Origin of the sequence: Exiguobacterium sp. SH0S1 (assembly GCF_004337165.1) — a bacterium.
Taxonomy (GTDB): Bacteria; Bacillota; Bacilli; order Exiguobacteriales; family Exiguobacteriaceae; genus Exiguobacterium; species Exiguobacterium aurantiacum_A.
The window spans coordinates 56,564-113,874 of sequence record NZ_SJVC01000004.1 but is presented as its reverse complement, the minus strand read 5'-3'; the positions used below and the strand labels follow the sequence as shown (position 1 = coordinate 113,874).

The window sequence follows — 57,311 nt, the reverse complement described above, 5'->3', positions numbered from 1 at the left end:
CGCTCGATAATCGGGGCTTGTACGGACGTCGGATTGAAATTAGATCAGGAAGTACACCGATCAACGATGCACTCGATTTTGATAGTCGAGGCGAAGCCGCGACAGCTGGAAGAACGACACTTCGTCGACCACAGCGATGACCGAAAAAATGAAGGAGAAGGTGTCTTGATGGAACGAAAACTGTACAAAGATCCGTCTGACCAAATGATAGCAGGCGTTTGCTCGGGGCTCGGGAAGTACCTCGGAGTAGACGTGACGTTGATGCGGATCATCTTCGTCGTACTCGCCTTATTCGGCGGACCGGGCTTGTTAATTTATATCGTGCTCGCGATTGTCATGAAAAAACCGCCTTCAGAGTATGAGGCGGAACAAGAAAGCCGCTTCTAACGAAAACGTGCTGACCAATGCGGTCAGCACGTTTTTTCATTCCGTATAGAGCGTGTAAGTCGCTTCGAACGTTTCGTTCGGTGCGAGCAACTGCATATCTTCTTTTTGACGGATGTCTTTACGATGTCCTTTATAATCGGCATGACCGAACCAAGGTTCGAGGCAGGCGAACGGGGCGTCAGACTGAGGCGGTGACCAAATCCCGAAATGGGTGAATGTCGGGCACTCCATGACGATGGCGCGACCGCTCGGTTGGTGGCGCAGTGCAGCATACTCGATATTTTCGAAAATTAAAGCGTCTTGGTCGAACAAGTGATGCGAGAGCGGGATGTAGCGACGTTCGCCGAGCGGTTGATAGGCGCCGGTCAAATAAGGACCCTCTAACAATAAGCGATCAAGTGAGCGCGTCTCACCGAAATCGATTGTATACTCTTCGAACACCCCGCCCGCGAACGGGATATTGAAGGCAGGGTGTCCGCCGATGCTGAACGGTAACACCTCGTCGCCGCCGTTTCGGACGCGATATGTCACGTTCAATTCCTCGCCGATCAGTCGATAGTCCACGTGAAGTTCGAACGGGAACGGATAGTGTTTCTGTGTCTCGACCGAGTCACGGAGAACGAACCGGACGTGTGTATCAGACGATTCTGCGACTTCGAACGTCTCATCGCGAGCGAATCCGTGTTGGCTCATCGTATACGTCAAGCCATCATATAAGTAACGGTCATCCAACAACCGTCCGACGAACGGGAATAAAATCGGGGCTTGTCGTCCCCAATACGTAGGGTCGCCTTGCCAGAGTAGCTCGGTCCCGTCGACTTTCCAACTCGTCATTTCCGCGCCTTGCGCTTTCAAAGTGACACTGACTTTTTCATTGTGAAGTTGCACGATAGTTCCGCTCCTTTGAGTGAATGTGATAAGTTAAGTTTAGAAATGAATAGGACAGAGAACAAGAGGTAAATGATGCGATTTCATAAACTGGCTATTGGATTGATTATGGCGGGACTGATCGCCGGTCTGGGCTATAAAGGGTATGACGAATACAAGGCGAGTCAAGCGAGCGAACAGACTGACCGTGTCGCGACGGACGACACGGTTCTCGGTGGTCTCGAGATCGGTCAACGCGCGCCCGCCTTCGAACTGGAGACAATCGAAGGGGAAACGTTGGCACTTGATGCGTACGCAGGACAGCAAGTCGTCTTAAACTTCTGGGCATCGTGGTGCCCGCCTTGCCGAGAAGAACTGCCGGAATTGATCGAGTTCGGCGAAGAAACCGGGATTCCGGTGCTTGGGGTGAACGTCACGAAAAATGAGCGACGCGGCAGACAAGACGTCGAGGCGTTTTTGAAAGAAGTCCCGGTCAGCTTCCCGGTATTATTGGACGAAGCAGGCACGGTGGAGAAGACGTACCGCGTCGTCGCTTTGCCGACAACGTATGTCGTCGGTCCGGACGGTGTGATTACAGCCAAACAAGTCGGTCCGGTCGACTTTAACTGGTTACGCGAACAGACAAAATGAACGTACAAAGACAGACTGGAAGAGAACCGGTCTGTCTTTGTTTACTTTTTATAATGTTGTTTGATGAGCGCATCGAAATTCGGTGTCATGTCTTCTTCAAGATAATAATGGTGGTTATCTCGAATGATTGTATCGCCAACCCGTGCTTCTGATGGCAAGAATCGTCGTGGGATAAAACTTGAGCCGTTGTTCCAACGTAACACGGCGTATTTCCCTTCGACTCGCACCAACGTGCCGTATTTGATCATGCCTCTTCCTCCTCAGCGAACAGCTTTCTGTCTCTTTTATTCTTATAGAGTGTATTCCCACATTCCATAAAACCTACACATATTTGAATGTTGCTACACAAACGAAGGAGAAGTAAACAACGATCAGTAATTGTGAAGAAAGTTTGAAGAAAACGCTTTCTTTTTGAAATGTTTTCTTCTATAATGAAGGCACGGGGTGATTATGACGAATTTGTGAACAATGGGGGTATGGTCAATGTTTTCATCAGCTATGATCGGATTGCTCGCTCTTACCGGAGTGACGATTTATGGGATTGACCGTATGTTCACGGTCCGTTCAGAACGCATCACAAAGAAATAGGTTTACATAGGGGGATCGCAACGTCTTGGGGAGACGTTGCGATTTTTTTGCGTCAATAGTCGCGTTGGCGTGCCTCGCGCTCATGCTCTTTTTGTTCGACATGTTTTCGATTGCGTTCGTGAACCCGGTTAAAAAAGGCGTGCTCAGGCCAAAGCGGGGACCAGACGCGTTCTTCAGGCAAAGCGAGGATATATTCTTCGGCAGCGCTGAGTCGTTCGATCATCTTACTGCGGTCATCACATAGGTCGCCGTGGCCGGGTATGAGCCAACGGATCTCGTGTTCGTAGACGGCGGATTGAAGTTTTTGAAGCGATTCGAGATACGCTTCCGCGTCGTGCTCAATGAACGGTGGTTCGATGTTCGATCCGTAATCACCGCACACGAGCAGACGCAACGGTTCGACAATGAGTGACATATGGGTCGCTTCATGTCCTGGCGTCAAGTAGAACGTGATCGGGGTAGCACCGAGCTCGACCGTACTGTCTTCGGAGATGATGATGTCGACGACCGGCTTTTGAATCGGGCGGTCGATGTAATACTGTTCGTAGAACGTTTTAATCTCTTCAAGTTGGGCGCTGGCGTCTGTTTCGACGAACGCTTTTGAAGCAATCACGGTCGCATCAGGGAAAGCGTAAGCGCCGATGATATGGTCATAGTGCTGGTGCGTATAAATGACGTACAATTTCTTACCTTGTCGCTTCAACTCGATATCGCGACGGATGGTCGCAACTTCTTCTGGCAACCAGTTCGGGTCGATTAAGATGAGGCTGTCTTCAGTGTCGATCAAAGTCGATGTGGTTCGCATTAAAGCACTCTCATAAACGGTAAATGGCTGTAGGCGGACTTGAATCATGGTGATCCCTCCTTCATATCTCCAATTCTTTTCCCGAATCGGTCTCATTTAAGCGTGACGTCAAAAAACAAAAGAGCAGGAAGTCGAATGACCTCCTGCTCGTTACATGGTGTGCACCATGTGGTTATGTGTGCGAGTTAAGCCTCGCGAATATGTCGGAAATTGGAGCGGGTGAAGAGAATCGAACTCTCGTCATCAGCTTGGAAGGCTGAGGTTTTACCATTAAACTACACCCGCACATTCAAGTATACGATTTAAAAATTGGAGCGGGTGAAGAGAATCGAACTCTCGTCATCAGCTTGGAAGGCTGAGGTTTTACCATTAAACTACACCCGCGAAACGCTTAACGTTACGGTAATATAATAGCACACGATTTAACCTTTGCAAACCCTTTTTCGAAAAAACATTAGTTGTGGCGGATAGGTGGTCTTGCTAAGATAATAGAAGAGGGGAGTGGGACGGGCATGAGCGAACGAAAATCTTATTTGAAGATGATGAGTGAAGGGTTTCGCATGATGAACCAGGCGAAACAAGTCGAACAAACTGTAACGCTCCGTCAATGGACGTTCTCGGTGCGGCATGAGTCGATGTGGCATGTGATTTTACGGACTGACCGGCTAAAATGGGTCAGTTCACCGACCGAGACGTTGGTCATCGAGCCGATGTTCGTTCAAATCGGAGCGTTGCATCTCACGCGCCACGTTGAAACGAACGAGGTACGTTTGAAAATCGAGGAAGAATGGGGAATTGAAAGTAAGATCGTCTGCGACGATCAAGAGTGGGAACGATTCGTCGAAGCGCTCAAACAATTGAAGGGGGAGTAGTCGTGAGTCGAGAACGACTGTATCGGATTGAAGCGGAAGCCCGTGGCAGCGCTTGGCGGGCCCGTGTATTGACCGGCATCCAACGGTTCCGCTTTTTTAAAGGGGAACTGCTCGCACCGACTGAACGACCCTATGTCGTCTTGAGCATCTCCCAAGACGCGGGGGCGTTACCCGATTTGATTGAGACGGATATGGGCGTCTTGCTCATCCACGAACGAATCGGACCCATCTTTATGAATCTATGTCCGTACGACATCCAGCTCGTCCGGGTTGAACTGCATACGAGTACCGGCAAGACCGACCACTATTGCGCGCTCAACGTCTTACGCCGATTTGAGATCGAGCACCTCGAGGATTCCGGTGAATATCGTCCGTTAAGCGAGGATCGTCTCTACTTTCTGTCCCGACAAACGGTTCGGATGGATTTATGCGGACATATGATCGCCCAAGATCGAAACAGCCAACGCCTTTACGTGACGGAGCGGCTCAAATATGCGCTGCAAGCCAAAATGGTCACCGGCCTGACATTCAAGAAAACGAAGGAGCAATTAGCATGAAAGAATACGAAATCGACGGGTGGCTTCGTTTATCCTACCCAGAGCACTATGAATACAATGAAGAAGAGGATCACGTCAGCTTCTATTCGGTGGAGGAAGATGCGCAAGGCACGCTTCAAATGTCTATCTATGAAGCAGAGGAGGCCCAGGCCCCTGAAGATGCGGCGCTGCAAGAACTGAACACCTTTTTAGGGGAGTTCCCGATCGACATTAAAGTCGCACCGAGCGTGACAGATCAATCGGGTGGCATGACGACGGCTTACGCGAGCGGGATTGAAGACGACATGTATTTGGACGTCTGGTCGCTCACGGACGGGAAGCGCCTGTTGTTTTTGACGTACGTCGCCGATAAGAAGACGGATGAAAAGTTAGAGATCGAAGCGATCGTCGATTCCATCGAATGGACATGAAAAGAGACACGAAGCCAAGTTGGCTCGTGTCTCTTGTTCGTTATTGGAACTTTGGTACGTCGAAGTGGAGCGTGTATGAATCGAGCGATTGATACGTCTGATAAATCCGCGATGTTTGCTTAGTGGCCCAACCGATGTCTGTCGCATATTGATGTACACCTGGTGTAGCCGGATTAAAGCGCATCTTATAGAGTGTGTTTTGTTTGTAGGTCGGATGATTGATATAGCTTGCGCCAATCCATTTTGCTCCACCTACGATTGCTTTGTATGGAGTCGTCCATCCTTGATTAAAAGCAAACTTCGCTCCAGTGGCCAGGGGGCTACTGTCGACTGCTTGAATGCCGTACATATTGTATACTTTCGCAACTTCTTCACGGTCTGGATAAATGCGTGTCCCATTCGAGTTGATCAACGCGTTCCCGTCTTTATCGACCGGGACCCCTTGAGCTAAACGTGACTTCCCGTGGCCTGTTTCATGGACAGCATGCGCGAGTAAGTAGATTTCGTTGACGCCATACTGATTGGCTGCAGTGATAAACGCCTGGCCTTGAGCGGTGAGTGTTCCGCTGTTTGTTAACACCTTGTTGAGCGTTGTCGCTGTCGTTCCGGCGCTCTTCGATAAGTCGAGGAATTGATAGAACGCCTGCGAGTCTTGGGCTACGTTGCTCGGATTGACGTATGGTTCAATGTCCGCCGCTGAAGCGCGGCGCCAGACTTGATCATATACTTGAATGTTATAACCGGATGGCCGCGAATATTCGATTGTATAGAAATTTCCGATTTGACCAGTTACCTTTACTTTTTCTCCTGTATGAAGTTTTCCATAAGAAGGTGCATCATTGTTAGTGGTCGTTAGGACATCAGTGGTTCCTAATAAGTCTCTTGGCTGAACATAACCAGTTGTCGTGCCGAACCGCACTTTTAACCAAGTGATTTTCCCGACTTGGACACGTCCTACACCTTCTACAGTTGAACCGGTAGGAATTCGTAATAACGGAGAAGGTGTCGCTTTAGGATCTTTCTCCAAATTACTCAAACGAAGAGTTGTCATTTCTTTTTTTGTAATAATGCCTTCTGCTCCGTTAACGCTAAGATACGCTCTAGGAATATAGGCTGGCTTGTCTCGGTAGAGGTCGGTTTGGCCAAATGCAGCGACTTGAATAGTTGATAATTCATTCGCTGAATAAGGATATTCGGTGAATTTAACAACTTTAGATATACCATTACTTGGAATAGTATATCCCAAATGAATGTATCGGCCTTTATGGTCTCCGTCAGTGATGATACCCCATTCAGTGGTCAGAACAGGTTTAGTTTTCACTACAGTATTAGTGGCCAAAGTGCCTAATGAGTTACTTGAACTATCTGGTTTTTCCCTCACATTTAAGGTATATGGACTTTGATTCACTCGGATTTCTACAAATCGTTCAGTCCCATATTGCTCCTGTGAAATAGCGGGAGGATTTTGTGAAAAATCCCACGCCGGAGAATACCCTGTGGCACCGTTGTATGATATTTTGAACCATGTCCCGTTTGCACCGTGTTTCGAATGATATGTTACTTTTGCCCCTTGCGGAATCGTAGCAAGCACGGGAGAAGAGGAAATCGTTGATGCATGCATATTGGTGCTATTGACAGAATAAAGTGAAGTTTCCTTTTGAACATCATTGCTGTCCACTGATACATCCCATTTAGCGATATAACCAGTAGTATTCCCATACTTCACCTCGTACCAAGTACCGTTTCGACCATGAGATCTTACATAACTTACTTTAGTGCCTATAGGCAGCTCTTGGATAACTTTCGAAGTGGAAAGTGGGGAGGTAAAGAGTCGTGCATTTTTTATTACGTATACATCATTGTGAGTGACATCCCACTTAGCGACATATCCTGATTTACCTTTATATTCAATTTTATACCATGTTCCATTAGATCCATGAGCTGAGATCACTTTTACAGCTTCGTTTTTGGGTACAGAAAGAACGACTGGAGCACTGCTCACAAAGTTAGAGCGCATTTGTATATTTTTTAAAGTGAGTTGATATGGGGCAAACGAATTATTTGGTGCAGAAACTGAAGCTTTATTTAAGTTTGTATTCGATACATATGCGGCAGCTACATAACCAACCCGTGTACCAAATTTGATACGATACCAACTTCCGTTAGCTCCATGAGTAGAAAGGTATTCTACGTTACTATTTTTAGGGATAGTTGTCATAATAGGAGCCGTTCTTGAATAGGAAGATCTTAAATTGACATTTTCGGTTGTTGTATACGTGGGAATAGTGGATACACTAGTTTCATCAAGTTCCTTCAACGTTAAGTACGAGGAAGAAACGTATCGCTTTTGACCTTGAAACTCGATTTGGGCCCAGTTGTTGCTTGTCGAATAAACTTGTACAGCAGTCCCTTTCGTCAACTTGCCGACAATCGCTGCCGAAGTCGACGTAGACGACCGGACGTTCAAAATAGAGGTATTCACCGTGCCTTCGTATGTTGCTGCATATGACTCGCTCGGTCCAATCATACTCAATACTGTGCTAGAGATGAGGACGGCCGCGCTCAATCGTGTAATAGTTGGTTTCAATGTGTTACCCCTTTCATTCCATATACTTCAATATATAAGTGTTCTTCGTAGTACGCGGTCTAAGTATAGCGCACTTAAAAAATGGAAAGAAGATGAAAAATTTCAAAAAAGGTAAATGAATTAGAAAGTCGTTGGCTTAAAATGTAAAAATAAAAAAACCTCCATTTAATAGGAGGTTTTTCCAAGTATTAGCTTAGAGGTTGCGCGAGAGCCAACTGCTTATATCGGTCCACACTTCGTCGCGTTGCCGTTCGCGGAGCACTTCGTGACGCGCATTGTCGTAAGACAACACCGTCAGTTCGACTTCCGCTGCCTGATAGTTTTGAACAATTCCTTTCAACCCTTCCCCGTCGTGTACGACCGGGTCGTCCGTCCCGGCGACGAAGAGGATCGGGAGCGTCTTCGGATGTTCATGGATACGGGCGAGGGATGTGACCTCTAGCGAAGCGCTAGCTACTTCATATAAGTAACCGAGTGTCGGGATACCGCCGCAGTCCGGGTCGCTTCGGTAAGAGGCCACTTCTTCCGGGACGCTGGAAATCCAATCGTTCTCCGTCTTCGCGGGGAAGAATTTTAAGTTGTAGCGCCCGAACAAGAGACGTTCGAACAGGCGAGAGTGGTAATCGCTCCCTTTCGTTCGAATTGCCGACCCGATGGCATAAAGCCCGAGTCGTCCGACGAAACCAGAGCCAGGAGGCGGTGAAATGGCGACGATGCCGGCTAGGTTATGACCCATGATTTGACCGAGACGCCGGACGAGCAAAGAACCGAAACTATGTCCGATTACAAACGTCGGTAAATCATTTTGATAGTGACCAATCAATGCGACAGCGTCATCGACCATTTGGTCAAATCCTTCTTTTGGAAGTAAGTGAGCGTATGTGGATTGAGCACGCGCCGATTTCCCAGCTCCGCGAAGGTCGCAAACAAAAACGTTAAATCCAGTTGTTGCCATAAAATCGGCGAATTCGACATACCTACCGTGGTGTTCGAGCATGCCGTGAAACAAGAAACAATTTCCAATCGGGTTCGTTGCCGGGACGTGCAATACATGCGTGCGGTACCCGTCTGCGTACGTGTGCTCAATGACGTCCAAAGTCATCCCTCCGTTGTCGTGTGGATTAAAACAATCCGATGGCCTTACCTGTCTCGTCGATGCCCATGTTGAGAGCGGCTGGATGTTTTGGCAGTCCTGGCATCGTCAAGACGTTACCCGTCAAGGCGACGAGGAAGCCGGCACCGACCGACGGTTTCAACTCTCGTACGGTTACCGTGAATCCTTGAACGTATCCGAGTTTTGTCGGATCGTCGGATAGTGAGAACGGTGTTTTGGCCATACAGATCGGCAAATCGTCCCATCCGTTCGCTTTAATTTGAGCCATTTGCTTTTTCGCCGTAGCGGTGAACGTGACGCCGGCCGCTCCGTAAACTTCTCGGGCAATCGTCGTAATCTTCTGTTCGATCGAATCAGTCAGCTCGTAAAGTGGTGTGAGCATGGCTTCGTTCGACTCGACTGTCTCGATGACGGCCTCGGCAAGTGCTTGTCCGCCTTGTCCGCCGCTCGCCCAAACTTCGCTGAGGGCGACGCGGATTTGATGCGTTTCGCACCAGTCGAGCACAGTGTCGAGCTCTGCGATCGAATCTGAATTAAAGCGGTTCAAGGCAACGATGGTTGGCAAACCGAGCTTTGTCATCGTGTCGACATGTTTGGCGAGCAACTCCATGCCTTTTGTGACGGCCTCGACGTTTTCGATGTGGAGTTGGTCTTTGGCGACACCACCATGCATCTTCAACGCGCGGACAGTCGCCACGAGGACGACCGCATCAGGACTTAAGTTGCCGATACGCGATTTAATATGACAGAACTTCTCGGCGCCAAGATCAGCTCCGAAGCCGGCCTCGGTGACGACGTATTCGCCGAGCTTCAAGGCAGTCTTTGTCGCGATGAGCGAGTTACAGCCGTGCGCGATGTTCGCGAACGGGCCGCCGTGGACGAGAGCCGGGGTCTGTTCAAGTGTTTGGACCAAGTTTGGCTTGAACGCCTCTTTCAGTAAGAGTGTGGCCGCACCGGCCGCACCAATCTGTTCAGCCGTGACGGGTTCATTATCGAAGTCGTAGGCGACGACGATCCGCTTAATACGCGCCTCTAGATCGGCGAGCGAATCGGCGAGGCAAAGGATCGCCATAATTTCTGAGGCGACGGTGATGTCAAAACCGTCTTCGCGCGGGACACCGTGTGCGGCTCCGCCAAGTCCGACCGTCACGTGGCGAAGGGCACGGTCGTTCAAGTCGAGGACGCGCTTCCAGACAATTTTCCGAACGTCGATTTTTAGGTCGTTGCCTTGATGAAGATGGTTGTCGAGCATGGCGCTGATCGTGTTGTGGGCTGACGTGATGGCGTGCATGTCACCCGTGAAGTGGAGGTTGATGTCTTCCATCGGCAAGACTTGGCTGAATCCGCCGCCGGCCGCTCCGCCTTTTAGCCCCATCGTCGGACCGAGTGACGGCTCGCGGAGACAGACGATCGCTTGTTTATCGAGTCGGTTCAACGCTTGACCGAGTCCGACGGTGACCGTCGATTTTCCTTCTCCGGCGGGCGTCGGATTGATGGCTGTGACGAGGACGAGCTTGCCGTCTGCTCGGGTCTTCACTTGTTCGAGCAAATCGAACGACAGTTTTGCTTTGTATTTCCCGTATAGGTCGAGATCATCTTCTTGTAGGCCGAGCTTTTCAGCGATTTGCTTGATGGGGAGCATGTCCGCTTGTTGGGCGATCGCTAAGTCAGATAACGGTTTGATTGTCGTCATGTATAAATTCCCTCCACTTTCGAACGTTTTACTAGTATTATGTTTGATTCATTCGTGATTCGAGCCATAATTCGGATCGTTTCTCTAATATAAACTGGCTCGTTCGTATTGTCATTGACTTTATCATAACGCATCAGTTCTGCAAATTCACTAATTGAGTTCAATATATTCCACCCATTCCGTCAAATGTATCCGTTTTCATTTCATTTCATTGCAGGTAAATTGATAGTGGAGGCGATGAAGATGATTGAAATACCGAAGCGAAGCAAACAGAGACGGAATTGGAAAAAGCCGGCAAGCTTTATCGCATTTGTCGGTCCGGCCTTTTTGGCGTTCGTGGCCATTGTACTCATCCCGTTCTTTAACGGGATCTATTACAGTTTCACGGACTGGAACGGGGTGACCGGCCAGTTGAACTTTGTCGGATGGGATAACTATCATCGACTCTTGTTCGAGGACGCCCAGTTCCGTTCGTCGTTTTGGATCACGACGAAATACACGATCGTGGCCGTCATCATGACGAACATCGTCGGCTTTTCATTGGCGCTGTTGTTGACGATGAATATTAAGACGCGAAATATATTGCGAACGGTCTTCTTTATGCCGAACTTGATCGGCGGACTCATCCTTGGTTTCATCTGGCAATTCATTTACGTGAAAGGATTCGAGTCAATCGGATCATTGACCGGTTGGAGCCTGTTCGAGCTGCCGTGGCTCGGCGACGCCCAGACAGCGTTTTGGGGAATCGTCATCGTCGCGATCTGGCAAGGCGGTGGCTACGTGATGGTCATCTATATCGCGGCGCTGCAAAACGTACCGACGGATTTGCTCGAAGCGGCCCGGATCGACGGGGCGAACCGGTTGAAAATGTTGCGTCATATCACGCTCCCGATGATCATGCCATCGATTACGATCTGTCTGTTCTTGACGATCTCCTGGTCGTTCAAAGTATTCGATACGAACTTGTCGCTCACGAACGGAGGACCGTTCAAATCGACCGAGATGCTCGCCTTGAACATTTATACAGAGTCGTTCGTGAACAACAATTACGGTCTCGGCTCGGCGAAAGCGGTCATCTTCTTCCTCGTCGTCGCGGCGATCACCGTCACCCAAGTGTATTTGACGAAAAAACGGGAGGTGCAGGCATGACGACGGAAAAAATTGAACAGTTCGAACCAAAAATAGATCAGACGCCGAGACGGCAGTTGCCGCAAAAGCCGCTGCGGACGAGCGGATATACGACCGGCCTTGGCCTCATCGAATTGGTCGCTATTTTACTAGGACTTTTATATCTCGTCCCGTTTTATTACGTCATCGTCAACTCGTTCAAGTCGATTGCTGAGATTTATACGAACACGTCCGCACTCCCGAACGTCTGGCTCGGATCGAACTATACGGAAGCGTGGGAAGCGATGAACTATGGCCGCGTCTTTTTGAACTCGCTTTTGATCACGGCCGGCGCGAACATCGTCATCGTCATCTTCACGTCGATGGCGGCATGGAAGCTCGTCCGGACGAAACATTGGATCTCGACCGTCATCTTCTTCTTGTTCGTCGCGGCGATGGTCATCCCGTTCCAATCGATCATGATTCCGCTCGTAAAAGTATCGAGCGTGCTCGGTCTATTGAACAGTCATTGGGGACTGATGGTCATGTATCTCGGGTTCGGGTCAGGTATTTCGGTGTTCTTATATCATGGCTTCATGAAATCGATCCCGGAAGAGATCGAAGAGGCGGCCATCATCGACGGTTGCTCGACATGGGGGCTGTTCTGGCGGATCGTGTTCCCGCTCTTGAAACCGATCACGGTGACGATCGTCATCTTGAACAGCCTATGGATTTGGAACGATTTTCTGTTACCTTCGCTTGTCCTCCGAGACATTGAACTGCGGACGATCCCGCTCGCGACGTTCTATTTCTTCGGACAATATACGAAACAATGGGATTTGGCACTCGCTGGTTTAGTTCTTGGGATCGTTCCGCTTCTCATCTTCTTCTTCGGTATGCAACAGCATATCATCAAAGGGATTACGAGCGGCTCGATCAAATAACCCTTCCCAAGGGATCTCCCTCGTCCGCTACACGGGGGAGAATTTTTTTTTAGAAAAGCTGTTGACATTCGTCTGAATATTTATAATAATGAGTTCAATTCAATTGTGAACGACATTGAAAGGACGAGTACACAGAAGACGTAAGCAAAGCGAGCCGGGGAAGGTGAGAGCCCGGACTGAAATCTCTGTCGAAGAACCTCCTGGAGTCGCTACCCGAACGCTTTGCAAGTAGACGTAGCCGGACCGTTCCCCGTTATCGGAACTACGAGATGTTCGTCTCGAAAAAGTGAGTAGATTCGTCTACTAATTTGGGTGGCACCGCGGAGCTTGAAGCCTTCCGTCCCATAGTCCATGGGATTGGAGGGCTTTTTTCTATTGCTCCGTCCCAAATCCCACAATTGGAGGAAGACAAAATGACAACGACAGCAACAAGCATGATGAAGGAAAAACAACAGGCAATCACGGCGGTAAAGGCAATGTTCGAGGACAAGTTCAGCACGGCGCTAGGTCTCACGCAAGTACAGGCACCGCTATTCGTCACATCGGCGAGCGGAGTCAACGATCACTTGAACGGCGTCGAGCGTATCATTCAGTTCGACACACAATATCCAGGACATGAGCTTGAGATCGTCCAGTCGCTTGCGAAATGGAAACGCGAAGCGCTCGGCCGGTACGGGTTCAAAGTTGGCGAAGGGTTGTATACACAGATGCGTGCGATCCGCCGTGACGAAGAACTCGACGCGACACACTCGCTTCATGTCGATCAATGGGATTGGGAACGAGTCATCGCGCGGGAACACCGGACGACCGACTATTTGAAAGCGACCGTCGAATCGATTTATGCGGCCTTGCTTGAAACGGAACGGTCGGTCGAGTCGGCATACGCGATCGAAGCGATTCTCCCTGAGTCGATTCACTTCTTGACGAGCCAAGAGCTAGAAGACCTGTATCCGACGCTGACGCCAAAAGAACGGGAACATGCGATTTGTAAAGAGCATGGCGCTGTTTTCCTCTCACAAATCGGAGGCGCACTCGCCTCAGGAGAGAAACATGATGGCCGAGCGGCTGACTATGACGACTGGTCGCTCAACGGCGATATTCTCGTCTGGCATCCAGAACTCGAGACGGCGTTCGAACTGTCGTCGATGGGGATCCGTGTCGATGAGACAGCGCTCGCTGAACAGTTGGTGACAGCTGGCGCGGAAGAGAAGCGGAAGTATCCGTTCCATCAAGCCGTGCTCGAAGGACGTCTCCCACTTACGGTCGGAGGCGGAATTGGCCAGTCACGTGTCGCCATGTATCTGCTCCGGGCCCGTCATATCGGTGAAGTCCAATCGTCGGTCTGGCCGAGCGAGATGGTCGCGGCGTGCGAAGAAGCTGGAATTAGCCTGTTGTAATTATATAGAAGCAAATGAGCCAGGACTTTCTTACGAGAAAGTCCTGGTTTTCTGTACAACATTTTCCACCCTACACGTCAATTTTGACACCTACATAATGGAAGCGTTTTCATTTAAAGTAAGGGTGTACTGATTGGATCGATTATTTTAGTCGACTTACACACCGAGGGAGGAAGCAAGATGAAACGCAAATGGAGATTATCGACAGCTGTGATGACGGCTGGCATGGTATTGACGCTCGCTGCCTGCGGGGGCGGATCGCTCACAGAAGGGGAAGGGTCGGCTGACGGGAACGCGGATAGCGGTGACTCAAAAGATGTGACGTTGAACGTCTTCCAATTTAAAGCCGAAATCGCTAAAGACCTCGAGGCGATGGCGAAAGAATATGAAGAAGAGACGGGCGTCAAAGTGACCGTTCAAACGGTCGGCGGCGGAGCCGACTACGGTGCCGCGCTCAAATCGCAATTCGCATCTGGCAATGAACCGGATATCTTTAACAACGGTGGCTTCACGGAAGCACAGACGTGGAAAGATAAGTTGGAAGATTTGTCGGATGAAAAGTGGGTCGGTGATTTGACGGAAGTGGCCAAAGAACCGATGACGATGGACGGGAAACTGTACGGTATGCCGATGAACCTTGAAGGCTACGGTTTCATCTACAATAAGGAGCTGTTTGAGAAAGCGGGCATCAGTGAACTGCCGAAGACGCTGTCTGAATTGACGGATGCGGCTGAAAAGTTGGACAAGGCGGGCATCACCCCGTTCTCGGTCGGTTACGCGGAGTTTTGGATTCTCGGCATCCACTTGCTCAACATCCCGATGGCACAACAAGATGATCCCGATGCGTTCATCCAAGCGCTCAACGACAACAAAGAGAAGTTCGAAGACAATGAGCAGTTCCAACAGTTCTTGAAACTGTTCGACCTGACCATCAAATACGGTAACAAGAACCCGCTCACGACGGACTACAACACGCAAGTCACACAGTTCGCCCAAGGCGAGACAGCGATGCTCCAGCAGGGCAACTGGGCCCAACAGATGATTCTCGACGTGAATCCGGACATCGAGATGGGCTTCGTACCGATTCCGATCAATGATGATAAAGAGAAGATGGACCGCTTGCCGGTCGGCGTCCCGAATAACTGGGTCGTCAACAAAAACTCACAATATAAAGAAGAAGCGAAAGACTTCCTCGAGTGGATGGCGACGTCAGACACAGGGAAAGACTACATGGTCAACAAGTTCAAGTTCATCCCGGCCTTCAAGTCGATCGAAGCGAACGACCTCGGACCACTCGCTGACGATATCCTTGCCTATTCGAACGAAGGCAAGACGATCTCATGGAACTGGTTCAAGTATCCGGACGGCGCGGTCAACGAGTATGGTGCTTTGATGCAAGCGTACGTCGGCGGTCAGAAGACCGGTGACGAGATGCTCCAAGACTTCACAAAAGTATGGATGGATAAAGCTAAATAAAGAAAACACAAGCAGCGAACTGACCCCTTCGCCGCTTGTGTTTTTTTTATGAAGAAACTGTCACAGGAATCCCATAAAAAGCACACACATACCCCCCTAGGTTTGCGTACAATATGTTTTGTAAGCGATTGATCAAGAGGAGGGGTTATGAGACAACTAAAACTTGGATTGCTCATCGGCTTGTTGTTCGCAGCCCCGTCTGTCCACGCGGAGTCCGATTTAGTGACGCTTGACGAACCGATCGTGGTCCGTTCGAATGAGACGTTTGACGGTGCTGGGAAACGCTTCGTCAGCTGCAATGAACCGGCGTTTCGGTTAGAAGGGACCGGGGCGGTGCTCGAGAATGTTTTGGTCGAACAGTGCCGGCAGACGGACGTGGCTGCCATACGAGTCTCAGGGCTTGGCCATCAGTTGATCGATGTGACCGTCGAAGCGTCCGGGACCGGTATCGTAGTGGAAGACAGCTACGGGGTAAGGCTCGTCCGTCCCGTCATCTCGGGGTCTAATCAACACGAGGGCATCTCGCTATTAAACAGCGAAGCGGCTTTGATCAAAGGGGCGGTCATCGACCGAGTCCGTGACGGGATCTACATCGAGAACGGGTCGGGTCACCAGCTGATTCGACCGAGCGTTGCCGATGCTAGATACGGTGTCCATCTCATGTTTCCGACAGACGTGTCGATCAATTTGCCGAACCTCCGGCGCAACGGAGCAGGTGCGATGATCATGGGGACAGAGCGCGTCGTCATCGAGAACGGACAAATCCATGACCAAGTCGGCGCGACGGCGACCGGGATCATGTTGTTTGAAGCAGTCGAGACGACGTTGCGTGCCAACGCGATCTTCGGCAATCGGATCGGGATTTATGCGGAAAAATCGGAGTGGACGACGATTCATGACAATGGTGTGAACGGCAATGATGTAGGACTGCGCTTGAAGTCGGCGAACGGGATGACGATGGCAGGGAACGACTTGACCGGCAATCGGTATCCGGTCGTCTCGTTTGAGTCGGCAGACAATGTGATTCAAGGAAACGATTGGGGCGGACAGACGCTCGATTTGACACGCGACGGGTTCAGTGAGATCCCGTTTCGGGCCGACCCGTACTTGTTTTTATTGGCCGATTCATATGAAGCGTTCGAGTTGCTGTACGGTGCCCCGGGGCTAACCGTGCTTGAACGTGTGCTCCGTAGCCCGGACGAGGTCACACTCACGGACGCAGGGCCAATTGTGTCCGCGTTTCGCATCGAGTGGAACGGGTCGTTCGGAGCGGTCGCTTTAACCGGAATGATGGTTTTACTATGGATATTTGGGAGGAAACGATATGACTACGTATAAGAAAATGGCAGGACTATTCGCTGCATCAAGTTTGACGCTCGCACTTGGGGCGTGTTCGAGCGCTGCGGCGGAACCGTTCGATATCGAATGGGGCGAGACCGAGTGTGAAGTGTGCAAGATGAAAGTGATGGATAAACAATTCGCTGCCGAAGCGATTATGGACAACGGGAAAGGCTATGCGTTCGACGATATCGGTTGTTTGATGCGTGACTGGTACCCTGAGCAAACGGAAGAGGACATCGCGGCGATGTATGTGAAAGACTACAACACGATGGACTGGGTCGATTTAGATGAAGGTACGTTTGTCTATAATAAAGAAGCGAAAACGCCGATGGCTTATAACATCGTCTCGTTCGCAAAAGCAGCGGACGCGGAGACGTATGCCGAAGAGAATGGCGGCATGGTGATGGATTTAGACGACTTGAAAGAACACACGTGGGAACGCGGCGAGATGAACGGTCATAAAAAAATGAACTCGGACGACGATGGCGAAGCGAGCGACATGAGTGACGCGCACGATTCGGATGAGTCATCTGACGGTCACGGGCACTAAGCGATGTTATGGCGGATCGAATGGTCCCGTACGCTGCGTCAGAAAGAAAGTTACGTCTTCTTGCTTGCTTGGGTACTGACACTCGTCTTGCTGGGTGGTCTCGGCCAAGCGATCCCGGTGGCGACGGCGTATACGAACGTCAGCGCGACACTCGTCACGGTGATTGGGCTCGTATTACCGCTCCTCGTCATGTTGACGACGGCACTGCAGTGGGGCAATGAGCGTGAATCAAAGCGGATGCGACTCGTCTCGACGTTCACGGTGTCGATGCGCCGCGTGGTCTGGATGCGTTACAGCGCATTCCTGGCGACGCAAGGACTCATCATCACGCTTGCGTTCGCGCTCGCCTCGTTCCTTGTTTCGATGCCGCTCGAGACGTGGTTCGTCCTATGGATGTATGCGTTCGGCCTCACCGCGTACGGTGCCGCGATCGGCACGTTCATCGGCGTCGTCGGACGGACGAGGCTTCGAGCCGTGCTCCTCTCGTTCATCGTCTGGGTCGTCCTCGTCTTACTTTGGCCGACGCTCCTCGTGGCAACGATTGCTTGGCTGCCTTACGGGTCGCAAGCGAGTGCGATGGTCGGGCTTCTGTTTTTGAACGGATTTGAGCTACTGCGCGTCTGGGTGAGCTCGGTCTTGTCGGCACCTGACCTGTTCGGGGCCGTCTATGAAACGTTTATCGGCTGGCTCGGCGACCCACTCGGTAGTTTGACCGTCAGCATCGCGATCTTGAGTGTCGTGTTTGTGTTGTGGTTCGGGACAGCTTGGTTACTTCGACAGGAGGGACGACATGATTCAGCTTGAACAGGTCGGTAAACGCTATGGCGATGTATGGTCGCTCCATCCGCTTGACGGAGCGATTGCCGACGGTCGGGTCGTCGCCTTATGCGGAAGCAACGGGGCTGGGAAATCGACGCTACTGAACATGATGAACGGTACGCTCGAACCGAGTGTCGGTCATATCTCGTTGAACGGGGAGACGCGTGACCGTCGAAAATCGTATAATCAATCGTTTGGTTATATGCCTGATGATTTCGCATTCGATCCGTCGTGGACCGTCGGTGAGACGTTTGCGTATTACGCGTTGCTTCAAGGAGTCAAACCGGATGCGTCTCTATTGAACCGTGTCGGGCTTGACGCCAAGACCCGGCAACAGGTCGGGATGTTGTCGAAAGGGATGCGGCAACGTCTCCTGCTCGCTCAAGCGTTGGTCACGAAACCTGACATTTTACTGCTAGACGAGCCGACGAACGGTCTCGACCCGACGTGGATGCATGTATTGGGCCGACTGTTGCGGGAAGAGGCCGACCGCGGGACGACGATCGTGTTCTCGACACACCAGCTCGATGTGGCGGCGAGGCTTGCTGACGAAGTCTGGATGCTTGATGCCGGCCGGCTGGCCGGACGTGTCCTCGTTCAAGATGAACAGTCCGCTTACGCCGAAATTAAAAACTTCTTTTTCGAACCGGAAGTTGAGGCTTGTCAAACAGACGCCGCTCGCACAAAATAATAGACAGTTGAAGTGGTGGTCGGAGCCTTCCGGCGCCACTATTTTTGTGGGGAGATGGAACAGATGAGAAAGAATGTTACGGTCGCACTACTGCTTGCGACTTTTTTGGCGGCGATCGAAGGGACGGTCGTCTCGGTCGCGACGCCGGTCATTGCGAGCGAGTTGAACGGCGCGGCGCTCGTTAGTTGGGTATTTGCCGCCTTCTTACTATTTACCGCGGTGTCGACACCGATTTACGGGAAAGTCGCCGACTTGTTCGGGCGTAAGCGCGTCCTCTTGTTTGGGATCGGGCTGTTTACACTTGCCTCGCTCTTATGCGGTTTAGCGACATCGATGGAGCAGTTGATCGTGTTTCGGGCGCTGCAAGGTCTTGGTGCCGGTGCGGTCTTGCCGATTTCGATGACGATTATCGGGGACTTGTATAAGTATGAAGAGCGCGGCAAGATCCAAGGGATTTTAAGCGCGGTGTGGGGCGTGTCCGGTGTACTCGGACCGGTCATCGGAGGATTTTTGGTCGAGACGTTGTCTTGGCGCTACGTGTTCTTGTTGAACGTTCCGTTTGCGCTCTTATCGTTCATCATGATCGTCACATTTTATAAAGAGACGGTCGCTGAGACGACCGAACGGATCGATATAAAAGGGGCACTCCTGTTCGCTGGGGGGACGACCGCATTCTTGTACGCCTTGATCACGTTCAGTGAAACGAACATCTTGACGCTACCGGTCGTCGTCAGCGGTCTATTCAGTCTTGTGTTGCTCGTCAGCTTCTTCATGTCAGAGCGCCGGGCCAAGACACCACTCCTGCCGCTCGAGCTGTTGAAGCAGCCGATTATCGCGTCCATCAACGGGGCCGTCTTCTTTGCTGCTTGGGTGCTCGTCTCGATGTCAGCCTACATCCCGATTTGGGCGCAGGCTGTACTTGGTAAATCGGCGACGGAGGCGGGCTTCATGCTCATGCCGCTCTCGGTCGCATGGACGTTCACGTCGATTATCGGCGGACGGACGCTCGGAGCGGCATCACCGCGACGACGGGCTGTCTTCGGGATGGGCCTGCTCTTGATCGGGACGGTCATCTTGACGCTGATGACTCCATCGAGTTCGGACGTCTGGGTGTACCTCGCCGTCGCCATCATCGGCGTCGGATTCGGTTTGTCACAACCGATGTTCATCGTCGTGTTGCAGACGGTCGTGTCATACCGTCAGCGCGGTACAGCGACAGCGGCGAACTCGTTTTTAAGTACGGTCGGACAGACGCTCGGCGTCGCGGTGTTCGGGGCGATGTTCAACTTTATCGTCTTGAGCGGATTCCGGAACGACGAAACGTTGAGCGGTGTCTCGCTCGAATCGTTCTTCAACCGGGCGGCGAGTGCCACGCTTGACGAGAGCGTCCGTCTGCAAGGTGAGCAGTTGATTGCCTCGGGACTGAACAGTGTCTTCGTCGGAGCGGCTCTCGCGGCGTTCATCGCTTTGCTCATCGCGCTTCGGTTACCGGCCCGCCCACCCGAACCTTCACGCGACGCCTAAAAGCGCGGTATGATGGGGGAAAGGAGGCGGTCACGTTGAAACGATGGTTACTCATGTTGTCACTCGTCTTTGTTGCCGGTTGTGCGTCTGATTCGGTGGACGATGCGGTCCAAGAAGAGGAAACCCCGATCGAACAACCGGCTGAATCGACGGAAGGGGCGCCGAACGAAGATGACGCGTTATCGGTCGGGGCGAACGAATCGATTGCGCGACAGCTCGACGTCCCATGGTCGATTGCACGAACCGAGGACGGTTGGCTCGTTTCAGAGCGCGGGGGAACGATTGCAGTCATTGATGCTGACGGTAACGTCTCGCGTCAACCGGTCGAACTGACTGAAGACGTGCTTGAAATCGGGGAAGGCGGACTACTCGGTCTTGCTCTCGCGGATGACTTTGCGACGTCGCGGCAGCTGTACGCCTATCATACGTACGGGACACCTGGGGATGTGCGGAACCGGGTCGTCGAATTGACGTGGGACGGAGAACGATTTGAAGAGACGGACATCGTCTTGGAAGACATACCCGGAGCGCAGTTTCATAACGGCGGACGCTTATTACTCGACGGTGACGTGATTTGGGTCACGACCGGAGACGCACTCGTCCCAGACCTCGCTCAAGATGAGACATCGATTGCCGGGAAAATCCTGCGCGTGCCGTTGTCCGGCGAAGGGGACCCGGTCGATTGGATTTATTCGTCCGGCCACCGGAATCCGCAAGGGTTGACCGTCATCGAAGACGTGCTCTATGCGAGCGAACACGGGGCGTCCGGTCATGACGAAGTGAACATCATCGAGCCAGGAAACAATTACGGGTGGCCGATCATCGAGGCCGATGAGACGGAAGACGGTCTCGAGACGCCTTGGTTTGAGGTCGGAGGAACGTCATGGGCGCCATCTGGCATCGTTGCCGACGATCAGTACGTCTATATGGCGACGTTGCGTGGGAATCGTTTGGTCGCGATCGACCGCGAGACGCGCGAAGTCGTTCCGCTCGTCGAGGATCAAGGGCGCATCCGGGACGTCTGGTTAGAAGACGATCGTCTGTATTACATCACGAACAATACGGACGGCCGGGGAAATCCGGGAGCGGAAGACGATCAACTGTTCATGTTGGAATTACGTTAGAAACTGACATCTCGTCAGTTTCTATTTTTTTGTTGTATTACTTGTGAGATTACGTATAATAAAGACGTTAATTGGAAAATGAAGGAGTTAATGACATGGATCATTCAAAATTGGTACATAAACACGAAAAATTGTATTTCGGACTGCTCGTTGCGATGAGCATCCTGACGATCATTGTCGGCATCGTCTTGACGATTGCCTCACTCGGTATCTTCCTGTGGATCATCGGGCTAATCGTCTCGCTGTCGATGTTCGCGCACTGGATTCAAATCGGCTATATTCGGACGAACGGGGTCAAAGTGACGGAGCGACAATTCGCCGACCTGCATGAGATGTATCAGCGCGTCGGACAAGGGATGGGCATCCGTTTGTTGCCAGACGTCTATATTTTACAGGCGGGCGGGGTCTTGAACGCGTTCGCGACCCGATTCTTCCAAAAGAATATGATCATCTTGTATTCGGACGTCGTGGAACTGTCTCGGAACGGTCAGACGAAAGAAGTCGAGTTCGTCATCGCGCATGAACTCGCCCACATCCGCCGCAATCACGTCCAAAAACAGTGGCTCGTCTTGCTCGGGAATATCGTCCCATTTTTAGGGACAGCGTATTCACGCGCTTGCGAATATACGTGCGACCGGATGGCCGCCCATTACATTCAAGACGAAGCGGCTTCAAAACGGGCGCTCACTATCCTCGCCGTCGGTGGAAGGCTCGCCAAAGAAGTGAACGAGTTTGACTATTTATATGAAGCAAGTCGTGAGAACGGGTTCATCGCCAAATATAGCGAACTGATCTCGACGCATCCGACATTGCCGAAACGGATCGCCGCTATCGCCACGCATGCCGGTGAGGCGAACGTGCCGATGTTCAAGACGGCAGGTTATGTCAAAGCCTCGATCATCGGAACGATTGTCGTCACCGTGCTCGTCAACGGGGCCATCATCGCGTGGCTCGTCATGAGTGACGGGTTCACGGGCCTTGCCGCTTCACCGTTCAGCGAAGGGTTCGCCGGTGAAATGACGGAAGAACCGCTCCAACAGTTGGCGTACGACAATGCCAGTTATGATGCGGTGGAAGAAGAGGTGATGAACGGAGCGGATGTGAACATGCAAGATGATTACGGGGACACGCCGCTCCATAATTTCCTTTATAGTGAGAACGTCGATGTAGAAACAATCACGTTATTACTTGATAGCGGGGCAGACGTATCGCTTGAAAACGAAGACGGAATGATGCCGGGTGAATTAGCAGCAAATATGGACCATTCCGACGAAGTGATTCAATTGATTAATTCATACGAGTGACAAGCAAGACTTGAGGCATCCTTATTGGGGCTCAAGTCTTTTTTTTTAAGGCATGATTGCAAACGCTTGCATGACCCGTGATATAATCTTCAAGAGGAGGGGTGTCGGTGAGGAGCATCCGTACGAAATTGACCGGGATGATCGCATTGACGATCATCGTTCCGGTTATTTTAGCGACCGTCATATCATTTTGGTACGTCAAAGACCGGGAACGAGAGCGCGGTCTCGAGCTCACGGACTGGTCACTCGAGCGCGGGACGTTGCAGATCGAACGCTACATCTCTGACTTGAGCCGCCTGCCGACGAGCCTATACGCCAATCGGGACGTCCTCGACATTCTTGAATACGGTCCCGGGCTGTCACTCGAGCAGACGGAGCTTGAAGTTCGGCGGGCCCTCCTTGGTATGTACTTATCACGGGAGGATGTCGCACAGATTCAATTGCTCATGCTTGAAGACATGGACTCGTTCGCCGCCTATAAAATGAAAGTGTCACCACGTTCGAAAAAACAACCGAGTGCGATTCAACAACAATTGCTGAAGTATGAAGAGAGCCGTGTCTTGCTCGAGGCGTCGCATCCGCTCGTCCCGTACCACGACTTTGGACCGATCGTCTCGGCAGAAGAGGTCGTGACGCTCCATTTCCGACTCGACAAGATCGAGACGGATAAACCGCTCGCAATCCTCTCGATCGATATACCGGAAGACGTGTTTGTCGGACAACTCGCGTCGTTGCAAAACAATCCGGAGGAAAGCCTTTGGTTTATTGGCGGGAACAATCAAGTGTTTGCCAAGCTTGGGGACGAGGACATCCCGGACACGGTGGCGGCGAAGTCGATGTCGGTCGACGGGAAACATCATCGAATCATTAAATCGTTCGAGTTTGAGAATCAAACGTTTTATGTCGGGAAATCGATTCCGGATCGGTTGTTGATTGAACCGGCATCCCGGACGTCATTCATCATCTTCGTCGTCGGGATGGTTTCGCTCGTGTTAGCGTTGATCGGGGCGACGTACGCATCGATGCGTTTGACGACGCCGATTAAAACGCTCACGTCGAACATTTGGCGAATCGAGCAAGGGGACATGACCGTTTCGTTCGATTCCCTGGGAAATGATGAGTTCGGCGTCCTTGGTCGGCAGTTCAAACGGATGATCGAACGGATCGATGACTTGATTCAGCGCGAATATCGGTTGGCGCTCGAAAATCGGACGAACGAACTGCGCGCCCTGCAGGCGCAAACGAACCCGCATTTTTTATTCAATGCGCTGCAGTCGATCGGGACGCTCGCCCTAAAAGGGGACGGTAAAACGGTTTATCGCTTAATCACACAGTTATCCTCGATGATGCGGTACACGATGCACCCGGACGAGTCGATGGTGACGCTCAAGCGCGAAGTCGAGCATCTCAATTCGTACGTTCGGCTCCAACAGGTCCGCTTCCCCGATCAGTTCGACGTCGAGGTCGACGTCCCGGACGCGTTGCTCGACTTGATCGTTCCGAAGATGATCCTCCAACCACTCGCTGAGAACTTTTTCAAACATGGGTTTGAGCGGGACGGGGCGACTTCGGCCAATCGGTTCTGCTTAAACATCCGTCAAACAGGAGCCGACCTCATCATCCGTTGTGAGAACAGAGGGCGAGCGATCTCGGACTTTGAGCTGAACGCCCTGCAACAACGGATCGAACGGTCGATAGGACCGATTCATGGTGCGGAAGGCATCGGTTTAAAGAACATTCGCGATCGACTCATGTTAAACTATAATCGGGAGGCTGAGTTTATGTTGGCTACACCAGAGACCGGCGGATTCCGCATCATCATGCGTTTCCCGGCCGTGAAGGAGGCGGGTGCGTCATGACGAAAGTATTGATCGTCGACGATGAGTCGCCAGTACGGGAAGCGGTCAAATTGCTTGGGGAGTGGGAACGTCTCGGCGTCACGAAAGTGTTCGAAGCGAGCGACGGCGAAGAAGCGAAACGGATTATCACGAAAGAGCGCCCGGCCTTGGTTTTATCGGATATTCAAATGCCGCGCTGCAACGGGATTGAGTTGATGGAATGGGTGCATCAAGAGGTGGAGTCGGTAAAGCTGATCGTGTTGACCGGGTACGATGAGTATTCGTATATGCGGCGCGCGATTCAGCTCGGCAGCTTCGATTACTTGCTGAAACCGATTGATCCGGACGTGTTGAACGATACGCTCGAACGTGCCCTCGCGGACGTCTGTCCAGCCGAGGAAGACCCAATCTTCCAAATCGGTGCGTTTATCGAGCGTCATTATGCGGAAGAGCTCAGCTTGCAAGGGATGAGCGAGCGCTTTTACTTGAGCCGCGAATACATATCGCGTCGTTTTAAGCAGCAGTATGGCGTCAACTTATCCGAGTATTTGCTGTCGATCCGCATGCTCGAGGCCAAGCGTCTCCTTGAAACAAGTAGACAACGTATTTATGAAGTCGCCCAAGCGGTTGGTTTTTCGGACGACAAATACTTCCGAAAAGTCTTTAAAAAACAAGTTGGTGTTACCCCGAACGAATATCGGGAAGACTACCAACGACAACTTTAAAGGAGGAATTTTATCATGAGTGTACACATTGGGGCAAAAGAAGGACAAATCGCAGAAACGGTATTACTTCCAGGAGATCCGTTGCGTGCGAAATATATCGCCGAGACGTTCTTAGAGGATGTCGAACTATATAACGAAGTGCGTGGCATGTACGGTTTCACGGGTACGTATAAAGGCAAACGCATCTCTGTTCAAGGGACAGGTATGGGTGTGCCGTCGATGTCGATTTACGTCAACGAATTGATCATGTCGTACGGTGCTAAAAACTTAATTCGTGTCGGTACAGCCGGCGGGATTCAAGAAGACGTCAAAGTGCGTGACGTTGTCATCGCGATGAGCGCATCGAGTGAGATGGGACAAAACCGTGTCCGGTTCGACGGCATGGACTACGCACCGACAGCGACGTTCGACCTCCTACATCGTGCGTATATGAACGCGGAGAAAGCGGGCATCCCGGTCAAAGTCGGTCAAATCTTCACGGCCGACCAGTTCTACCAAGATGACTTCCACCACTTCAAAAAGTGGGCGGACTTCGGTTGCCTCGCAATCGAGATGGAAGCAGCCGGCCTTTACACGCTCGCGGCGAAACATAAAGTTAACGCCTTGACGATCCTCACGATCTCTGACCACTTGTTAACGGGTGAAGAGACGACATCAGAAGAACGTCAATCGACGTTCGACGAGATGATTCGTGTCGCCCTCGACACAGCAGTCGAAGTGACGAACTAAATCATAAGTCCCTACAGACGCAACGTTTGTAGGGACTTTTTGTGTCAGTGTGCCAACGTGTCTATACAAAGCGGAACCGGCAAGCTAGACTGAAGCTGAAAACTCAGTGTCCGTGGAGGTGCTGAGCTAAGGAGAGAATTCCGTGAATAAACCATCCGCTTTTGGGATTTATAGTATCGTCTTTTTTGCGTTTTTTGATCTGTTTGCCCAACTTCCCGTCATGAGCACGTTCGCGACCTCAGTCGGTGCGACGCCGTTCATCGCCGGTGTCGTCATTGCCATCTATTCATTGTCGAACACGTTCGGGAACATTTTGTCTGGCGTTTGGACGGACAAGTTCGGTCCGTTCCGAATCTTACTCGTCGGTCTAGTGTTATCAAGTGCGAGTCTGCTCATGTATCGCCTTGTCGATGATGCTTCGATGTTATTGGTGGTGCGTGTCGTTCACGGATTCGTGGCCGGCTTGATTGTACCGGCTGCGTTTACGCTATCCGCGAACTTGACCGCGGCCAATCGACAAGGGAAAAAAGTGGCGCTCACCGGGAGCTTCGTCGGGTTGGCGGCGATTCTAGGACCAGCGTTCAGCGGCATCATGGCCAGCCGCACATCGGTCCCGGTCGTATTTACGTACGTGGCGGCGTATGGCGTGCTTGTGGCTTTGCTTGCCCTCGTCGTGTTAAAGCGGTTGCGATTCGCTGTTAAACATGAGGACCGGCGCGAAGTGGTTGGCTCGAAAACGCTAGAGCGTGACGTCGTCAAAGCGTATATCGGGGCGTTTTTATTGATGTTCTCGCAAGGAGCGCTCGCTTATTTATTACCGCTTTACGTGCAAGCGCTCGGTTACGACTCACGGCTCAGCGGGACGTTGCTCAGCACGTTTGGCGTTGCTGCCGTCCTCGTGTTCGTCTTGCCGACGAACCGTATCTTCGACCGGTTCGAACCGGCGCGCTTGGCTGCGCTCGGGATCGGCATCCTTGGGATTAGTCAAATTCTGATCGGTTTGTCGGGTAGCGCAAATCTGCTCTATCTCGTGCTCGGCTGTTATGGCGTCGGCTTCGCTATTTTGTTCCCGGCCATCAACACGATGTTGATCAAAGCGACGAACAGTGCCAATCGCGGCAAATCATACGGCTACTTCTATGCGTTCTTCTCGCTCGGTACGGTCGTGGGTTCGGCTCTCTTAGGGTGGCTGTCCGTCTCGTTAACGCAGAAATTCACGCTGACCGGGATTGTTTTGCTGCTAGCGGGCCTGCTTTTGATTGTGATCGAGCAGACAAGGAAACGTGTCGTTTCAAACAAGACCGGGTGAGATGGGCACGTATCAAGCAGCAACGGCTGAACGTTCAAAATGGTCGGGTCTGATTGGATAGTGATAAGATGAAGACAGCGTTATCACTCAAAGGGAGGCAGATTTATGCTCGCACCAATCGAACAGTTGACGATCGAAGAGCTCATCAGTAAGCAACGTCGTTTCTTTAAGACGCAAGCGACCAAATCGCTCGCATTCCGTCTCAGTATGTTGACGTTTTTGAAAGAATCGATCAAACATCACGAAGCAGAGATTATCGAAGCGTTAAAAACAGATTTAAATAAATCAGAGCTCGATGCGTTCACGACGGAGATCGGCTTTATTTACGACGAGATCAGTCGGACGAATCGAGAGTTGAAGCGTTGGATGCGCCCGAAACGTGTCCGCGGTGCAGCGATCCACCTCGGGACAAAAAGTGAAGTCATGTATGAACCGTACGGCACCGTTCTCATTATCGCGCCTTGGAATTATCCGTTCCAATTGGCGATCGCACCGCTCATCGGAGCAATCGCGGCCGGGAACACGGCTGTCGTGAAACCGTCGGAATTGACGCCGAACGTGGCCCAAGTGATGACGAAAGTGCTCGAACGGGCGTTCACCGATCGTTACGTCGTCAGCGTCGAAGGGGATAAAGACGTCGCTCAAGCTTTGCTCGCGCAAAAATGGGATCATATCTTCTTCACCGGTTCGACCCAAGTCGGAAAAATCGTCATGGAGGCTGCGGCCAAGCAATTGACGCCGGTCACGCTCGAACTAGGTGGGAAGTCACCGGCCATTGTCCATGAAGATGCCAATATTAACATTGCGGCGAAACGGATTGCGTGGGGGAAATGGATGAACGCCGGGCAGACGTGTGTCGCCCCGGACTACGTGCTCGTCCACGAGTCGAAACGTGATGCGTTTCTTGAAGCGATTAAGCGGGAAGCGTTCCTGATGTTTGGGAACGGAATCGGGACAGAACGGTTCACCCGGATCGTCAGCGAGTCTCATTTTGATCGGTTGACGGGTTATTTGAGTCAAGGGGACGTCTTCTTCGGGGGAGCGACGGAGCGGGAAAGTTTGAAAATCGCCCCGACCGTCATGACGGATATTCATGACGGGGCTGCTGTCATGAAAGACGAGATTTTCGGACCGATTTTGCCGGTGCTGACGTATCGTCAACTCGATGAGGCGATCGAGTTTGTGTCCGACCGTCCGCATCCGCTCGCGCTCTATCTGTTCACGGAAACGAAAGCTGTCGAACAGACGGTGCTCAAGCATCTGACATTCGGCGGCGGTTGTGTCAACGATGTCCTCATGCATTTGACGAACCCGAACTTGCCATTTGGCGGTGTCGGGGAGAGTGGGATGGGGGCTTATCACGGACGCTATAGCTTCGAGGCGTTCAGCCATGCCAAATCAATATTACGCAACACGACAAAATTTGATGTGCCGATTCGTTATCCAAACTTTAAAGGTGCGGAGAAGCTGATCCGTCTCGTCTATCGCTGAGACTGATCTGAGACTGTAGACTTTCTACAGTCTTTTTTTTATGAGAACGAATTGAAAAATAGAAGATTGTTTGAAATGTCACATACTTTTGTGATCAGGGTGCTCACGCTACTGTATAATAAAGCCATAAATGAAACGTACGAGACATTCCAGGCACGAATGAATTGTGGAGGGAGCAGACGAATATGTCTACGAAATGTGGGACGACCGAACCGAACAGCTTTATCTTTTCAGCGGAGACGAAACAGTTATTGCTCGAAATGATGACACCTCAAGACTACCCGAAGGCTAGCATCGTCTGTTGGGAAGGTGAGAAGTGTGATAAATTCTTTTATTTGAAGAGCGGATCTGTCAAATTCACGAAGATCACGAAAAAAGGGAATCCAATCGTCATGTTCTTATATGGCGCCGACGATTTTTTTGGTGAGTTTGATATCGTCGACACGTTCCCGAGTTCTTACAGCATCGAGACGACGGAAGAAAGTGTCATTGGCGTTATTTCAAAGAAAGACATCGAGACTATCATGCAGCAAGACGCCAAATTTGCCGGTGACGTGCTGCGCTGGACGTCGATGATGCGTAAACATTCAGAGATGAAACTGCGTGATTTGCTATTGTACGGAAAGCCGGGAGCGCTCGCTTCGACGTTGCTTCGGATGGCGGCCATGCACGGTGTGGAGGAAGATGACGCGGTCGTCATCTCACGACATCCTTCCGATGGGGAGCTCGGTCAACTGATCGGGGCACCGCGTGAGACCGTCAACCGGATGATGAACCAGTGGCGAAAAGAAGGCGTCCTGACAACGACGGGAAACTCGATCGTCTTGCATGATATCGATTTCTTAAAAGAGCTGTGCCATTGCGAAGGCTGTCCGGCCGGGATTTGCCGATTATAACGAGGAACCGTCTCTTAGAGAGGCGGTTTTTTTGTCGTCTTGATTTGGCTAATTGTGAATTTTATGTGTGGAAACTACGCAAAATTGATGTGATTGTCACTTTTGAAGTGATAAAAGTCACATATTAAGTCGGGGTGAATTTCATACAATGAAAGAGGAAATTATAGCGAAAGGGGTCCTTCACGTGGATAAGAACGGTGGACAAGAACCGAATCTGAAAGGCACGTTTACATCGGTCATGATCGTCGCGGGTGTCATCATCGCCATGTGGTCGTCGGTCTTTTATTTATTTGTTACACGATAACGTCAAAAGGAGAAAACAAACATGCATATTCATAAGCTTGAAAAATATTGGTTGATCTTTGGCATCGTTCTATTAGGCGTATTTTTGACAGTGCTCGGCATTTCGGCGTTTGCGGCCGGAAACCAGCCCGCATCGGACGCTGATTTGATCGACCCGGCGAAAGTGCATCAGACGGCGCCGTTCGATAAACCTGGACTTAATAAAATTGGTGATAACGAGTATGAACTCGTCATGGTCGCGCAGGCGTTCACGTTCACACCGGGTAACGTTGAAATCCCGAAAGGTGCGAAAGTGACGTTTCTCGTCACGTCACCGGACGTCGTCCACGGTTTCCAGTTGACGGGGACACCGGTCAACATGATGGTCGTGCCGGGACATATCAACTCGCTCACGTATACGTTTGAAGAAACAGGCGAATTTTTAATTCTCTGTAACGAATATTGCGGGACGGGCCATCACATGATGGCGACAAAAATTAAGGTGGTGGACTAAATGAACGACGTAGCCTCAAAACTGAAACAGTGGGAAATGGAGCGCGGTGTGCCGGTGCCGAGCATCGGTGTGAAAGAAGCGCGCCTCGCCTATGCCCACGTTGTCGTCTCGGTACTCGCCGTGTTGATTGGAGCGATCGCGGGACTCATGCAGACGCTCATCCGTACAGGAATCATTCCGGAAGTATTCGGTTACTATCAATTGTTGACGGCCCACGGTATCATGCTCGGTCTCGTCTTTACGACGATGTTTATCATCGGCTTACTTTACGCGCTGCTCGCCAAGTCGTTCGGACGGTTTGAATCGTTCCCGACACGTGTCGCTTGGCTCGGTTTTTGGATGATCATCGCCGGGGCGGTACTCGTGACGATCATGGTGCTCGCCAATAAAGCGACTGTACTTTACACGTTCTACGCTCCGCTCATGGCCGACCCGATCTTCTATGTCGGTCTCGTTCTCTTCGTCGTCGGTACATGGTTCTCGGCGTTCGCGATGTTCCGCATGTATGCGGACTATAAACGGGAACACCCTGGCGTCCATCCGCCACTCCCAGCGTACATGAGTATCATGACGATGTTGCTCTGGGTCATCGCGACACTCGGTGTTGCCGGGACGATTTTGTTCCAACTGCTCCCGCTCTCGCTCGGATGGAAAGACACGGTCGGGATTGAACTGAGCCGGACGTTGTTCTGGTACTTCGGTCACCCGCTCGTTTACTTCTGGCTCATGCCGGCCTATATCGTCTGGTATACGGTCGTGCCGAAAGTCATCGGTGGGAAGATCTTCTCGGACGCGCTCGCGCGGATGGCGTTCTTGTTATTCCTCTTGTTCTCGTTCCCGGTCGGTTTCCACCACCAGTTGACAGAGCCGGGGATTGATCCGTTTTGGAAGTTCGTCCAAGTCATCTTGACGTTCCTCGTCGTCATTCCGTCGTTCATGACGGCGTTCTCGCTGTTCGCGACGTTCGAGCTGCGGGGACGCGCTCTCGGAGCACGCGGTCTGTTCGGTTGGGTCAAAAAGATGCCGTACGGCGATGTGCGTTTCCTCGCCCCGTTCGTCGGGATGTTGTTCTTCATTCCGGCTGGTGCCGGCGGTATCATCAACGCGTCGCACCAATTGAACGCGATGGTCCACAACACGCTTTGGGTCACCGGTCACTTCCATATCACGGTCGGAACGGCCGTCGCCTTGACGTTCTTTGGAACTGCCTATTGGCTCGTACCGGTACTACGCGGACGTACACTCACGAAATCAATGAACCGTCTCGGTTTGATTCAGACGGGGACGTGGGCGTTCGGGATGTCGATCATGTCGTATGCGATGCACATCTCAGGCCTTCAAGGTAACCCGCGTCGGACCGGTCCGGCGACGTATTTCTCAGACGCGTTGACGCGTGAATGGATCCCGTACCATATGGCGATGGCAATCGGCGGGACGATCCTTCTCGTCTCGGTGCTCATCTTCGTCTATTCGATGTTCAACCTGTCATTCCTCGCACCAAAAGGTGAGGAAGAGTTCCCACTCGCGGAAACGGAAGAGGCGGCAATGGAGACGCCACGGTTCTTTGAGAACTGGAAGCTCTGGATCACGGTCACGTTCGTCTTGATCGCATTCGCCTACACGGTTCCGATTTGGCACTTGATTGAAAGCGCGCCTCCGGGAGCGAAAGGTTGGGTGCTCTGGTAAACTGAAGTCAGCCTCTAGGGCTGACTTTTTTGATTTGGGGGAGAACGTATGGAGACGTTACAGGAAGTGATTCGTGAAGCATACGCTAACCGTGTCCACGACCGGCCGTTCATCGTCGCGATCGACGGCTTGAGCGGGGCCGGGAAGACGACGCTCGTCGAACAATTGAGTGGTATCGCGCCGAACGAACTGCTTCTACATATTGATGACTTCATCGTCGAACGGCATCGGCGCTATGAGACGGGGCAGCCTGAGGCGGTGGAATACTATGCGCTCCAATGGGACGTCGATCTGCTCGTGAAGATGTTGTTCGAGCCGTTGTCCCGAGGTGAGACGCGTCTGACGTTGCCATACTACGAGCGAGACGAGGACGCGATTGTCATGCGGACGATCGATGTGGCTCCGAATGCGCTCGTGTTGATTGAAGGCATCTTCTTATTGCGGGACGAGTGGCGGTCGTATTTCGACTACATCGTTTATCTTGACTGTCCACGCGAGACGCGTTACGAGCGTGTGCTAAATCGCGATACGTATATCGGCGATTTAGCGGCACGGCTCGCCAAATATGAGCGCCGCTACTGGCCGGGTGAAGCGCACTACATCAAGACGGTCAATCCAGTGATACGAGCCGACTATATCGTCCGCTCATCAAACTGACGCATCCTAATCAATGAGGATGCGTCTTTTGTTTTGGATTGTTTTGGGAAATTATTATTGACAGTCAAGTGTATTACGGTAATAATACAGTCAGATAGTGTATTAGTCGCATCATACACTTAGAGAGGTGACAACATGATCATTCAATTTAACACGAGGTCTCCCGTCTACATCCAAGTCGTCGACTACTTCAAAAAGAAGATGGCGCTAGGCGAGTTGAAGGCGGGCGAAGAGATGCCGTCGCGGCGAGAGCTCGCGACCGAACTGAAAATCAATCCGAACACCGTCCAAAAGGCGTTCAAGGAAATGGAGGAACAGCAATTGATCACGACCGAACGCAATCGTCCAAGTCGGGTGACGACGGACGACCACGTATTAAAACGAATTCGGACCGAACTCGTCGATGAGGCGGTCGCTGTCTTCGTCGAATCGATTCAAGAGCTCGACGTCACGATGGACGAGCTCGTCAGCAAAATCAAACGGCAATACGGGGAGGGGAATCTCGATGATCGAGGTACTGGGAGTTAAGAAGCGTTACCGCAAAAAACAAGTCATCGAAGATGTGTCGTTCACGGCCAACAAAGGCGAGATCACATGCCTCATCGGTCTGAACGGGACCGGCAAGTCGACGATTTTAAAAGGCATCATGGGGCTGACCCCGTTCGATCAAGGCAACGTTTTGATTGACGGCAAGCCGATCGATTTGAACAACGTCGCGTTCGTACCGGACCATTCGACGTTTCCGATCCACTTTTCGATCGAGCAGTGCGAAGCGTTCATGCGCGATTTTTATCCGAAGTTCGACACGAAGTTGTTCGCTAGACTCGTCGACGAGTTCAAACTGTTTCCAGAAGACAAGTTGAGTGAACTGTCGAAAGGGACGCTCGCCAAGGTCAATTTGGCGCTCGGCATCGCCCAAGACCCGGACTACTTGCTGCTCGACGAACCGTTCTCAGGTATCGATGTGTTTTCAAAAGAGCAAATCGTCGAGCTGTTTTCGAGTGACATCATGGAAGACCGCGGTGTCTTGATCACGACGCACGAGATTGACGACATCGAGTATTTGGTCGACAAGGCCGTCATGTTGAACCGAGGACGGATCGTCCGTGAATTCGACGTCGAGGACGTCCGCTTCATTCACGGGAAATCGATCGTCGACGTCATGAGAGAGGAGTATGGGGCATGAATTTGTTAAGACTACTCGGATGGGAAGTCGAGCGGGCGACGAAACCGTATCTCATCTTGATCACGCTTCTCGTCGTCACCCAATTTGCTTGGCTCGGCTTCTTCTTATGGAGCGAGACGAATATGTATGAAAAACTGCGTCGCACTGGGACACCTGATTATGTATTATCGTTTGGAAACTATATCGGCGGGACGGCATATATTTTGTCGATTGGATTGGCGATTGCGGCGATGCTACTTTATAGCTTTTGGATTTGGTATCGCGATTTCCAAGGACGCGGCATGTTCATGATGCGCTTATTGATGATGCCGCAACAACGGATGCTCGTCTTCGGGGCAAAATTCGCAACGATGCTGTTGATGATTCTCGGTTTGTTTGCCGTCCAATGGATCGCGCTCAAGCTCCAGTACATAGCGTTCACGGGTTGGTTCGATTCGCAGATGGTACCGATACGTGGCTCGTTCGAGCAGGCTGTCTCTTATGATGGCATGCTGTCTGTCATGTATCCGATGTCAATCGTGAATTTCATCATTCACCAAGCGTTGATTGGGCTCGTTGTTTTATTCATTTTCACGTTCGTGTTGGTGGAACGGAGTCTATGGCAACGGACGATGTGGGCGCCGGTGATTGCCACTGTTTCATTGGGAGCCATCATTGTGCTTCCGGCCATCGGTTTCGGCTTCATCGGAAACGGGCTCTTTATGGATGAATCGTTGCTCGTCGCCGGGATCGGTTTGGCGGCTTGGTTTATCGGGTTGGTTTGGATCAGTCGTCGCTACTTGACGAAGAAACTAAGTGTGTGAGGTGAGTATATGAAACGAATATGGAATGTGGCTGCGCTCGGTGCGGTAATCGTCCTCGGACTCGGGACGTTCGTCATCGACATGAACAAGACGGAAGCGGAGTGGGAGTTAACTGTCAAAACGAATCCTGATGTATGGGCCGACCAGACGATCGATGTGTTTTATGAGACGGAGAACGAGACGAGTGAACGATTCGAAGTGACGACAGAACGTAGTCGGATCGCGACGAATATGAACTATATCGAAGAAGCGATTCATTATCGAGACACACTCGATCCTTCGTTGCGCGGCTTCTATCGCCAGATGAAAGAATTGAACTTTGCCCAATCGATTCGCACGGATGAAGGATATGTCGGCCTCGGACAAAACGGAAATCAGGAAATTGTCTTATTCAAGTCTACGGATGGTGAGACTGTGACGAGTGAGACGTTTAAGGCGCCGGCCGATGTGATGGAGGGCTCGTGGGCTGGTCTGTTCGTTCACGACCGGGACGTTCATTTAATTTTCCGCAGTGGTTATGAGGCGGAATCAAAAACAAAACTTGCCGTGCTTAAGGAAGGAACAAACGAGATAACGATCAAAGATCTCGATCTCGACAACGACTTCGTTTCCGAAGTGCTCGGGACGTCTTGGTTTTATGACCGCAATATGATGCCGATCTCGACCGGTAATCGGTTTATCCCAGTTCGAGTTGGGGCGTATGAATCCTTCACAGAGAACGGGGAGACCCATTCTACCGAAACAAATCGTCCAGGACTGTTCGCTTATGACATCGAAACGAATAAAGTCGTCCAACTCGCTTCAAAAGCCGAAGAGTCAAACTTGACCGTACATGATAACGAGTTGATGGCGGTGCAACTAGACGGATCCGAAATCGTCGTCGATTTGATGACAGGAAAACCGTCGCCACGCCAAGTCATCGATGGTTCAGTTGGCACAACTACCTATGTCGGAAACCAACTGTACCACGTCCGTCCGACGAAAGACGGAGCCGTCATCGACGTATACGAGGACGGGAAAGCCGTCTCGAGCGCCGCGGTGAACGCGACGAACGAGGAAGCGAAGTTATTGCTCGATGGCGCCCAATTTTATGTGAGATAAAAAATAACCGAGAGGCGGCTGCCTCTCGGTTATTTCGTTGGTTTCGGGATGATGACCCCTTCTTCTAAATCAAGCAACATATCGATCAGTTCCGCACAAAACTCAGGGAACTGGTCGAGGAACGCACCTGGACCGACTTCATCCGTGAAGTCGATGTACAGATCCGCTACGTTGCCAGCCATCTTCGCTGGAAGTGCGAGGAAGGCCGACCCGAAGCGCCAGCTGCCACGGATGTCGAGCAGCTTGCCGAGCATGACGTCGCCTGGTTCGCGTACTTCCGGTAGCATTACCTTGTACGTCTCTTTCGTCTCCCAATCACGTAAGCCGTCTTCGGTCACTTCAAACACAGAGCACCGGGGGACGGCGAGACCGCGCAAGGCATGATAGAGAGCAGGTGACATGTCAGCTTTATGGTCCGCCAAATAGCGGCCGTGCGGTGTCATCCCGTCCTCATCCGTCTCAAAGAAGACGGCCCAATCGATGAACAAATCGCGGAACAGTTCGGCGTCTTTCAAGTGCCACGTGCCTTCCGAAGCGATCTCTTGGATATAGTTCGTCCACTGCGTGCTGCGTGCGAGTGCCGCTTGCTCGTATAACTTTTTCAGTTCGGCCAGCAATTCGGACTCTTCGACGAGCAAAGGGAAGGGAATTACTTTCCGGTCTTTTTTCATCGCCGTGGTCCTCGCTTGTCTGCAGGACGTTTGACGACCGGCGGTTTGTCTTCGATCCGTTTCTCGATGACTTCGCCACGGTAAATCTCAAGCTCTTTCAATTCGACACCGAGCTGGCGGGCGAACGATTTCAAGTGCGTCAAATCTTCCGGTGTCACGATCGAGAGGACCGTCCCGGCCGCGCTACCGCGAGCGGTCCGTCCTGAGCGGTGGATGAAGTCATCGGTCGATTCAGGTAAATCGAAATGGACGACGTGCGTCACTTCATCGATGTCGAGTCCGCGCGCTGCGAGACCCGTCGTGATGAGGAGCGGATATTCGCCTTTACGGAATTCGCGGAGCGTCTCGACGCGGGCACGTTTCCCTTTCAAGCTATCGAGCATACGGTAGTTCACTTTCATCTTATCGAGCTCACCTTTGAGCGGCGGTAAGAACGAGCGGTTGTTGATGAAGGCGAGCACTTTGACACCGTCGACGTGTGATAGGCGACGAAGCAATTCTGGCTTATAGCGACGTGTCGTCAACATATAGCCGTACGTCACTTGAGCACTGACAGTCCGTTCGACCTTCACGTGAACCGGTTCTTTCAAGAACGGGGCAGCCCAGGCTTGGAGCGTATCCGTCAACGTCGCCGAAACGAGTGAGATTTGATGCTCGTGCGCCGTATGGTTGATGATGCGCTCAGCCGCTTCCGTCAATCCGCTGTCGATGATTTGATCGGCTTCATCGAGCACGATCGTATGCGTCTCATGAAGCTTTAACTTTTTCTTCTCGATCAATTCAACGAGACGTCCTGGTGTCCCGACGATCAAATGCGGTTTTTTCTTCAAGCGATCGATTTGGCGCTTCAGTTCGACGCCGCCGATGAACGAGGCAATCCGGACGTCACCTTTTTCGGTGAAACGTTGCGCCACCGTTTGGATCTGCATGACGAGTTCGCGCGTCGGTGCGACGATGACGACTTGGATCCGGTCGTTCGAGGCATCGATTTTTTCAATAGCGGGTAAAAGATAAGCGAGTGTCTTACCTGTCCCTGTTGGTGCTTCGATTGTGACGTCTTTTCCTTCTAAAAGGGGCGGGAACGCTTCCGCTTGGACCGGCATCGGTTCGTTAAAGCCAAGGCGTTCCCAGGCTTCGTTAATGAATGGTTTTGTAAAGTTCATATCAGTTCTCCTTATCGTTGGGCAAAAACAAAGGAAGCATAAGCGCTCCCTGGTTCAAATATAGCGAACATGTTCAGTGTCTTGGTCAATCGATGAACGGAGCGTCTGTGTGTACACTTGCCCGTCCTCGACGAGTTTGATGTGCACGTCGATGTGCTCAGGTGAGGCTTCGACACCTTCGACTGTGAAGCCTTGATACACGCGGTATTCCAATTCCTTAAGCAATTTTGCATAGGCGTTTAGTTCTGGATACGTCGTCGCGACGTCGATTGGGCGCGACACGAGTGCGACCATTAAATGGTCACGGAAATCGATGAAATCCTCATTCTCGATATCGTCATCAAAGCGAATCCAAAAGCCTTTTTCTTCAAATTCTGTGATAAATCCGTCGCGCTTGTCTCCAGCCTCTTCGACTTTAAGGGAGATGCGGTCACCGGCTTTTAAGTTATGCTCGGCTGTTAATGGTTCATACGTCATGGGAAGAACCCCTTCCTCTTCTACAATGTTCTGCTTCCATTGTGCTCGATATAAGGCAAAAATTCAAGTTCTATCCCGAACCTGTGAGTTAAGTCACTACAAAAACTGTATGATTTTTCACAACTACTTAAAGATAATACAGAATTCACAAGAACGTGAACGGATAGGGATTCGTCTGTTTCTATGTAAGTTGAAAAACTACTATAACAGATAAAATAGCGCTTACAAAAACGGCGTAACACCAATGTTCATGAGATTGTTACAACTTTCACAAGAATGTAAAACATATTGTTCACGTTTTCACGTACACTCATATTATAAGGAATCAGGCAGTTATCTCAACTATGAGGAGTGACCATAATGGCAACTGAAATTAAATCAGCCTGGTCAGGATTTGTTCCTGGACAGTGGACGAACGAAGTGAATGTCGGTGAATTTATCCGCTTGAACCGCCACGAGTATACAGGGGATGACCGTTTCTTAGTCGGACCGACAGAGGCGACGAATCGTCTTTGGGGACAAGTGATGGAATTGACGAAAGAAGAACGGGAACGCGGGGGCGTTTGGGATGTCGATCAAAACACGCCGTCGACAATCATCTCACACGGACCTGGGTACTTAAATAAAGACCTTGAAAAAGTCGTCGGTGTCCAAACGGACGAACCGTTCAAACGCTCGATTCATCCGAACGGCGGCATTCGCATGGTCGACGCCGCGCTCGAGTCATACGGCTTCGAACCAAATCCTGAAATCACAAAAATCTATTCAGACATTCGTAAAACACACAACCAAGGTGTTTTCGATGCCTACACACCAGAGATGCGGGCGGCACGTAAGTCAGGGATCATCACAGGTCTCCCAGACGCATACGGACGTGGCCGGATCATCGGTGACTACCGTCGCGTTGCCTTGTACGGTTTAGATTTCTTGATTGCCGAGCGTAAAAAAGATTTGGCGAACAATGGCGGTTTCCTCTCGGAAGCAGACATTCGGACGCGGGAAGAGATGTCTGAACAGCTTCGTGCCCTTCAAGAATTGAAACAACTCGGCGCTGCTTACGGATTCGACCTCGGTCGTCCGGCTGAAACGACGCAAGAAGCCTATCAATGGGTATATCTCGCTTACCTTGCAGCTGTCAAAGAACAAAACGGTGCGGCGATGTCTCTCGGACGCGTATCGACATTCCTTGACGTGTACGCTGAGCGTGACATGGCGGCAGGCCGTTTGACAGAGTCAGACGTCCAAGAAATCGTCGATCACTTCATCATGAAACTCCGCATCGTCAAATTCTTGCGGACGCCTGACTATAACGAATTGTTCTCTGGAGATCCAACGTGGGTCACGGAATCAATCGGTGGGATGAGTGAGGATGGCCGTTCGAACGTCACGAAGAGCTCGTTCCGTTTCCTTCACTCGCTCACAAACCTCGGCCCGGCACCAGAACCGAACTTGACGGTGCTTTGGTCGACGAAATTACCGGAAGGATTCAAACAATATTGCGCGAAGATGTCAATTGAGACGTCGGCGATCCAATACGAGAACGACGACCTCATGCTTCCAGAGTTCGGTGACGATTACGGCATCGCCTGCTGTGTGTCACCGATGAAGATCGGCAAACAGATGCAGTTCTTCGGTGCCCGTGCCAATATGGCGAAAGCACTCCTCTACAGCATGAACGGTGGACGCGATGAGAAGAGCGGCGAACAAATCGCTCCGGCTTGGGACATGAACACAGAAGACGTCCTCACGTACGACAAAGTGTACGCTGACTTCGACCGGACGCTCGACTGGCTCGCAGAGCTTTACGTCAACACACTCAACGTCATTCACTTCATGCATGATAAATATGCGTACGAGCGGATTGAAATGGCGCTCCACGACCCTGAAATCTTACGGACGATGGCTTGTGGTATCGCTGGCCTTTCGGTGACGGCGGACAGCTTGTCAGCAATCAAATATGCGACGGTCAAACCGGTCCGGAATGAATTCGGCATCGCTGTCGACTTTGAAACAGAAGGCGACTTCCCGAAATTCGGAAACAACGATGACCGTGTCGACGCGATTGCTGTCGAACTCGTAGAATCGTTCATGGAAAAAGTCCGGAAACACAAAACGTATCGCGACGCGCTTCATACGCAATCGGTCTTGACGATCACGTCGAACGTCGTCTACGGCAAGAAAACAGGTAATACACCGGACGGCCGTCGTGCTGGTGAGCCGTTCGCACCGGGTGCGAACCCGATGCACGGCCGCGATACGAAAGGAGCGGCAGCGTCGCTCTCGTCAGTCGCTAAACTTCCGTTCGAACACGCGCAAGACGGTATCTCATACACGTTCTCGATCGTACCGAAAGCACTCGGTAAAGAAGACGTCGCACGTGAACTTAACTTGGCGGCACTTCTTGACGGCTATATGGGTGGCGAGCACAAAGGTCACCACTTGAACGTCAACGTCTTCAACCGTGAGACGTTGCTCGACGCCATGGAACATCCAGAAGAGTATCCGCAGCTCACGATCCGCGTATCAGGTTACGCCGTCAACTTCATCAAGTTGACACGCGAGCAACAGATCGACGTCATCAACCGGACGTTCCACGGTTCATTGTAAGTAAAGGCTTGGCGGCCTTCGCTTGAAGGCCGCTCATTCGTTAGGAGGTCATCTCGATGACAATGGGATATGTACACTCGGTCGAATCGTTTGGAACCGTTGACGGCCCGGGAATTCGTTTTATCGTCTTTTTGCAAGGTTGTGCGCTTCGCTGCTTGTATTGCCACAACGCTGATACGTGGGATTTTAAAAAGAATAACCATCGTTCGGCCGAGGACGTCATTCAAGAAGCGCTCAGCTATCGTCCGTTCATGGAAGCATCAAAAGGCGGCATCACAATTTCAGGGGGCGATCCGCTCGCGCAACCAGAGTTTTTAGAAGCGCTGTTGCGTGAAGCGAAAAAACACGGGCTCCACACGACGCTCGATACGTCGGGTGCACTCCGTCCCCCTAACCTTGACGCCATCTTAGACCACACCGACCTCGTCTTGCTCGATATTAAACATATCGATGACGACATGTGCAAGAAACTGACAGGACGGAGCAACGCCAACACGCTCGCGCTTGCTGAACACTTATCCGAGCGCGGAACGAAAATGTGGATTCGCCACGTCCTTGTCCCGGAATGGACGCTTGATGAAGGGGCGCTCCGGCGCACGGCGGCGTTCATTCAAAAACTCGACCACGTCGAGAAAGTCGAAATCTTGCCGTATCACGAGATGGGCGTCTATAAATGGGAGGCGCTCGGCCTCGACTATCCGTTAAAAGGCATCAAACCACCGACGACGGAAGAAGTCGAGTGGGCGGAAGGGATCTTACAAGGTACAGTCTAAAAAACTGCGCAGACCGTTATGGTCTGCGCAGTTTTTCGTGTTATAGCCGCTTATCACGTACGTGGCGGCGAATGGCGTCCTCGTCGAGCGGACGGTTGGCGACACCGGTCTCGACAGCAGTCTTCGCGACGGCAATCGCGACGGCCGGTGCGACCCGCTCGTCGAACGGGCTCGGGATGACGATGCCGTTCGCGAGGTCGTCCTCTGTCAACAAGTCGGCGATCGCATGGACGGCCGCTTCTTTCATCTCTTCGTTGATCTCTGACGCCCGGACGTCGAGCGCCCCACGGAAAATACCGGGGAAGGCGAGGACGTTGTTCACTTGGTTGGCGAAGTCCGAGCGACCGGTCGCGACGATGCGGGCACCAGCGGAAGTCGCGAGATCCGGCATAATCTCCGGCACCGGGTTCGCGAGGGCGAAGATGATCGAATCTGTGGCCATCGAGCGGACCATGTCCTCGGTGACGGCGCCTGCGGCCGAGACACCGATGAAGACGTCGGCCCCCTCGAGCACGTCTGAGAGTGTGCCGACGTGGAGCTTCCGGTTCGTTGCCTTGGCGATCTGGTCTTTGAACGGGTTCATGCCGTCGGCGCGTCCTTCATAGATCGCACCTTTCGTATCACAGATGACGAGGTCCTCTACGCCGAAGCGCTTGAGCAGCTTGGCGATGGCGATTCCGGCGGCCCCGGCTCCGTTCATGACGACACGCAGTTCAGGCATCGCTTTGTCGACTAAACGGAGTGCATTGACGAGGCCGGCCAAGACGACGATGGCCGTCCCGTGTTGATCGTCATGGAAGACCGGGATCGGGAGCGTCTGCTTCAACCGGGCCTCGATCTCAAAACATTCGGGTGCCTTGATGTCTTCTAAGTTGACGGCGCCGAACGTCGGGGCGAGCAGTTCGACCGTCCGCACGATCTCATCGACGTTGTGTGTGTCTAAACAAATCGGGAACGCATCGACCCCGGCGAAACTTTTGAACAGGACGGCCTTGCCTTCCATGACCGGCAACGCCGCTTCCGGACCGATGTTGCCGAGCCCGAGTACGGCGCTTCCGTCCGAGACGACGGCGACCGTGTTGGCGCGCAACGTATATTCATAGGACAGCTCTTTATTTTCAGCGATGCGGCGGCACGGTTCGGCGACGCCCGGTGAGTAGGCGAGGCTGAGCGCTTCTGTCGTGTCGACGTCGACTTTTGGTGTCGTTTCCAATTTACCGTGGTGCAAAGCATGCATCTCGAGTGCGCGTTCGTTCAATGTTTTCATAACTCTCTCCCTGTGTGCGTACGATTTTTTGTCTGTCACAATCGACTACATTGTATCGAAGAAACCGCTTACTTTCGAGCGTTTTACCTGCTATGGACGCAATTATTTCTGAACGATTGTTCATATATGTAGAATTGGTCTTAACATTTGGTGCTAATCATAAACGAAAACAAAAAGAGTCGCGGATATTCCGCAACTCCTTTGATTTCATGCTCTTGTTTTGCGCTGTTTCTTTTCTGCTAGTCGTGCCGCTTCGGCTTGGCGTTTTTCAGCGTAACGCAGCTCGCGTTCGAGTTTGACGTAACTCGCATACCGTTTTTTATCGAGCGCACCGGTCGCAATCGCGTCGCGAACGGCACAACCGGGTTCGGCTTGATGCGAGCAGTCACGGAACCGGCATCGTTCTGACAACTCCTCGATATCGCTGAACGTGTCGTCGAGATGATCGGCGCCGTCCCAAAGACCGAACTCACGCATGCCGGGCGTGTCGATGATGAAGAAGTCGTCGACGCGGAACAGTTCGCGGTGCGTCGTCGTATGCTTACCGCGCTCGTCGCTTTCGCGGACGGCTTGCGTCTCGGCGAGTGTTTTCCCGGCAAGCGCGTTTGTCAGCGTCGATTTCCCGACGCCGGACGAACCGACGAGGACGAGCGTGCTCCCGCTCGGCAGTGAAGTTCGCAATGCCTCGACCCCGTCGCCGGTGATCGAGCTGACCGGGAAGACATCAATGCCTGGCGTCGTCAGTTGGATGTCTTGAACGAGTGGGGCCACATCAGTTACTTGATCAGCCTTCGTTAAGACGATAAGCGGTATCGCCCCCGTCTCCCAGGCGGCGAGCGAGTAACGCTCGAGCCGGCGCAGGTTGAAGTCGTGACCGACCGCCATCGTGATTAAAATATAGTCGACGTTCGCGCAGATCAGTTGTTCGCGCGTCTCGTTGCCGGCGGCTGTCCGTGAAAGAACAGTCCGTCGTTCAAGGAGACGTCGAACCGTACCTTGACCGTGCTCGCGAATCGTGAACTCGACGAAGTCGCCGATGACCGGATAGTCGCGCTCGCTCATCGCCTCGTGGCGAAATTTGCCCGATATCCCGCATGTGAAAGCAGCGTCCTCTGTCGTTACCGTGTACATATGTTGGAACTGTGCTGTGACGCGTCCCGTTGTTGTGTGATCCAAATCGAATCCTCCTTTTAGTTGTGGAGGACAACTGCCCTCCTGTTGGCTGACAAGGTGTATACGGCTGTTTGTAAGGTGCTCATAAAACATCATCCTTTCATTGTTCGATACATTCACTGTACCACATTTTCTGATAACGCTATCATCTCAGTCTACAGACCGAGGGAAAACAAGCCTTCCGCTCGTCGCCATCTTTTAAATGGCGTATTATGATAAGAGTGTACTTAATGAGGAGGGATGACAGATGAATCGCCAAGTGAAGCAAGTGTTGTTCATCGTGGCGGCAATCTCTCTAGTTCTCGTCCTAATCGGCTTTTTACCAAATATGATCATGTTTGGTTTGGGGGCGCTCTTAGCACTTTGGGCTGGAGTCAGATTCATGGCCGTGACGCATGTCGGCGCAAAAATCGGTTACGGCTTACTCGCCGTGATCGGGATCATCACGATTTTGTCGAATATTTGGGCGTTAATCGGAATTGTGGTGGCATGGATGTTGTTTAAAGGGTATATGATGTATGCCAACCAAAAGCGGGACGTTGAGATTTTAAATGCGGACGGGTCGCGTGCTAGTCGTAGCAGCTTCCAATCGTTCGATCAAGTCTGGCAAAAGTTTGTAAACCGTCGCTAAGTTTTTAGAAGGAGGATTTTATGATGAAGACACCATTTGATCAGTTTCGTGATTTAGCTAACGAGTTGACGAAAGAATTTTCAAAAGAAATGAAAAAGTATCAAGAAAAAGAGGCGCCACGCTCGAGTGGGGAAGCCGAATTAAACCGCCACATCCGCGGTGCTGAAAAAGAAGCGTTGTCGGTCGAACGTCTCGTCGAGCGTCAGAAGGCGTTGCTCGGCGAACTCGCGACGAAGCGTGACGATGCCAAATTGATGGCTGACAAGCGCTACGAACAGACAGAGCTCGCGAAACAAGCCGGCGAAGAGAAGTTGGCTGAACGCGCTGCTCTCGAGTCAAAACATTACGGTGAACAGTATCGCTACTTCGAAGGCTTGCTAGACGAAGGCGGTCGAGAACTTGACGCCCTTGAGCGCCGTGCCCTCGAGATGCGCCTCAAACTCGACGAGATGCAAAACAAACGTTACGAGTTCGCGATGCGTGAGAACCTTGATTTGTTGAAAGGTGCGCTCGATCAAATCTTCGGAGCGGACACATCGAAGTCGCATCCGTTCACAGAAGAAGAGAAGAAAGACGCAACGAAGGAAGAACCTGCGGCCGAAGAAAAAACCGACGCGGCGGACGAAGATGATTTCGAAGCAAAATTAAAAGAACTTGAGCGTCGCTTTAAACAAGACTGACGCACTGGTTCAGCGATGGTCCAGAGTATTTTCGGGCCATCGCTTCTTTGCTTCATTGTACATATCGTTAGGGAGGGGGAAGCAGAGTGGAACGTTGGAACACACGCCAAATTATTGGCTTCATGATTATTTTATTTGCCATCGGACTATTTATCGACATCGTGACGGGTGGGAACAGCGTCCTCTTCAGCATGATTGTGCCGCTCTTATTGCTTTATATCGGGCGTCGCTTCAGCCGGAAAGGAAATCAGCCGGTCAGTTATATCTTTTACGGGATCGGTGGTGTGATGCTCGTCGGACTCATCTTTTCTTCGGCCGCGTTCGGGTTCGTCTTATCAGGATTATTGCTCATGTTTGGGTACCGTCTGTATAAAAATCGACCGCTTGAGTCGAATCGGTTCCGGTCGCACATTCGTCAAGAACAGGCGTTTTCGTTCGGGACGAAAGAGTCGGGCCATTACGTCTTGCAAGACACGAATGAATTCTTTTTGCTACGCGACGTCGAGATGGATTTATCGCGCGCCATCATTCCGGAAGGGGAGACGTTCTTGCTCTTGAACGGACTCGCCGGGGATATCCGTATCCTCATCCCGGCCGGTTACGATTACTCGATCGACGCCTCAATCGGTTTCGGCAAGATCCAAGTCGATGAATCGAATTATTCACCGGTGTTCAACCGCCGTTTTTATACGGCGTCTGATGAGTACCAAGCGGCGACGCGAAAAGTCCGGATTCATATCGTGCTCATGAGCGGAAGCGTCGAGGTGATGACCGTATGAAGAAAGATTCTTACCCAAGGACGGTCGTCTGGCACCAGTTATTCAGCAGTCTACTGACGGCGTTATTCGTGACGATTGCATTTCTAATAGGTGACTCGACTTCACTCCGAGATTTATTTACACGTGAAGAAGGGTTGCCTTTCGGTGTGTCTATCGTTGTCATCGCCGTTTTGATCGGCAGCATATTCGGAGTTGGGTCTTACTTTTACTTGCGCCGGGATTTCCGTGAAGTGGCGATTGCCCTATGGAAGCTCGAGAATCAAAAAGAGATCACGTTCCGGCCGTTATCGCCGTACCGCGACACGCTCGAACGGATTGTCCGTATCAGCAAACAACGTACGGAGATGATCGAGGTCGCCAAACGGGTCGGCGATCGGCCGGTCAGTGTCGAAGAGGCACGAAGCGAGGCGGTCGTCGAAGAACGTCGTCGTGTCGCCCGTGAGCTGCACGACTCGGTCAGTCAACAGCTATACGCGATCTCGATGATGACGACAGCGGTCAAGCAGACGATCGAATCGAAACCGGAACTCGCCGCTAAACAGATCGGTCAAGTCGAAGTCATGGCACAGACCGCGCAGGCCGAGATGCGTTCGCTCTTGTTGCAGCTTCGTCCCGTCGAGTTAGAAGGGATGACCTTGAAGACGGGGATTGAACGTCTGTTAGAAGAACTGTCCCGCAAACAATCGACCGAGCTCATCTGGCGTCTCGAGGAAGTGAAATTGTCACGCCATACGGAAAATGAGTTGTTCCGCATCGTTCAAGAAGCGATCAGCAATACGCTCAGGCATGCCAAAGCGAAGCGGCTCGAAATTGAAATGCGGACCGTCCAACAGACGGTCATCTTGAAAATAAATGACGACGGGATCGGTTTTAATGTCGAGGATACACAAGTCGCCTCATATGGCTTACAATCGATAAGAGAGAGAACGGCCGAAGTCGGCGGGACGTTACGTCTCGTCAGCGTGCCTGGAGTCGGTACACAAATCGAAGTGCGTGTGAAACAACAAGTGGAGGGGTTAGAATGATTCGAGTCGTATTGATTGATGATCATGAAATGGTCCGGGCCGGTGTCTCGGCATTTCTGTCGACACAGCCGGACATTGAAGTAGTCGGGGAAGCGTCGGACGGGGCGACCGGAGCGGAACTCGCCATCGCTGAAAAACCGGACGTCGTCTTGATGGACCTCGTGATGGAACCTGTGGACGGAGTCGAGTCGACGAAGCGTATTAAAGCGAGCTGGAAAGATGCGAAAATCTTAGTCGTGACGAGTTTTTTGGACGATGAAAAAGTGTATCCGGTCATCGAGGCCGGTGCGATGAGTTACGTCTTGAAGACGGCGAACGCGAATGAAATCGCCGACGCGATCCGTCAGACGGCAGCCGGTAATCCGGTCATGGCCGCACAAGTGACCGGCAAGATGCTCGAACGTCTGCGGCACCCGGAGACGACCCTTCATGAAAGTTTGACGGCGCGAGAACGCGAGATTTTGCAACTGATGGCCGAAGGCAAGGCGAACCAAGTTATCGCCGATGAATTATATATTTCATTGAAGACGGTGAAGACGCACGTCTCGAACATTTTGACGAAGCTTGACGTCTATGACCGGACGCAAGCGGTCGTCTATGCGTTTCAACATAATTTAGTGGACAAATAATCACTCGGACGGGGGAAACGGGATGATTCCAACGATTGAAACGGAACGACTGCAGTTACGGCAGTTACAATCGACCGATGCGGAGCGTCTATTCACGATTTTTTCAAACGTCGACGTGTTGCGCCATTATGGGATGGAGCCGCATCAATCGCTTGAACAGACGGAACAAATGCTATTCGGGATGCTAGAAGGGATTGCCGACGGATCGATCATGCGTTGGGGCATTATGAGGAAAGGTCATCCCGAGTTGATGGGGACGATCGGATTCCACAATCGCGCCCCGCGCCATCGACGTGCCGAGATCGGTTATGAGATCCATCCGCGCTATTGGCGGAACGGCTACGCGACAGAGGCATTGCAGGCGGCATTGACGTTTGCTGCGTGTTCCGCAGACATCGAGCGAGTCGGGGCTATCGTCTATCCTGAAAATATCCCTTCGCAGCAACTGTTAGAACGCAACGGTTTCATTCGTGAAGGAACGCTGCGCCACTATATGCGCCAAGGCAATCAACCATACGACGTGTACGTATACGGCTACATAGCGAAAAAAGACGGACCACAATGTTAAATTGTGATCCGTCTTTTTTTATTTTTTCTGAGCTTGAATTTGTTCATCGATTTCAGACAAGTACTCCCAGCGCTCCATTTTTTCTTCGAGTGTTTGCTTGAGGGTACTGATTTCAGCGTAAAGATCGTTCACTTTTCCGAGATCGCTACCGGCATCGGCGAGTCGCGCTTCTGCAGCTTCGATTTTCTGTTCGGTTGTAGCGATCTCTTCCTCGATCGTCTCCCACTCTTTTTGTTCTTTAAAAGTGAATTTGACGACGTCGGCTTTGGCGCGTTCTTTCTTGTCTTTCGGTTCTTTTTTAAGTTGCCGTGCCTCGTCTTGAAGCTCGGCCAGATAGTCGCTATATTCGGCGTGGTAGACGTTGATCGTCCCCTCTTCGAAGGCGATCAGTTGCTCGGCGATACGGTCAAGGAAGTAACGGTCGTGACTGACGGCGATGACGGTTCCTGGGAACGACTCTAAGTAGTCCTCTAAAACCGACAACGTTTCCGTATCGAGATCGTTCGTCGGCTCATCTAAGAACAAGACGTTCGGCTCATCCATCAAAATCCGCAACAACACAAGGCGCCGTTTCTCGCCACCGGAAAGTTTACTGATCGGTTTATATTGGGCGTCCGGTGTGAACAAGAAACGCTCGAGCATTTGACCGGCGGTGATCGTCTCGCCGTCCGGTGTGTAGATGACTTGGGCGATCCGTTCGATCTCGTCGATGACCCGTCGCGTCGTATCGTCAAATTCGACTTGTTGACCGTAGTAACCGATGTGAACCGTCTCACCGTGGACGACCGTGCCTGACGTCGGTTCGATGCGACCGGCGAGCAAGTTCATGAGCGTCGTCTTGCCGCTCCCGTTCGGTCCAACGATGCCGTACCGTTCCCGGCGTCCGAACAGCCAGCTGAAATCGTGAATGAGCGGCGTGTCCGCATACTGGAACGACAACTGTTCGACTTCGATGACTTTTTTTCCGAGCCGGCGTGAACCGACCGATACGTCGAGCGCATCGTCTTCGGCGAGTGCCTCTTGCTGCTTTAAGCCCTCGACACGTTGAATCCGGGCTTTCTGTTTCGTCGTCCGGGCTTTGGCACCGCGGCGCAGCCAAGCGAGCTCGCGTCGCAAGATGTTTTGCCGCTTTTGTTCCATCGACTGGGAGCGGGCTTTGCGTTCGGCCCGCTTCTCGAGAAACAGTTCATAGTTCCCGTCATAAAAGTAAGACGTGCCGTCGGCAATCTCGAGAATATGGTTCGTCACCCGGTTCAAGAAATAACGGTCGTGGGTGATGAGCAAGATCGCGCCTCGATAGTCCGCGAGAACCGTCTCGAGCCAAGCGATCGTATCGGCGTCAAGTTCGTTCGTCGGCTCGTCGAGTAAGAGCAAATCGGCTTCGTCGAGCAAGGCCGCAGCGAGCGCGACCCGTTTTTGTTGGCCCCCGGAGAGGGAGCTGATCTCGGCCGACACATCAGGTAACCCGAGCCGATTCAAGATCGACTTCAGCTTCGCTTCCGTTTCCCAAGCATCAGCGGCATCGACCGCTTGCTGTGCTTTCATGAAACGTTCGAGCCATTGCTCGCTCGATGGGTTCGCCTCGAGTGCCTGGCGAGCGAGCTCGTATTGTTTTAACGCCATGACGGATGGAGTGTTGCTCGTGAACAAGGCGTCTAAAATGGTCTGACCGGGAGCGAAATCAACGGTTTGCGTCAAATAACGAATCCGATAGTCGTTCGGATGTTGCATCGTGCCTTTGTCTGCTGTTTCGACGCCGGCAATGATTTTTAAGAACGTCGATTTCCCAGAACCGTTGACGCCGATGACGCCAATCCGGTTACCGGGATGAATCGTCATCGTGACGTCGTCAAACAAGACTTTATCGGCGAACTCTTTACGGATGCCTTCGATTGTTAATAAACTCATTTGGAACCTCCTTCAACGACTTGGCGAATCATCGCTTCTACTTTCGCTGTCAATTCTTTATTCGAGACGTCAGCCGGGTCGATAGCCGGTAAAAACGTCACATCGACGATACCCGGTCTAATCCGGTTTTTCATTTCGAGCAGGTGATAGCTGCCGTTGATCGCCACCGGAACGATTTTTGCTCCGCTCGACGTGGCGAGCGTCAGGCTGCCGGCTTTAAACTCTTTCATCGGCCCGCCTTTTGAACGAGTGCCTTCCGGGAAGATGATGATGGACTGTCCGGATTGGATCGTCTCGACACCGGCGCGGATCGCTTTGACGGATTGGCGGCGGTCACTGCGATCGATAAAGATACAACCCATCAATTCCATCCAACCCGCGATCATCGGAATTTTTTTGACTTCGATTTTTGAGATGAACGCTTTCGGATGGTTCGTCGCCGTGATCATGATCGGGATGTCGAAGTTTCCTTGGTGGTTAGCGACGTAGACGACCGGTTCGTTCGGAATATGTTCTTGTCCGTGCACACGGACTCGGGCTCCGGCCACTTTCAATAAGAAGCTGGCCCAGTTGTAGGCGATTTTTTGAACGTAATCGTATCGTGCCGGTACGTCGAGTCGTTTTGCTTTCGGATAAAACGGAAGCAAGACGGGCAAGACGGCGAAGAACGAGAAAAACCAAATGGCGGTGCGTAACATAGTATCAATCTCCTTTTCAAAATAGAGCCAAACAGCAAGAAAGAGTCTTCTTCTCACACAGAGAATCTGACTCTTAGACATGAATCTTTATTCCCAGAAGCGAGAATCGGTTTCCTCTTCTTCTTCCTCGAGTTCGAACGTAATTCGTTTATTCACCGGGTCAACGACAAAGTAGGCACCGTCTTGCTCGATGCTCTTAAACTGCATCACGTGATCACTGCCAATTTCTAAGGTGAGGCGGATTCGATTGTCGTCATCGACGAGCAAAATGCCGTCTTCTTTCAGCCACAGCTCCATGACGGGTGAATAGCGTAACAGCCATTCGTTCGATAAAGGGATTTCATTCATTCGTGTTTGTGCCTCCTACGGTCCAAGTCCGTTGTGCTCTTCTATCTAGAATAGAATACCAAAAGTGGCGTGGGAACACGAGCGTTATGTAGAGCGTTTGCGTGAACTGGAGTGCATGCGAGCGACGATGCGATCGATGCGCTTTTGATTGCGCCTTTCTTTCAAGAGCACGTTCATTTGTGCGATAAGCTGTTTAAATGAAGATAGACCCATGGCGAGCAGCGCCGCGAACAAGAATGTGCCGATCGGATCTTTGAAAAAACCGGTTTGGAGCGAGACGGACAAACCGACGACTGAAAGAATCGTGGTGAGAAAATAAAATAGCATGAGTGACTCTCCCTTCCCAGATGATTCAATTGAAAAAACCGAACGTATTTCTCGTTCGACAAGTGAGCAAAAAATTCCTTTTTTTGTCGAACAAAACAAAAAAACGCCTTCTGACGAGCGAGAGGGCGCTTACTCTTGAACCATCGTGACGGAAGACGACACGTTCGTATCGACACCGTTTGAGAATATGAAACTCAGCGAAGCGAGAAGAGCGAAGAATGCAATCAAAAGGCCCTTCATGAAGCGTTTCGCAAATGAGCGAGATTGAACATCAAACATTTTATTTCCCCCGTTCGGACATTGCTGAAACCTGTTTTATAAACAACACTCCTTTAATAATAACGTTTTCAAAAAGTGGATACTAGATGGAAAAACATTGTTCACAAAATTGTCACAAAATTCCGTCTGATACTCGGTCGATTTAGAGATTTGACGGTTGGGTGGTTCATTGCTGCGTTCACAAATTAGACACAATTGACCTGAAGCAGGAAAAGGAACGTGATATGATTAAGAACGTGTGTAGGTAGGTATACTGACAGTAATAAGATGAAAAAGGATGTGTATAGAATGGTATTACGTGCAGGAGATGTAGTCGATCTAGTTGCGGAACGTTCAGCCGATTTTGGCGTATTTATTGGGAACGGCCGTGAAGAGGTATTGCTTCATCGGAAAGAACAAACAGAAGAAGTCACAGTCGGTCAAACGGTGCGTGTCTTCCTTTATCACGACTCGGAAGGCCGTCTCGCTTCGACGATGACGATTCCGAACGTATCGTTTGAAGAATATGAATGGTTCGAGGTGACAGGCGTTCGCTACAATACGGGTGTGTTCGTCAACATCGGCATTCAAAAGGATGTGCTCGTCTCGCTCGACGACCTTCCTGAAAACCGGACATATTGGCCGAAAGAAGGCGATAAGCTATGCGTCCGTCTCAAATACGATCAAAAAGGCCGTCTTCTCGGAGAACCGGCTCATTATGCGTATTTGAACTTGCTTGCCCGTCCTGCGAAAGAAGAGTGGGGCAATCAAGACGTTCAAGCGATCGTCGTCAACAAACGTGACGTCGGTGTCAACGTCTGGGTCGAGAATGAATCACTCGGTTTCTTACATGAAGCAGAGATGACGCGGTGGCCGCGTCTCGGCGAACAGTTAGCAGTACGTGTGACGCAAGTGAAGCAAGACGGTACCGTTCTTGTATCGATGAAACCGCGAGCGTATGAAGCGATCGACCCGGATGCGGAAAGCATTCGTTCTTACATCGAAGAACGCGGTGGTGAAATGCCTTACGGCGACAAGACAGCCCCAGACGTGATCGACCGTGAGTTTGGCATGAGCAAGGCGGCCTTCAAACGGGCGCTCGGGAAGCTCTTGAAAGAAAAGCAAGTTGAAAAACTCGACAACGGGTATAAATTGAAATAAGATTACTCATGTCCAGGTGGCTAAAAAAAGTTTTAGAATGTATTTCTTTCATTTTAGAAACAAATGCGGTATAGTAATAAGAGTTGACTACGAGGAAACATTTAAAGAACGTCTGCAGAACTAACCTCAGACGTTTTTTGCATGAACAAAGGAGAATATAATTTGACAAAATTTCAAGATTTACAGTTAAGTGAAGCATTAGTAAAAGGTGTACTCAAAATGGGCTTCGAGGAAGCGACACCGATCCAAGCTGAAACAATCCCAATCGCACTTACAGGAGCGGATGTATTAGGCCAAGCACAAACAGGTACAGGGAAAACAGCAGCTTTCGGTATTCCGACAATTGAGCGAATCGACACAAAGGCGCGTCAAGTCCAAGCACTTGTTCTTGCACCGACACGTGAACTTGCGATTCAAGTTGCAGAAGAATTGAACAAAATCGGGGAAACGAAGCGTGTATACGCACTTCCTGTATACGGTGGTCAGCAAATCGACCGCCAAATCCGCGGCTTGAAAAAGAACCCGCAAATCGTCGTTGCGACACCTGGACGTCTCATGGACCACATGAAACGCAAGACGATCAAACTCGACGAGATCCAAACAGTGATCTTGGATGAGGCGGATGAAATGCTCAACATGGGCTTCGTTGAAGATATCGAGATGATTTTGAAAGGCCTTCCGGCTGAACGTCAAACGCTTCTCTTCTCAGCGACAATGCCACCACAAATCAAGAAGATCGCTGAGCGCTTCATGAAGTCGCCAACGATCATCAAAGTAAAATCGAAGGAAATGACAGTTGAAAACATCAACCAACAGTTCCTCGAATTGCGCGAAGGTCAAAAATTCGATACGCTTTGCCGTTTGATCGACATCGACTCACCAGAACTCAGCATCATCTTCGCTCGTACGAAGAAACGTGTTGACGAAGTTACAGAAGCACTCATCAAACGTGGTTACACGGCTGATGGCCTTCACGGTGACTTGACGCAATCAAAACGTGACCAAGTCATCCGTCGTTTCAAAAACGGCACGATCGACATCTTGGTCGCAACAGATGTAGCGGCGCGTGGACTTGATATCACAGGTGTCACACACGTATACAACTTTGACGTCCCACAAGATCCGGAAAGCTACGTGCACCGTATCGGACGTACAGGCCGTGCTGGTAAAACAGGTACTGCCCTTACGTTCATCACGCCACGTGAATTCGGTCAAGTGAAGTCAATCGAACGTGTGACGAACAAGAAAATGAACCGTCGTCACGTACCGACGATCGCAGAAGTACTTGAAGGAAACCAAAAGCAATCAGCTGAAGATTTGATCGAACGCGTTCAAGCGGGCGACTTCAAAGCTTACACGCAACTTGCGACTGAGCTCCTTGAAGAGTACGAAGCAGTCGAGCTTCTCGCAGCAGCACTTCGTGGTTTGACGAAAGAGCCAGATTCAACACCTGTTGAAATCTCTTACGCAGAACCAGTCCGTGTGAAACGTCAAGGTGGACGCAACGACCGCGGTGGATACCGTGGCGGCGCACGCAGTGGTGGCGGAGACCGTCGCACTGGCGGCGGAGACCGTGGCGGACGCTCAGGCGAACGTAGCGGTGGCGGTGGATACCGTGGAAAACGCACTGGTGGGACTGACGATCGTCGTCGCTCATCAGAAGACCGTGGCCCACGTCGTCCGCGTGACTAATCGATAAAACGAAAACCGCATTTCCTTAAGTGGATTTGCGGTTTTTTTATTTATCTCATGCTACACTGAACGAGTAGAGATTGAAGGATGAGGTGTCAACGGATGGTAGAACTAGGTTTAGGTCTCGTCATATTATTGGCGTGCATCCTAGCATTGAAGCCGATTGTTATGCGGACAGTACGTCCGAATTTCCGATATATTCCGGTCGCCACACTTTTGTTTGGCGCGATGATTTGGTTGGTCATGGCCATCGGCGTCGGCGGGAAGATGGGAATCGGATACGGTGTGATGAGTATCGTGTATTTTATTGCTTGTTTCGGTGCCTATATGTATGTGCATACACGAGCGAGCTGAAACCGGCTCGCTTTCTTGTTTCGAAAATGAGGATGAGGTGATCCAATTGGATGCAGTGGATGTGATGATGAATCCAAATGAAGTCGAAGTGACGTATGAACCGATTTTCGGGGCGGCCACGTTTCAAGTGGAAGGCTACATGGTACACGGCCATTTCAGGGGCGAGTCGCTCACCCCGTTCTTTTATGATGACGACGTACCGGTCGAGTATCAACTCGACATCGCCAAGCGGATGGAACGGTTGGCCGCCGAAGCGTTACGTGACGAAAAGCAGTTCGTCACGTTCCGCTGCCGGTCGGAATGGATCCTTGAAGAAGGGGGCGAAGCATTTTTAGCACCGTTACGGGAATTGAACTTCCCGCTCCACCGGATATTTGTGACACTTCAAGGGACCGAGCTCGTCGATGTGTCTCGTCTGTCCCGTGTCGTCCAATATTATCGATCTTCTGGTGTGAGAGTCGCGCTCGACTTCGCGGAGTCGACGAGTATCGAGGACATCATGACGATTGCACCGGAGTTGTTGCTTGTCGATTTAGCAACGATGGTCGAGAAGAAGACGTTGTCGGTGACTTACCCCCAAATGCTCCAGACGATGGAATACATCGCTTCGAAACTCGGGGCCCCGCTGCTTTATAAGTCAATCGATCATCTCGGTCAGTTGCGTTACGCCTGGCAGCACGGTGGGAGTTACTACATGGGCGGCTTGTTAGGTCGTCAAGAGGATTCCCCGCCGCGTGAAGCAAAAGGAATGAGTGTGCTCACGCAAGAAGTTCCAGCGTTCTTCCTGCACGACCAAGAGCGATTGAAGCGGTTGTATGAGCTAGAATTCGAACTTCACGGAAAAGTCGCGGAGCTCGTCCAAACCGGGAAATGGTCACGGGATAAGAAGGATGAATGGCTGCTCCATATCGTCCCTAAATTAGAAGGGATGCTCGTCCGCTACTACTTGACCGATCAAACGGGCTTCCAGACGAGTGCGAACGTCTACCAAGAGCAACACGTTTGGAAAGTCGATAACACATACCGAGGCTATAACTGGAGTTTTCGACCGTACTTTATCCGGACGATGGCCGCGATGAGTGTTCGCGGGCGGGGCTATTTGTCGGAAGACTATCGCGACTTCAGCTCCAACGAAGTGACACGTACGTTCAGCTACCCGTTACCGGACGGCATGTTTTTGTTCGCCGATTTATCAGAAGAGTACTTATACCAAAACCGATTATTAGATTGAGAGGGATTATGATGTTTGATTACGATTATGATGCGTTGCGTGAGATTGGGAGAATCGTCGCCCGGGCAAGGGATGAGATGGCACGGGCCGTCACGCCAGGGATGACGACGAAAGAGCTCGATGCGATCGGGCAACGTATTCTTGAAGAAGAAGGAGCGGCCTCGGCGCCGATTACGATGTATGAGTTTCCGGGCTATACGTGTATCTCCATCAATGAAGTGGCTGCCCACGGAATTCCAGGTAAAGAAGTCATTAAAGACGGGGACATCGTCAATGTCGATGTGTCTGCCGTGAAAGATGGCTATTATGCAGACACGGGACGAACGGTGATCGCCGGCACACCGAAATCGCCAGAGCATGTCCGCTTAGTCGAGGTCTCGCTCACGTCGCTCGAAGCAGGTCTCAGCAAAGTGAAGGCCGGTACGAAAGTGAACCAGATCGGAAAAGCGATTTACGCGGATGTCCGCAAAAACGGCTTCACCGTCATTCGAAACTTGGCAGGTCATGGACTCGGCCGCACGCTCCACGGCGAACCGGAGACGATCTCGAACTACTATAGCCGGGAAGAGAATGACATCTTGAAAGTCGGTCAAGTCATTGCGGTCGAGACGTTCGTCTCGACGAAAGACGAGATCGTCTACCAGTCAGAAGAGGATGGCTGGGCGTTATTCACACCGAACGACAGCCCCGTCTCGCAGTTTGAGCACACGGTCATCGTGACCGAGGACGGCTATGAAGTGTTGACTGGCACGTTCCGAGAAGAATGACGCAATCAAACAAGGATACAGACCGCGGTCTGTATCCTTGTTTACGTTAACTGGATGATTTGTTCGCTTAACTGATGAATCTTTTTCCAATCCGGAGTG

The 57,311-nt window shown here is 51.4% G+C and carries 60 protein-coding genes, 2 tRNA genes and 1 other annotated feature (2 of these 63 running past the window's edge); of the genes, 44 read left to right on the top strand and 18 right to left on the bottom strand.

What is annotated here, in order from left to right; genetic code table 11:
* Positions 1-140, top strand: partial view of an NAD(P)-binding oxidoreductase gene (locus EVJ20_RS11205; protein WP_071399121.1) — the 3' end only. 565 nt of this gene lie to the left of the window's left edge; only the last 140 of its 705 coding nucleotides appear in the window; its start codon lies beyond the left edge, outside the window; the stop codon is at positions 138-140.
* Positions 141-168: 28 nt separating this feature from the next.
* Positions 169-387 carry a PspC domain-containing protein gene (locus tag EVJ20_RS11200; RefSeq protein ID WP_016508377.1) on the top strand — a complete coding sequence of 73 codons (219 nt, stop codon included), beginning with the start codon at positions 169-171 and terminating at the stop codon, positions 385-387.
* A 36-nt stretch (positions 388-423) separates the two neighbouring features.
* Here the strand turns inward: EVJ20_RS11200 and EVJ20_RS11195 are convergent, their stop codons facing one another.
* Entirely contained in the window at positions 424-1,275 is an 852-nt protein-coding gene (locus EVJ20_RS11195; RefSeq protein ID WP_233589682.1) for an aldose 1-epimerase family protein, read from the bottom strand.
* Between the two features lie 75 nt (positions 1,276-1,350).
* Between EVJ20_RS11195 and EVJ20_RS11190 the strand changes: the two genes are divergently transcribed.
* A complete protein-coding gene (locus EVJ20_RS11190) occupies positions 1,351-1,905 on the top strand; it encodes a TlpA family protein disulfide reductase (RefSeq protein WP_070328877.1) in 555 nt (184 codons plus the stop codon).
* Between the two features lie 41 nt (positions 1,906-1,946).
* Here the strand turns inward: EVJ20_RS11190 and EVJ20_RS11185 are convergent, their stop codons facing one another.
* The 4 genes from EVJ20_RS11185 to EVJ20_RS11170 form a co-directional block, all read right to left on the bottom strand.
* Positions 1,947-2,153 (bottom strand): DUF3006 domain-containing protein, encoded by a 207-nt coding sequence (locus tag EVJ20_RS11185; RefSeq protein ID WP_016508383.1) that lies wholly within the window; start codon positions 2,151-2,153, stop codon positions 1,947-1,949.
* A 392-nt stretch (positions 2,154-2,545) separates the two neighbouring features.
* Positions 2,546-3,346 (bottom strand): MBL fold metallo-hydrolase, encoded by an 801-nt coding sequence (locus tag EVJ20_RS11180; protein WP_016508415.1) that lies wholly within the window; start codon positions 3,344-3,346, stop codon positions 2,546-2,548.
* Between the two features lie 163 nt (positions 3,347-3,509).
* Positions 3,510-3,583 (bottom strand) — tRNA-Gly (locus EVJ20_RS11175).
* A gap of 25 nt (positions 3,584-3,608) precedes the next feature.
* Positions 3,609-3,682, bottom strand: a tRNA-Gly gene (locus EVJ20_RS11170).
* A 128-nt stretch (positions 3,683-3,810) separates the two neighbouring features.
* On the opposite strand from EVJ20_RS11170, the gene EVJ20_RS11165 reads away from it, so the two are divergent.
* The 3 genes from EVJ20_RS11165 to EVJ20_RS11155 are packed head-to-tail and all read left to right on the top strand — an operon-like array spanning position 3,811 to position 5,137.
* The gene (locus EVJ20_RS11165; RefSeq protein WP_131441135.1) at positions 3,811-4,170 is read left to right on the top strand and encodes a hypothetical protein; all 360 of its coding nucleotides are present in this window, start codon (positions 3,811-3,813) and stop codon (positions 4,168-4,170) included.
* A gap of 2 nt (positions 4,171-4,172) precedes the next feature.
* The gene (locus EVJ20_RS11160) at positions 4,173-4,727 is read left to right on the top strand and encodes a hypothetical protein (RefSeq protein ID WP_070328879.1); all 555 of its coding nucleotides are present in this window, start codon (positions 4,173-4,175) and stop codon (positions 4,725-4,727) included.
* On the top strand, positions 4,724-5,137 hold the full coding sequence (locus tag EVJ20_RS11155; protein WP_070328880.1) for a hypothetical protein: 414 nt from the start codon (positions 4,724-4,726) through the stop codon (positions 5,135-5,137). The genes EVJ20_RS11160 and EVJ20_RS11155 overlap by 4 nt, the downstream gene beginning before the upstream one ends.
* 40 nt (positions 5,138-5,177) lie before the next feature.
* On the opposite strand, the gene EVJ20_RS11150 is transcribed toward EVJ20_RS11155, so the two are convergent.
* The 3 genes from EVJ20_RS11150 to EVJ20_RS11140 form a co-directional block, all read right to left on the bottom strand.
* Positions 5,178-7,724 carry an SH3 domain-containing protein gene (locus EVJ20_RS11150; protein ID WP_131508217.1) on the bottom strand — a complete coding sequence of 849 codons (2,547 nt, stop codon included), beginning with the start codon at positions 7,722-7,724 and terminating at the stop codon, positions 5,178-5,180.
* A gap of 193 nt (positions 7,725-7,917) precedes the next feature.
* Positions 7,918-8,820 (bottom strand): alpha/beta fold hydrolase, encoded by a 903-nt coding sequence (locus tag EVJ20_RS11145; RefSeq protein ID WP_131508215.1) that lies wholly within the window; start codon positions 8,818-8,820, stop codon positions 7,918-7,920.
* Between the two features lie 25 nt (positions 8,821-8,845).
* Positions 8,846-10,531 carry a formate--tetrahydrofolate ligase gene (locus tag EVJ20_RS11140; RefSeq protein WP_070328882.1) on the bottom strand — a complete coding sequence of 562 codons (1,686 nt, stop codon included), beginning with the start codon at positions 10,529-10,531 and terminating at the stop codon, positions 8,846-8,848.
* A 243-nt stretch (positions 10,532-10,774) separates the two neighbouring features.
* Between EVJ20_RS11140 and EVJ20_RS11135 the strand changes: the two genes are divergently transcribed.
* From EVJ20_RS11135 to EVJ20_RS11015, 25 genes are all read left to right on the top strand, one after another.
* A complete protein-coding gene (locus EVJ20_RS11135) occupies positions 10,775-11,680 on the top strand; it encodes a carbohydrate ABC transporter permease (protein WP_201740022.1) in 906 nt (301 codons plus the stop codon).
* A complete protein-coding gene (locus tag EVJ20_RS11130) occupies positions 11,677-12,582 on the top strand; it encodes a carbohydrate ABC transporter permease (RefSeq protein WP_083274118.1) in 906 nt (301 codons plus the stop codon). The genes EVJ20_RS11135 and EVJ20_RS11130 overlap by 4 nt, the downstream gene beginning before the upstream one ends.
* 106 nt (positions 12,583-12,688) lie before the next feature.
* Positions 12,689-12,930, top strand: a binding site (T-box leader).
* Positions 12,931-12,995: 65 nt separating this feature from the next.
* On the top strand, positions 12,996-13,979 hold the full coding sequence (gene asnA, locus EVJ20_RS11125; protein ID WP_070328884.1) for an aspartate--ammonia ligase: 984 nt from the start codon (positions 12,996-12,998) through the stop codon (positions 13,977-13,979).
* Between the two features lie 180 nt (positions 13,980-14,159).
* On the top strand, positions 14,160-15,455 hold the full coding sequence (locus EVJ20_RS11120) for an ABC transporter substrate-binding protein (protein WP_070328885.1): 1,296 nt from the start codon (positions 14,160-14,162) through the stop codon (positions 15,453-15,455).
* 147 nt (positions 15,456-15,602) lie between these two features.
* Entirely contained in the window at positions 15,603-16,793 is a 1,191-nt protein-coding gene (locus EVJ20_RS11115) for a right-handed parallel beta-helix repeat-containing protein (RefSeq protein WP_131508213.1), read from the top strand.
* Positions 16,780-17,346 (top strand): nitrous oxide reductase accessory protein NosL, encoded by a 567-nt coding sequence (locus EVJ20_RS11110; RefSeq protein WP_201738360.1) that lies wholly within the window; start codon positions 16,780-16,782, stop codon positions 17,344-17,346. The genes EVJ20_RS11115 and EVJ20_RS11110 overlap by 14 nt, the downstream gene beginning before the upstream one ends.
* 3 nt (positions 17,347-17,349) lie before the next feature.
* Complete coding sequence (locus EVJ20_RS11105) at positions 17,350-18,150, top strand: hypothetical protein (protein ID WP_131508211.1); 801 nt, start codon at positions 17,350-17,352, stop codon at positions 18,148-18,150.
* The gene (locus EVJ20_RS11100; RefSeq protein WP_131470378.1) at positions 18,137-18,856 is read left to right on the top strand and encodes an ABC transporter ATP-binding protein; all 720 of its coding nucleotides are present in this window, start codon (positions 18,137-18,139) and stop codon (positions 18,854-18,856) included. The genes EVJ20_RS11105 and EVJ20_RS11100 overlap by 14 nt, the downstream gene beginning before the upstream one ends.
* A 63-nt stretch (positions 18,857-18,919) precedes the next feature.
* On the top strand, positions 18,920-20,380 hold the full coding sequence (locus tag EVJ20_RS11095) for an MDR family MFS transporter (protein ID WP_131505091.1): 1,461 nt from the start codon (positions 18,920-18,922) through the stop codon (positions 20,378-20,380).
* 35 nt (positions 20,381-20,415) lie between these two features.
* On the top strand, positions 20,416-21,504 hold the full coding sequence (locus EVJ20_RS11090; protein ID WP_236636389.1) for a PQQ-dependent sugar dehydrogenase: 1,089 nt from the start codon (positions 20,416-20,418) through the stop codon (positions 21,502-21,504).
* 95 nt (positions 21,505-21,599) lie between these two features.
* Entirely contained in the window at positions 21,600-22,808 is a 1,209-nt protein-coding gene (locus tag EVJ20_RS11085; RefSeq protein WP_131508209.1) for a M48 family metallopeptidase, read from the top strand.
* 107 nt (positions 22,809-22,915) lie between these two features.
* A complete protein-coding gene (locus EVJ20_RS11080) occupies positions 22,916-24,667 on the top strand; it encodes a sensor histidine kinase (protein WP_236636386.1) in 1,752 nt (583 codons plus the stop codon).
* Positions 24,664-25,371: a response regulator transcription factor gene (locus EVJ20_RS11075; protein ID WP_070328894.1), complete on the top strand. Its 708-nt coding sequence runs from the start codon at positions 24,664-24,666 to the stop codon at positions 25,369-25,371. Before EVJ20_RS11080 ends, EVJ20_RS11075 begins: the two co-directional genes overlap by 4 nt.
* A 15-nt stretch (positions 25,372-25,386) precedes the next feature.
* On the top strand, positions 25,387-26,100 hold the full coding sequence (deoD, locus tag EVJ20_RS11070; protein WP_016508372.1) for a purine-nucleoside phosphorylase: 714 nt from the start codon (positions 25,387-25,389) through the stop codon (positions 26,098-26,100).
* A 142-nt stretch (positions 26,101-26,242) separates the two neighbouring features.
* The gene (locus tag EVJ20_RS11065) at positions 26,243-27,409 is read left to right on the top strand and encodes an MFS transporter (RefSeq protein ID WP_131508205.1); all 1,167 of its coding nucleotides are present in this window, start codon (positions 26,243-26,245) and stop codon (positions 27,407-27,409) included.
* 105 nt (positions 27,410-27,514) lie between these two features.
* Positions 27,515-28,900 (top strand): aldehyde dehydrogenase, encoded by a 1,386-nt coding sequence (locus tag EVJ20_RS11060; RefSeq protein WP_131508203.1) that lies wholly within the window; start codon positions 27,515-27,517, stop codon positions 28,898-28,900.
* Between the two features lie 185 nt (positions 28,901-29,085).
* Entirely contained in the window at positions 29,086-29,796 is a 711-nt protein-coding gene (locus EVJ20_RS11055) for a Crp/Fnr family transcriptional regulator (RefSeq protein ID WP_070328897.1), read from the top strand.
* Positions 29,797-29,980: 184 nt separating this feature from the next.
* Positions 29,981-30,100 (top strand): cytochrome c oxidase subunit 2A, encoded by a 120-nt coding sequence (locus EVJ20_RS11050; protein WP_233589685.1) that lies wholly within the window; start codon positions 29,981-29,983, stop codon positions 30,098-30,100.
* A 21-nt stretch (positions 30,101-30,121) separates the two neighbouring features.
* Positions 30,122-30,592 carry a cytochrome c oxidase subunit II gene (locus EVJ20_RS11045; protein ID WP_070328898.1) on the top strand — a complete coding sequence of 157 codons (471 nt, stop codon included), beginning with the start codon at positions 30,122-30,124 and terminating at the stop codon, positions 30,590-30,592.
* Positions 30,593-32,278 carry a b(o/a)3-type cytochrome-c oxidase subunit 1 gene (locus tag EVJ20_RS11040; RefSeq protein ID WP_070328899.1) on the top strand — a complete coding sequence of 562 codons (1,686 nt, stop codon included), beginning with the start codon at positions 30,593-30,595 and terminating at the stop codon, positions 32,276-32,278.
* 48 nt (positions 32,279-32,326) lie between these two features.
* A complete protein-coding gene (locus EVJ20_RS11035; protein WP_070328900.1) occupies positions 32,327-32,935 on the top strand; it encodes a kinase in 609 nt (202 codons plus the stop codon).
* Between the two features lie 135 nt (positions 32,936-33,070).
* On the top strand, positions 33,071-33,463 hold the full coding sequence (locus EVJ20_RS11030; protein ID WP_070328901.1) for a GntR family transcriptional regulator: 393 nt from the start codon (positions 33,071-33,073) through the stop codon (positions 33,461-33,463).
* A complete protein-coding gene (locus tag EVJ20_RS11025; protein ID WP_131441121.1) occupies positions 33,441-34,121 on the top strand; it encodes an ATP-binding cassette domain-containing protein in 681 nt (226 codons plus the stop codon). The genes EVJ20_RS11030 and EVJ20_RS11025 overlap by 23 nt, the downstream gene beginning before the upstream one ends.
* Positions 34,118-34,924 (top strand): hypothetical protein, encoded by an 807-nt coding sequence (locus EVJ20_RS11020; RefSeq protein WP_131465693.1) that lies wholly within the window; start codon positions 34,118-34,120, stop codon positions 34,922-34,924. The genes EVJ20_RS11025 and EVJ20_RS11020 overlap by 4 nt, the downstream gene beginning before the upstream one ends.
* Before the next feature lie 9 nt (positions 34,925-34,933).
* Positions 34,934-36,025, top strand: a complete 1,092-nt coding sequence (locus EVJ20_RS11015) for a hypothetical protein (RefSeq protein ID WP_131508201.1) — start codon at positions 34,934-34,936, stop codon at positions 36,023-36,025.
* 29 nt (positions 36,026-36,054) lie between these two features.
* On the opposite strand, the gene EVJ20_RS11010 is transcribed toward EVJ20_RS11015, so the two are convergent.
* The 3 genes from EVJ20_RS11010 to EVJ20_RS11000 are packed head-to-tail and all read right to left on the bottom strand — an operon-like array spanning position 36,055 to position 38,336.
* Positions 36,055-36,696 carry a hypothetical protein gene (locus EVJ20_RS11010; protein ID WP_131441118.1) on the bottom strand — a complete coding sequence of 214 codons (642 nt, stop codon included), beginning with the start codon at positions 36,694-36,696 and terminating at the stop codon, positions 36,055-36,057.
* Positions 36,693-37,859 (bottom strand): DEAD/DEAH box helicase, encoded by a 1,167-nt coding sequence (locus tag EVJ20_RS11005; RefSeq protein ID WP_070328906.1) that lies wholly within the window; start codon positions 37,857-37,859, stop codon positions 36,693-36,695. The genes EVJ20_RS11010 and EVJ20_RS11005 overlap by 4 nt, the downstream gene beginning before the upstream one ends.
* A gap of 54 nt (positions 37,860-37,913) precedes the next feature.
* A complete protein-coding gene (locus EVJ20_RS11000; RefSeq protein WP_070328907.1) occupies positions 37,914-38,336 on the bottom strand; it encodes a hypothetical protein in 423 nt (140 codons plus the stop codon).
* A 360-nt stretch (positions 38,337-38,696) separates the two neighbouring features.
* Here EVJ20_RS11000 and pflB point away from each other — a divergent pair, with 360 nt between their 5' ends.
* A complete protein-coding gene (gene pflB / locus EVJ20_RS10995; protein WP_131465689.1) occupies positions 38,697-40,943 on the top strand; it encodes a formate C-acetyltransferase in 2,247 nt (748 codons plus the stop codon).
* Positions 40,944-40,999: 56 nt separating this feature from the next.
* Positions 41,000-41,716: a pyruvate formate-lyase-activating protein gene (pflA, locus tag EVJ20_RS10990; RefSeq protein ID WP_070328909.1), complete on the top strand. Its 717-nt coding sequence runs from the start codon at positions 41,000-41,002 to the stop codon at positions 41,714-41,716.
* Positions 41,717-41,756: 40 nt separating this feature from the next.
* On the opposite strand, the gene EVJ20_RS10985 is transcribed toward pflA, so the two are convergent.
* Positions 41,757-42,983 carry an NAD(P)-dependent malic enzyme gene (locus EVJ20_RS10985; RefSeq protein ID WP_131465687.1) on the bottom strand — a complete coding sequence of 409 codons (1,227 nt, stop codon included), beginning with the start codon at positions 42,981-42,983 and terminating at the stop codon, positions 41,757-41,759.
* A 207-nt stretch (positions 42,984-43,190) separates the two neighbouring features.
* Positions 43,191-44,159, bottom strand: a complete 969-nt coding sequence (gene rsgA / locus EVJ20_RS10980; RefSeq protein WP_236633511.1) for a ribosome small subunit-dependent GTPase A — start codon at positions 44,157-44,159, stop codon at positions 43,191-43,193.
* A gap of 244 nt (positions 44,160-44,403) precedes the next feature.
* Here rsgA and EVJ20_RS10975 point away from each other — a divergent pair, with 244 nt between their 5' ends.
* The 6 genes from EVJ20_RS10975 to EVJ20_RS10950 all read left to right on the top strand — a co-directional run bounded on the left by EVJ20_RS10975 (position 44,404) and on the right by EVJ20_RS10950 (position 48,468).
* Positions 44,404-44,787, top strand: coding sequence for a lmo0954 family membrane protein (locus EVJ20_RS10975; protein ID WP_016508398.1), 384 nt, complete (start codon positions 44,404-44,406; stop codon positions 44,785-44,787).
* A 23-nt stretch (positions 44,788-44,810) separates the two neighbouring features.
* Positions 44,811-45,467, top strand: a complete 657-nt coding sequence (locus tag EVJ20_RS10970) for a PspA/IM30 family protein (protein WP_071399150.1) — start codon at positions 44,811-44,813, stop codon at positions 45,465-45,467.
* An 86-nt stretch (positions 45,468-45,553) separates the two neighbouring features.
* A complete protein-coding gene (gene liaF, locus EVJ20_RS10965) occupies positions 45,554-46,246 on the top strand; it encodes a cell wall-active antibiotics response protein LiaF (protein WP_070328912.1) in 693 nt (230 codons plus the stop codon).
* Positions 46,243-47,271, top strand: a complete 1,029-nt coding sequence (locus tag EVJ20_RS10960; RefSeq protein WP_016508424.1) for a sensor histidine kinase — start codon at positions 46,243-46,245, stop codon at positions 47,269-47,271. The genes liaF and EVJ20_RS10960 overlap by 4 nt, the downstream gene beginning before the upstream one ends.
* Positions 47,268-47,900, top strand: a complete 633-nt coding sequence (locus EVJ20_RS10955; RefSeq protein ID WP_070328913.1) for a response regulator — start codon at positions 47,268-47,270, stop codon at positions 47,898-47,900. Before EVJ20_RS10960 ends, EVJ20_RS10955 begins: the two co-directional genes overlap by 4 nt.
* Positions 47,901-47,922: 22 nt before the next feature.
* Positions 47,923-48,468 carry a GNAT family N-acetyltransferase gene (locus EVJ20_RS10950; RefSeq protein WP_131508199.1) on the top strand — a complete coding sequence of 182 codons (546 nt, stop codon included), beginning with the start codon at positions 47,923-47,925 and terminating at the stop codon, positions 48,466-48,468.
* Positions 48,469-48,486: 18 nt separating this feature from the next.
* Here the strand turns inward: EVJ20_RS10950 and EVJ20_RS10945 are convergent, their stop codons facing one another.
* The 4 genes from EVJ20_RS10945 to EVJ20_RS10930 form a co-directional block, all read right to left on the bottom strand.
* Positions 48,487-50,376, bottom strand: a complete 1,890-nt coding sequence (locus EVJ20_RS10945) for an ABC-F family ATP-binding cassette domain-containing protein (protein ID WP_131465683.1) — start codon at positions 50,374-50,376, stop codon at positions 48,487-48,489.
* Positions 50,373-51,074 (bottom strand): lysophospholipid acyltransferase family protein, encoded by a 702-nt coding sequence (locus tag EVJ20_RS10940; protein ID WP_070328916.1) that lies wholly within the window; start codon positions 51,072-51,074, stop codon positions 50,373-50,375. Before EVJ20_RS10940 ends, EVJ20_RS10945 begins: the two co-directional genes overlap by 4 nt.
* A gap of 87 nt (positions 51,075-51,161) precedes the next feature.
* A complete protein-coding gene (locus tag EVJ20_RS10935) occupies positions 51,162-51,422 on the bottom strand; it encodes a hypothetical protein (protein WP_016508370.1) in 261 nt (86 codons plus the stop codon).
* Between the two features lie 84 nt (positions 51,423-51,506).
* The gene (locus tag EVJ20_RS10930; RefSeq protein WP_070328917.1) at positions 51,507-51,749 is read right to left on the bottom strand and encodes a hypothetical protein; all 243 of its coding nucleotides are present in this window, start codon (positions 51,747-51,749) and stop codon (positions 51,507-51,509) included.
* A 567-nt stretch (positions 51,750-52,316) separates the two neighbouring features.
* Between EVJ20_RS10930 and EVJ20_RS10925 the strand changes: the two genes are divergently transcribed.
* The 5 genes from EVJ20_RS10925 (at position 52,317) to map (ending at position 57,212) form a co-directional block, all read left to right on the top strand.
* Positions 52,317-53,168, top strand: a complete 852-nt coding sequence (locus tag EVJ20_RS10925) for a CvfB family protein (RefSeq protein WP_070328918.1) — start codon at positions 52,317-52,319, stop codon at positions 53,166-53,168.
* A gap of 162 nt (positions 53,169-53,330) precedes the next feature.
* Positions 53,331-54,860 (top strand): DEAD/DEAH box helicase, encoded by a 1,530-nt coding sequence (locus EVJ20_RS10920; protein ID WP_070328919.1) that lies wholly within the window; start codon positions 53,331-53,333, stop codon positions 54,858-54,860.
* Positions 54,861-54,962: 102 nt separating this feature from the next.
* Positions 54,963-55,214, top strand: coding sequence for a hypothetical protein (locus EVJ20_RS10915; RefSeq protein ID WP_035385950.1), 252 nt, complete (start codon positions 54,963-54,965; stop codon positions 55,212-55,214).
* Between the two features lie 37 nt (positions 55,215-55,251).
* Positions 55,252-56,445: an EAL-associated domain-containing protein gene (locus EVJ20_RS10910; protein ID WP_236636384.1), complete on the top strand. Its 1,194-nt coding sequence runs from the start codon at positions 55,252-55,254 to the stop codon at positions 56,443-56,445.
* Positions 56,446-56,456: 11 nt separating this feature from the next.
* Positions 56,457-57,212 carry a type I methionyl aminopeptidase gene (gene map, locus EVJ20_RS10905; RefSeq protein ID WP_131456863.1) on the top strand — a complete coding sequence of 252 codons (756 nt, stop codon included), beginning with the start codon at positions 56,457-56,459 and terminating at the stop codon, positions 57,210-57,212.
* A gap of 41 nt (positions 57,213-57,253) precedes the next feature.
* On the opposite strand, the gene menC is transcribed toward map, so the two are convergent.
* Positions 57,254-57,311: the 3' end of an o-succinylbenzoate synthase gene (gene menC / locus EVJ20_RS10900; RefSeq protein WP_131465677.1), read on the bottom strand. It continues 1,010 nt past the right edge of the window; 58 of the gene's 1,068 nt are visible here — the last part of the coding sequence; its start codon lies beyond the right edge, outside the window; it ends in the stop codon at positions 57,254-57,256.

Excerpts from the sequence above, each read along its gene's own strand:
- EVJ20_RS11200 (WP_016508377.1), top strand. The coding sequence starts at position 169 with ATGGAACGAAAACTGTACAAAGATCCGTCTGACCAAATGATAGCAGGC.
- EVJ20_RS11190 (WP_070328877.1), top strand. The coding sequence starts at position 1,351 with ATGCGATTTCATAAACTGGCTATTGGATTGATTATGGCGGGACTGATC.
- EVJ20_RS11185 (WP_016508383.1), bottom strand. The coding sequence starts at position 2,153 with ATGATCAAATACGGCACGTTGGTGCGAGTCGAAGGGAAATACGCCGTG.
- EVJ20_RS11180 (WP_016508415.1), bottom strand. The coding sequence starts at position 3,346 with ATGATTCAAGTCCGCCTACAGCCATTTACCGTTTATGAGAGTGCTTTA.
- EVJ20_RS11165 (WP_131441135.1), top strand. The coding sequence starts at position 3,811 with ATGAGCGAACGAAAATCTTATTTGAAGATGATGAGTGAAGGGTTTCGC.
- EVJ20_RS11155 (WP_070328880.1), top strand. The coding sequence starts at position 4,724 with ATGAAAGAATACGAAATCGACGGGTGGCTTCGTTTATCCTACCCAGAG.
- EVJ20_RS11140 (WP_070328882.1), bottom strand. The coding sequence starts at position 10,531 with ATGACGACAATCAAACCGTTATCTGACTTAGCGATCGCCCAACAAGCG.
- EVJ20_RS11135 (WP_201740022.1), top strand. The coding sequence starts at position 10,775 with ATGATTGAAATACCGAAGCGAAGCAAACAGAGACGGAATTGGAAAAAG.
- EVJ20_RS11130 (WP_083274118.1), top strand. The coding sequence starts at position 11,677 with ATGACGACGGAAAAAATTGAACAGTTCGAACCAAAAATAGATCAGACG.
- asnA (WP_070328884.1), top strand. The coding sequence starts at position 12,996 with ATGACAACGACAGCAACAAGCATGATGAAGGAAAAACAACAGGCAATC.
- EVJ20_RS11120 (WP_070328885.1), top strand. The coding sequence starts at position 14,160 with ATGAAACGCAAATGGAGATTATCGACAGCTGTGATGACGGCTGGCATG.
- EVJ20_RS11115 (WP_131508213.1), top strand. The coding sequence starts at position 15,603 with ATGAGACAACTAAAACTTGGATTGCTCATCGGCTTGTTGTTCGCAGCC.
- EVJ20_RS11110 (WP_201738360.1), top strand. The coding sequence starts at position 16,780 with ATGACTACGTATAAGAAAATGGCAGGACTATTCGCTGCATCAAGTTTG.
- EVJ20_RS11105 (WP_131508211.1), top strand. The coding sequence starts at position 17,350 with ATGTTATGGCGGATCGAATGGTCCCGTACGCTGCGTCAGAAAGAAAGT.
- EVJ20_RS11100 (WP_131470378.1), top strand. The coding sequence starts at position 18,137 with ATGATTCAGCTTGAACAGGTCGGTAAACGCTATGGCGATGTATGGTCG.
- EVJ20_RS11095 (WP_131505091.1), top strand. The coding sequence starts at position 18,920 with ATGAGAAAGAATGTTACGGTCGCACTACTGCTTGCGACTTTTTTGGCG.
- EVJ20_RS11085 (WP_131508209.1), top strand. The coding sequence starts at position 21,600 with ATGGATCATTCAAAATTGGTACATAAACACGAAAAATTGTATTTCGGA.
- EVJ20_RS11075 (WP_070328894.1), top strand. The coding sequence starts at position 24,664 with ATGACGAAAGTATTGATCGTCGACGATGAGTCGCCAGTACGGGAAGCG.
- deoD (WP_016508372.1), top strand. The coding sequence starts at position 25,387 with ATGAGTGTACACATTGGGGCAAAAGAAGGACAAATCGCAGAAACGGTA.
- EVJ20_RS11060 (WP_131508203.1), top strand. The coding sequence starts at position 27,515 with ATGCTCGCACCAATCGAACAGTTGACGATCGAAGAGCTCATCAGTAAG.
- EVJ20_RS11055 (WP_070328897.1), top strand. The coding sequence starts at position 29,086 with ATGTCTACGAAATGTGGGACGACCGAACCGAACAGCTTTATCTTTTCA.
- EVJ20_RS11045 (WP_070328898.1), top strand. The coding sequence starts at position 30,122 with ATGCATATTCATAAGCTTGAAAAATATTGGTTGATCTTTGGCATCGTT.
- EVJ20_RS11040 (WP_070328899.1), top strand. The coding sequence starts at position 30,593 with ATGAACGACGTAGCCTCAAAACTGAAACAGTGGGAAATGGAGCGCGGT.
- EVJ20_RS11035 (WP_070328900.1), top strand. The coding sequence starts at position 32,327 with ATGGAGACGTTACAGGAAGTGATTCGTGAAGCATACGCTAACCGTGTC.
- EVJ20_RS11030 (WP_070328901.1), top strand. The coding sequence starts at position 33,071 with ATGATCATTCAATTTAACACGAGGTCTCCCGTCTACATCCAAGTCGTC.
- EVJ20_RS11025 (WP_131441121.1), top strand. The coding sequence starts at position 33,441 with ATGATCGAGGTACTGGGAGTTAAGAAGCGTTACCGCAAAAAACAAGTC.
- EVJ20_RS11020 (WP_131465693.1), top strand. The coding sequence starts at position 34,118 with ATGAATTTGTTAAGACTACTCGGATGGGAAGTCGAGCGGGCGACGAAA.
- EVJ20_RS11015 (WP_131508201.1), top strand. The coding sequence starts at position 34,934 with ATGAAACGAATATGGAATGTGGCTGCGCTCGGTGCGGTAATCGTCCTC.
- EVJ20_RS11010 (WP_131441118.1), bottom strand. The coding sequence starts at position 36,696 with ATGAAAAAAGACCGGAAAGTAATTCCCTTCCCTTTGCTCGTCGAAGAG.
- EVJ20_RS11005 (WP_070328906.1), bottom strand. The coding sequence starts at position 37,859 with ATGAACTTTACAAAACCATTCATTAACGAAGCCTGGGAACGCCTTGGC.
- EVJ20_RS11000 (WP_070328907.1), bottom strand. The coding sequence starts at position 38,336 with ATGACGTATGAACCATTAACAGCCGAGCATAACTTAAAAGCCGGTGAC.
- pflB (WP_131465689.1), top strand. The coding sequence starts at position 38,697 with ATGGCAACTGAAATTAAATCAGCCTGGTCAGGATTTGTTCCTGGACAG.
- pflA (WP_070328909.1), top strand. The coding sequence starts at position 41,000 with ATGACAATGGGATATGTACACTCGGTCGAATCGTTTGGAACCGTTGAC.
- EVJ20_RS10985 (WP_131465687.1), bottom strand. The coding sequence starts at position 42,983 with ATGAAAACATTGAACGAACGCGCACTCGAGATGCATGCTTTGCACCAC.
- EVJ20_RS10975 (WP_016508398.1), top strand. The coding sequence starts at position 44,404 with ATGAATCGCCAAGTGAAGCAAGTGTTGTTCATCGTGGCGGCAATCTCT.
- EVJ20_RS10970 (WP_071399150.1), top strand. The coding sequence starts at position 44,811 with ATGAAGACACCATTTGATCAGTTTCGTGATTTAGCTAACGAGTTGACG.
- EVJ20_RS10960 (WP_016508424.1), top strand. The coding sequence starts at position 46,243 with ATGAAGAAAGATTCTTACCCAAGGACGGTCGTCTGGCACCAGTTATTC.
- EVJ20_RS10955 (WP_070328913.1), top strand. The coding sequence starts at position 47,268 with ATGATTCGAGTCGTATTGATTGATGATCATGAAATGGTCCGGGCCGGT.
- EVJ20_RS10950 (WP_131508199.1), top strand. The coding sequence starts at position 47,923 with ATGATTCCAACGATTGAAACGGAACGACTGCAGTTACGGCAGTTACAA.
- EVJ20_RS10945 (WP_131465683.1), bottom strand. The coding sequence starts at position 50,376 with ATGAGTTTATTAACAATCGAAGGCATCCGTAAAGAGTTCGCCGATAAA.
- EVJ20_RS10940 (WP_070328916.1), bottom strand. The coding sequence starts at position 51,074 with ATGTTACGCACCGCCATTTGGTTTTTCTCGTTCTTCGCCGTCTTGCCC.
- EVJ20_RS10935 (WP_016508370.1), bottom strand. The coding sequence starts at position 51,422 with ATGAATGAAATCCCTTTATCGAACGAATGGCTGTTACGCTATTCACCC.
- EVJ20_RS10930 (WP_070328917.1), bottom strand. The coding sequence starts at position 51,749 with ATGCTATTTTATTTTCTCACCACGATTCTTTCAGTCGTCGGTTTGTCC.
- EVJ20_RS10925 (WP_070328918.1), top strand. The coding sequence starts at position 52,317 with ATGGTATTACGTGCAGGAGATGTAGTCGATCTAGTTGCGGAACGTTCA.
- EVJ20_RS10915 (WP_035385950.1), top strand. The coding sequence starts at position 54,963 with ATGGTAGAACTAGGTTTAGGTCTCGTCATATTATTGGCGTGCATCCTA.
- map (WP_131456863.1), top strand. The coding sequence starts at position 56,457 with ATGTTTGATTACGATTATGATGCGTTGCGTGAGATTGGGAGAATCGTC.